The 57,671-nt window shown below is 73.2% G+C and carries 47 protein-coding genes, 2 tRNA genes and 1 pseudogene (2 of these 50 cut by a window edge); 19 read left to right on the forward strand and 31 right to left on the reverse strand.

Going from position 1 to position 57,671, the window contains the following annotated elements; translation table 11 throughout:
• Positions 1 to 218: the 5' end (the start) of a cytochrome P450 gene (locus Q5530_RS15225; RefSeq protein ID WP_415362851.1), read on the reverse strand. The gene continues 967 nt to the left of window position 1, outside the view; 218 of the gene's 1,185 nt are visible here — the first part of the coding sequence; its start codon is at positions 216 to 218; the stop codon falls past the left edge of the window.
• Positions 219 to 448: 230 nt separating this feature from the next.
• Positions 449 to 1,714 carry a glutamate-5-semialdehyde dehydrogenase gene (locus Q5530_RS15230; RefSeq protein WP_380636761.1) on the reverse strand — a complete coding sequence of 422 codons (1,266 nt, stop codon included), beginning with the start codon at positions 1,712 to 1,714 and terminating at the stop codon, positions 449 to 451.
• 89 nt (positions 1,715 to 1,803) lie between these two features.
• Here Q5530_RS15230 and Q5530_RS15235 point away from each other — a divergent pair, with 89 nt between their 5' ends.
• Positions 1,804 to 3,882 (forward strand): RecQ family ATP-dependent DNA helicase, encoded by a 2,079-nt coding sequence (locus Q5530_RS15235; RefSeq protein WP_380636763.1) that lies wholly within the window; start codon positions 1,804 to 1,806, stop codon positions 3,880 to 3,882.
• A gap of 84 nt (positions 3,883 to 3,966) precedes the next feature.
• Positions 3,967 to 4,494: a GNAT family N-acetyltransferase gene (locus Q5530_RS15240; protein ID WP_415362852.1), complete on the forward strand. Its 528-nt coding sequence runs from the start codon at positions 3,967 to 3,969 to the stop codon at positions 4,492 to 4,494.
• A 323-nt stretch (positions 4,495 to 4,817) separates the two neighbouring features.
• On the opposite strand, the gene proB is transcribed toward Q5530_RS15240, so the two are convergent.
• The 6 genes from proB to Q5530_RS15270 form a co-directional block, all read right to left on the reverse strand.
• Positions 4,818 to 5,948, reverse strand: a complete 1,131-nt coding sequence (proB, locus tag Q5530_RS15245) for a glutamate 5-kinase (RefSeq protein ID WP_415362854.1) — start codon at positions 5,946 to 5,948, stop codon at positions 4,818 to 4,820.
• Entirely contained in the window at positions 5,945 to 7,417 is a 1,473-nt protein-coding gene (gene obgE / locus Q5530_RS15250; RefSeq protein WP_415362855.1) for a GTPase ObgE, read from the reverse strand. Before obgE ends, proB begins: the two co-directional genes overlap by 4 nt.
• Positions 7,418 to 7,512: 95 nt before the next feature.
• A complete protein-coding gene (gene rpmA / locus Q5530_RS15255) occupies positions 7,513 to 7,773 on the reverse strand; it encodes a 50S ribosomal protein L27 (protein WP_380636770.1) in 261 nt (86 codons plus the stop codon).
• A 14-nt stretch (positions 7,774 to 7,787) separates the two neighbouring features.
• Positions 7,788 to 8,102: a 50S ribosomal protein L21 gene (rplU, locus tag Q5530_RS15260; protein ID WP_344036671.1), complete on the reverse strand. Its 315-nt coding sequence runs from the start codon at positions 8,100 to 8,102 to the stop codon at positions 7,788 to 7,790.
• A 283-nt stretch (positions 8,103 to 8,385) separates the two neighbouring features.
• Complete coding sequence (locus tag Q5530_RS15265) at positions 8,386 to 11,403, reverse strand: translation initiation factor IF-2 N-terminal domain-containing protein (RefSeq protein ID WP_415362857.1); 3,018 nt, start codon at positions 11,401 to 11,403, stop codon at positions 8,386 to 8,388.
• Positions 11,404 to 11,594: 191 nt separating this feature from the next.
• Positions 11,595 to 12,329 (reverse strand): TIGR03936 family radical SAM-associated protein, encoded by a 735-nt coding sequence (locus Q5530_RS15270; RefSeq protein ID WP_380636775.1) that lies wholly within the window; start codon positions 12,327 to 12,329, stop codon positions 11,595 to 11,597.
• A 239-nt stretch (positions 12,330 to 12,568) separates the two neighbouring features.
• Between Q5530_RS15270 and Q5530_RS15275 the strand changes: the two genes are divergently transcribed.
• On the forward strand, positions 12,569 to 14,044 hold the full coding sequence (locus tag Q5530_RS15275) for a S8 family peptidase (RefSeq protein WP_380636778.1): 1,476 nt from the start codon (positions 12,569 to 12,571) through the stop codon (positions 14,042 to 14,044).
• Between the two features lie 43 nt (positions 14,045 to 14,087).
• On the opposite strand, the gene Q5530_RS15280 is transcribed toward Q5530_RS15275, so the two are convergent.
• The 4 genes from Q5530_RS15280 to Q5530_RS15295 are packed head-to-tail and all read right to left on the reverse strand — an operon-like array spanning position 14,088 to position 18,643.
• The gene (locus Q5530_RS15280) at positions 14,088 to 16,052 is read right to left on the reverse strand and encodes a TIGR03960 family B12-binding radical SAM protein (protein ID WP_415362859.1); all 1,965 of its coding nucleotides are present in this window, start codon (positions 16,050 to 16,052) and stop codon (positions 14,088 to 14,090) included.
• Positions 16,053 to 16,097: 45 nt separating this feature from the next.
• Positions 16,098 to 16,934: an ABC transporter permease gene (locus Q5530_RS15285; RefSeq protein WP_415362860.1), complete on the reverse strand. Its 837-nt coding sequence runs from the start codon at positions 16,932 to 16,934 to the stop codon at positions 16,098 to 16,100.
• A complete protein-coding gene (locus Q5530_RS15290; RefSeq protein ID WP_415362862.1) occupies positions 16,931 to 17,707 on the reverse strand; it encodes an ABC transporter permease in 777 nt (258 codons plus the stop codon). Before Q5530_RS15290 ends, Q5530_RS15285 begins: the two co-directional genes overlap by 4 nt.
• Before the next feature lie 15 nt (positions 17,708 to 17,722).
• On the reverse strand, positions 17,723 to 18,643 hold the full coding sequence (locus Q5530_RS15295) for an ABC transporter ATP-binding protein (protein ID WP_415362863.1): 921 nt from the start codon (positions 18,641 to 18,643) through the stop codon (positions 17,723 to 17,725).
• A gap of 674 nt (positions 18,644 to 19,317) precedes the next feature.
• On the opposite strand from Q5530_RS15295, the gene Q5530_RS15300 reads away from it, so the two are divergent.
• On the forward strand, positions 19,318 to 20,193 hold the full coding sequence (locus Q5530_RS15300) for a hypothetical protein (RefSeq protein ID WP_415362864.1): 876 nt from the start codon (positions 19,318 to 19,320) through the stop codon (positions 20,191 to 20,193).
• Positions 20,194 to 20,245: 52 nt separating this feature from the next.
• Here Q5530_RS15300 and ndk read toward each other — a convergent pair whose 3' ends face one another.
• Entirely contained in the window at positions 20,246 to 20,656 is a 411-nt protein-coding gene (ndk, locus tag Q5530_RS15305; RefSeq protein ID WP_380636787.1) for a nucleoside-diphosphate kinase, read from the reverse strand.
• A 73-nt stretch (positions 20,657 to 20,729) separates the two neighbouring features.
• On the opposite strand from ndk, the gene Q5530_RS15310 reads away from it, so the two are divergent.
• On the forward strand, positions 20,730 to 21,350 hold the full coding sequence (locus Q5530_RS15310; RefSeq protein WP_415362865.1) for a hypothetical protein: 621 nt from the start codon (positions 20,730 to 20,732) through the stop codon (positions 21,348 to 21,350).
• A gap of 24 nt (positions 21,351 to 21,374) precedes the next feature.
• On the opposite strand, the gene pulA is transcribed toward Q5530_RS15310, so the two are convergent.
• Together pulA and Q5530_RS15320 are read right to left on the reverse strand one after the other, a co-directional pair.
• Positions 21,375 to 26,897 carry a pullulanase-type alpha-1,6-glucosidase gene (gene pulA, locus Q5530_RS15315; protein WP_415362867.1) on the reverse strand — a complete coding sequence of 1,841 codons (5,523 nt, stop codon included), beginning with the start codon at positions 26,895 to 26,897 and terminating at the stop codon, positions 21,375 to 21,377.
• A gap of 187 nt (positions 26,898 to 27,084) precedes the next feature.
• Complete coding sequence (locus Q5530_RS15320) at positions 27,085 to 29,133, reverse strand: hypothetical protein (RefSeq protein ID WP_415362868.1); 2,049 nt, start codon at positions 29,131 to 29,133, stop codon at positions 27,085 to 27,087.
• Between the two features lie 367 nt (positions 29,134 to 29,500).
• On the opposite strand from Q5530_RS15320, the gene Q5530_RS15325 reads away from it, so the two are divergent.
• Positions 29,501 to 30,214 (forward strand): DUF6218 family protein, encoded by a 714-nt coding sequence (locus Q5530_RS15325; RefSeq protein WP_415362869.1) that lies wholly within the window; start codon positions 29,501 to 29,503, stop codon positions 30,212 to 30,214.
• Entirely contained in the window at positions 30,211 to 31,146 is a 936-nt protein-coding gene (locus Q5530_RS15330) for an exonuclease domain-containing protein (RefSeq protein WP_415362871.1), read from the forward strand. The genes Q5530_RS15325 and Q5530_RS15330 overlap by 4 nt, the downstream gene beginning before the upstream one ends.
• A gap of 26 nt (positions 31,147 to 31,172) precedes the next feature.
• Here Q5530_RS15330 and Q5530_RS15335 read toward each other — a convergent pair whose 3' ends face one another.
• From Q5530_RS15335 to Q5530_RS15345, 3 genes are all read right to left on the reverse strand, one after another.
• On the reverse strand, positions 31,173 to 31,523 hold the full coding sequence (locus Q5530_RS15335) for a DUF4233 domain-containing protein (RefSeq protein WP_415363066.1): 351 nt from the start codon (positions 31,521 to 31,523) through the stop codon (positions 31,173 to 31,175).
• 137 nt (positions 31,524 to 31,660) lie between these two features.
• Positions 31,661 to 33,025 (reverse strand): bifunctional tetrahydrofolate synthase/dihydrofolate synthase, encoded by a 1,365-nt coding sequence (folC, locus tag Q5530_RS15340; protein ID WP_415362872.1) that lies wholly within the window; start codon positions 33,023 to 33,025, stop codon positions 31,661 to 31,663.
• The gene (locus Q5530_RS15345) at positions 33,022 to 35,667 is read right to left on the reverse strand and encodes a valine--tRNA ligase (protein ID WP_415362874.1); all 2,646 of its coding nucleotides are present in this window, start codon (positions 35,665 to 35,667) and stop codon (positions 33,022 to 33,024) included. Before Q5530_RS15345 ends, folC begins: the two co-directional genes overlap by 4 nt.
• Before the next feature lie 171 nt (positions 35,668 to 35,838).
• Here Q5530_RS15345 and Q5530_RS15350 point away from each other — a divergent pair, with 171 nt between their 5' ends.
• The 3 genes from Q5530_RS15350 (at position 35,839) to Q5530_RS15360 (ending at position 39,896) form a co-directional block, all read left to right on the forward strand.
• Positions 35,839 to 36,723 (forward strand): hypothetical protein, encoded by an 885-nt coding sequence (locus Q5530_RS15350; protein ID WP_415362875.1) that lies wholly within the window; start codon positions 35,839 to 35,841, stop codon positions 36,721 to 36,723.
• A 291-nt stretch (positions 36,724 to 37,014) separates the two neighbouring features.
• The gene (locus tag Q5530_RS15355) at positions 37,015 to 39,306 is read left to right on the forward strand and encodes an FdhF/YdeP family oxidoreductase (RefSeq protein WP_415362877.1); all 2,292 of its coding nucleotides are present in this window, start codon (positions 37,015 to 37,017) and stop codon (positions 39,304 to 39,306) included.
• Between the two features lie 110 nt (positions 39,307 to 39,416).
• Complete coding sequence (locus tag Q5530_RS15360; RefSeq protein WP_415362878.1) at positions 39,417 to 39,896, forward strand: hypothetical protein; 480 nt, start codon at positions 39,417 to 39,419, stop codon at positions 39,894 to 39,896.
• On the opposite strand, the gene Q5530_RS15365 is transcribed toward Q5530_RS15360, so the two are convergent.
• Genes Q5530_RS15365 through Q5530_RS15375 form a run of 3 tightly spaced genes read right to left on the reverse strand, consistent with a single transcriptional unit; the run spans position 39,893 to position 42,819 of the window.
• Positions 39,893 to 41,398: a phytoene desaturase family protein gene (locus Q5530_RS15365; RefSeq protein ID WP_380636834.1), complete on the reverse strand. Its 1,506-nt coding sequence runs from the start codon at positions 41,396 to 41,398 to the stop codon at positions 39,893 to 39,895. The two genes, Q5530_RS15360 and Q5530_RS15365, sit on opposite strands and share 4 nt — an antisense overlap.
• A gap of 9 nt (positions 41,399 to 41,407) precedes the next feature.
• Positions 41,408 to 41,515 carry an MFS transporter small subunit gene (locus Q5530_RS15370; protein WP_415362880.1) on the reverse strand — a complete coding sequence of 36 codons (108 nt, stop codon included), beginning with the start codon at positions 41,513 to 41,515 and terminating at the stop codon, positions 41,408 to 41,410.
• A complete protein-coding gene (locus tag Q5530_RS15375) occupies positions 41,512 to 42,819 on the reverse strand; it encodes an OFA family MFS transporter (protein WP_415362882.1) in 1,308 nt (435 codons plus the stop codon). Before Q5530_RS15375 ends, Q5530_RS15370 begins: the two co-directional genes overlap by 4 nt.
• A gap of 68 nt (positions 42,820 to 42,887) precedes the next feature.
• Between Q5530_RS15375 and fdhD the strand changes: the two genes are divergently transcribed.
• Genes fdhD through Q5530_RS15390 form a run of 3 tightly spaced genes read left to right on the forward strand, consistent with a single transcriptional unit; the run spans position 42,888 to position 45,796 of the window.
• A complete protein-coding gene (gene fdhD, locus Q5530_RS15380) occupies positions 42,888 to 43,712 on the forward strand; it encodes a formate dehydrogenase accessory sulfurtransferase FdhD (protein ID WP_415362883.1) in 825 nt (274 codons plus the stop codon).
• Entirely contained in the window at positions 43,709 to 44,875 is a 1,167-nt protein-coding gene (locus Q5530_RS15385; protein WP_415362885.1) for a CaiB/BaiF CoA transferase family protein, read from the forward strand. Before fdhD ends, Q5530_RS15385 begins: the two co-directional genes overlap by 4 nt.
• Positions 44,876 to 44,929: 54 nt before the next feature.
• Positions 44,930 to 45,796 carry an alpha/beta hydrolase gene (locus tag Q5530_RS15390; protein WP_415362887.1) on the forward strand — a complete coding sequence of 289 codons (867 nt, stop codon included), beginning with the start codon at positions 44,930 to 44,932 and terminating at the stop codon, positions 45,794 to 45,796.
• On the opposite strand, the gene Q5530_RS15395 is transcribed toward Q5530_RS15390, so the two are convergent.
• The 5 genes from Q5530_RS15395 to tig all read right to left on the reverse strand — a co-directional run bounded on the left by Q5530_RS15395 (position 45,739) and on the right by tig (position 50,513).
• On the reverse strand, positions 45,739 to 46,269 hold the full coding sequence (locus Q5530_RS15395) for an alpha/beta hydrolase (protein WP_415362888.1): 531 nt from the start codon (positions 46,267 to 46,269) through the stop codon (positions 45,739 to 45,741). The genes Q5530_RS15390 and Q5530_RS15395 overlap by 58 nt on opposite strands.
• Positions 46,270 to 46,271: 2 nt before the next feature.
• Positions 46,272 to 47,552, reverse strand: a complete 1,281-nt coding sequence (gene clpX, locus Q5530_RS15400) for an ATP-dependent Clp protease ATP-binding subunit ClpX (protein WP_380636845.1) — start codon at positions 47,550 to 47,552, stop codon at positions 46,272 to 46,274.
• A 204-nt stretch (positions 47,553 to 47,756) separates the two neighbouring features.
• The gene (locus tag Q5530_RS15405) at positions 47,757 to 48,386 is read right to left on the reverse strand and encodes an ATP-dependent Clp protease proteolytic subunit (RefSeq protein ID WP_415362890.1); all 630 of its coding nucleotides are present in this window, start codon (positions 48,384 to 48,386) and stop codon (positions 47,757 to 47,759) included.
• Between the two features lie 24 nt (positions 48,387 to 48,410).
• Positions 48,411 to 49,022 carry an ATP-dependent Clp protease proteolytic subunit gene (locus tag Q5530_RS15410; RefSeq protein ID WP_380636847.1) on the reverse strand — a complete coding sequence of 204 codons (612 nt, stop codon included), beginning with the start codon at positions 49,020 to 49,022 and terminating at the stop codon, positions 48,411 to 48,413.
• Between the two features lie 114 nt (positions 49,023 to 49,136).
• Entirely contained in the window at positions 49,137 to 50,513 is a 1,377-nt protein-coding gene (gene tig / locus Q5530_RS15415) for a trigger factor (RefSeq protein WP_415362892.1), read from the reverse strand.
• Between the two features lie 1,139 nt (positions 50,514 to 51,652).
• Between tig and Q5530_RS15420 the strand changes: the two are divergent.
• The 3 genes and pseudogenes from Q5530_RS15420 to Q5530_RS15430 all read left to right on the forward strand — a co-directional run.
• A pseudogene (locus Q5530_RS15420) lies at positions 51,653 to 51,823 on the forward strand (LysR family transcriptional regulator); the annotation flags it as partial.
• A 78-nt stretch (positions 51,824 to 51,901) separates the two neighbouring features.
• Entirely contained in the window at positions 51,902 to 52,558 is a 657-nt protein-coding gene (locus tag Q5530_RS15425; RefSeq protein WP_380636945.1) for a substrate-binding domain-containing protein, read from the forward strand.
• A gap of 97 nt (positions 52,559 to 52,655) precedes the next feature.
• Entirely contained in the window at positions 52,656 to 52,907 is a 252-nt protein-coding gene (locus Q5530_RS15430; protein ID WP_415362894.1) for a hypothetical protein, read from the forward strand.
• 133 nt (positions 52,908 to 53,040) lie between these two features.
• Here Q5530_RS15430 and Q5530_RS15435 read toward each other — a convergent pair.
• Positions 53,041 to 53,114: transfer RNA gene (locus Q5530_RS15435), tRNA-Pro, on the reverse strand.
• A 60-nt stretch (positions 53,115 to 53,174) separates the two neighbouring features.
• Here Q5530_RS15435 and Q5530_RS15440 point away from each other — a divergent pair.
• Positions 53,175 to 53,245: transfer RNA gene (locus Q5530_RS15440), tRNA-Gly, on the forward strand.
• A 511-nt stretch (positions 53,246 to 53,756) separates the two neighbouring features.
• Here Q5530_RS15440 and Q5530_RS15445 read toward each other — a convergent pair.
• The gene (locus Q5530_RS15445; RefSeq protein ID WP_380636909.1) at positions 53,757 to 53,879 is read right to left on the reverse strand and encodes a hypothetical protein; all 123 of its coding nucleotides are present in this window, start codon (positions 53,877 to 53,879) and stop codon (positions 53,757 to 53,759) included.
• Positions 53,880 to 53,943: 64 nt separating this feature from the next.
• Positions 53,944 to 54,663 (reverse strand): maleylpyruvate isomerase family mycothiol-dependent enzyme, encoded by a 720-nt coding sequence (locus Q5530_RS15450; protein ID WP_415362896.1) that lies wholly within the window; start codon positions 54,661 to 54,663, stop codon positions 53,944 to 53,946.
• 99 nt (positions 54,664 to 54,762) lie between these two features.
• Here Q5530_RS15450 and Q5530_RS15455 point away from each other — a divergent pair, with 99 nt between their 5' ends.
• Positions 54,763 to 55,971 (forward strand): GNAT family N-acetyltransferase, encoded by a 1,209-nt coding sequence (locus Q5530_RS15455; RefSeq protein WP_415362898.1) that lies wholly within the window; start codon positions 54,763 to 54,765, stop codon positions 55,969 to 55,971.
• Between the two features lie 43 nt (positions 55,972 to 56,014).
• Entirely contained in the window at positions 56,015 to 56,773 is a 759-nt protein-coding gene (locus tag Q5530_RS15460; protein WP_415362899.1) for a hypothetical protein, read from the forward strand.
• Here Q5530_RS15460 and Q5530_RS15465 read toward each other — a convergent pair.
• Positions 56,770 to 57,573, reverse strand: coding sequence for an Fpg/Nei family DNA glycosylase (locus Q5530_RS15465; RefSeq protein WP_415362900.1), 804 nt, complete (start codon positions 57,571 to 57,573; stop codon positions 56,770 to 56,772). The genes Q5530_RS15460 and Q5530_RS15465 overlap by 4 nt on opposite strands.
• 24 nt (positions 57,574 to 57,597) lie before the next feature.
• Positions 57,598 to 57,671 carry the end of a ribose-5-phosphate isomerase gene (locus Q5530_RS15470; RefSeq protein WP_415362902.1) on the reverse strand. It continues 394 nt past the right edge of the window, so 74 of the gene's 468 nt are visible here — the last part of the coding sequence; its start codon lies beyond the right edge, outside the window; its stop codon occupies positions 57,598 to 57,600.

Below are 57,671 nucleotides of genomic sequence, written 5' to 3' on the forward strand. Positions count from 1 at the left end.
GAGCGCGGCACGTCCGCGCCCGGCGCCAGCACCGCGGCGCGGCTGAACGCCGGGTCGGCGAGCACCGTCTTGACGTCCTCGTACCGGGTCGCCAGCCACGCCTCGCCGCCGAAGGGCAGGCGCACCCTGGCCACCGGCTCGTCGCGCTGGAGCTCCAGCAGCCCGGGGTCGAGCACCAGGTCGTCGGGTTCGGTGAACGGGTAGGACCTGCTCTCCATCGGCACCCCCGCGCAAGCATCCGCTTACACCCGACAGTAGGGAGACAGTTACTGACCGTCAACCGCTTTCGGTGCGCTCCAGCAGGACGGAGGACGCCCTGGGCCGCGATGTGGGTGAGGTCCCGCGCGCAGCTCCGCGTCCTCGGCCCCGATGAGGGACACCAGGGTGCGCGTACTCCCTCCCCGCTGCCGCCGGACCGCCCTGGTCGCGGCGACGTCCCGGGGTCAGCTCACGACGTCGGCCGGACCTGTCCCTCGCCCCAGACGACCCACTTGGTCGAGGTCAGCTCGGCCAGGCCCATGGGACCGCGCGCGTGCAGCTTCTGGGTGGAGATGCCGATCTCCGCGCCCATGCCGAACTCGCCGCCGTCGGTGAACCCGGTGGAGGCGTTGACCACGACCGCCGCGGCGTCGACCCGGGTGGTGAAGCGGCGGGCCGCGTTGAGGTCGCTGGTCACGATGGCCTCGGTGTGGCCGGAGCCGTGCGCGGCGATGTGCTCCACGGCCTCGTCGAGCGAGTCGACCACGCGCGCGGCGATGTCCAGCGACAGGTACTCGGTGCCCCAGTCCTCGTCGGTGGCGGCCACCACGCGCTGGTCGCGGGCGAACCGCTCGTCGCCGTGCACCACGACGTCCCTGGCCAGCAGCGCCTGGGTGATGCGGGGCACGAACTCGTCCGCGACGGCGGCGTGCACCAGCAGCGACTCGGCCGCGTTGCACACGCTGGGGCGGCGGATCTTGGAGTTGAGCACGATGCGCTCGGCCATGTCGAGGTCGGCGGAGGCGTCCACGTACACGTGCACGTTGCCCACGCCGGTCTCGATGGCGGGCACGGTGGCCTGCTGCACGACCGCGTTGATCAGGCCCGCGCCGCCGCGCGGGATGACCAGGTCCACCAGGCCGCGCGCGGTGATCAGGTGGGTGACCGACGCGCGGTCGTGGCACGGCAGCAGCTGCACGGCGTCCGCGGGCAGGCCGGCCGCCTCCAGGGCGTCGCGCAGGATCGCGACCAGCGCGGTGTTGGAGTGCTCCGCGGTCGACGAGCCGCGCAGCAGCGCCGCGTTGCCGGACTTCAGCGCCAGGCCGGCGGCGTCCACGGTGACGTTCGGCCGGGCCTCGTAGACCATGCCGACCACGCCCATCGGGACGCGGACCTGCCGCAGCTCCAGGCCGTTGGGCAGGATCGAGCCGCGCAGCACCTCGCCCACCGGGTCAGCCAGGCCGGCCACCGTCTCCAGGCCGGCGGCCACGCCCCCGACGCGCGCCTCGGTGAGCGCCAGGCGGTCCAGCAGGCCCTGGTTCAGGCCGGCCGCGCGGCCCGCTTCGAGGTCCTTGGCGTTGGCCTCCAGCACCTCGGCGCACCGGGTGCGCAGCGCGGCGGCCATCTCGTGCAGGGCGGCGTCCTTGCGCTCGCGGGTGGCGAGGGCCAGCTCGTTGGCGGCGACACGGGCGCGCCGGGCCGCGGCGTGCACCTGTTCGCGCAGGTCGTCAATCACGCGGCTCAGCCTACGGTCACCCGGACGTGGCTGTCTTCGAGGTTCTCGCGGATCGGAACTGTCGGGGACGTCTGCCAAGGTGTTCGACCATGGACGACGGTGCGCTCCGCGAACTGGCCGAAGAACGCCTGAGGGCCCTGGCCGGCCCCTCCGCCGTGCTGCGCGACGACCAGTGGACGGCGATCCACGCGCTCGTGGCCGACCGGCGGCGGGCGCTGGTGGTGCAGCGGACCGGGTGGGGCAAGTCCGCGGTGTACTTCATCGCCACGGCGCTGCTGCGGTCCCTGGGCGAGGGGCCGACGGTGATCGTGTCGCCGCTGCTGGCGCTGATGCGCAACCAGGTCGAGGCGGCGGCGCGGGCGGGCGTGCACGCGGCGACGATCAACTCCGCCAACACCGACGAGTGGCAGGACGTGCAGGACCGGGTGGCGGCCGGCGAGGTCGACGTGCTGCTGGTGTCGCCCGAACGGCTGAACAACCCGGACTTCCGGGACTCGGTGCTGCCCTCGTTGACCGCGTCGGCGGGGCTGCTGGTGGTGGACGAGGCGCACTGCATCTCCGACTGGGGCCACGACTTCCGGCCGGACTACCGGCGGCTGCGGACGCTGCTGACCGAGCTGCCCGCCGGGGTGCCGGTGCTCGCCACCACGGCCACGGCGAACGACCGGGTGGTGCGGGACGTGACCGAGCAGCTGGGGCTCGGCGCGGACGCCGACGCGCTGGTGCTGCGCGGACCGCTGGACCGCGAGAGCCTGCGGCTGTCGGTGGTGCGGCTGCCGACCGCCGAGGCCCGGCTGGGGTGGCTGGCCGAGCGGTTGGGCGAGCTGCCCGGCTCGGGGATCGTCTACGCGCTGACCGTGGCGGCGGCGGACGACGTGGCGGCGTTCCTGCGCTCGCGCGGGTACGAGGTGGTGGCGTACTCGGGGCGCACCGACCCGGCGGAGCGGCAGCGGGCCGAGGCGGACCTGCTGGCCAACCGGGTCAAGGCGCTGGTGGCGACCTCGGCGCTGGGCATGGGCTTCGACAAGCCGGACCTGGGGTTCGTGGTGCACCTCGGCGCGCCCGCCTCCCCCATCGCCTACTACCAGCAGATCGGCCGGGCGGGGCGCGGCGTGGAGCGGGCCGAGGTGCTGTTGCTGCCCGGCCCGGAGGACCGGGACATCTGGGCGTACTTCGCCTCGCTCGCCTTCCCACCCGAACGAGTGGTGCGGCAGGTGCTCGACGCACTCTCACCGGATCGAGCGATGTCAACAGCCGCCCTGGAGCCCATAGTGGAATTGTCGCGCACCCGCCTCGAAGTCGTGCTGAAGGTGCTGGACGTGGACGGGGCGGTGCGGCGGGTTCGCGGCGGGTGGGTGTCGACGGGGCGGCCGTGGACCTACGACGCCGAGCGGTACGGGCGGATCGAGGCGGCCCGGCAGGTCGAGCAGCGGGCGGTGCTCGACTACCTGGCCACCGACGGCTGCCGCATGGAGTTCCTGTTGCGGCAGCTGGACGACCCGCACGCGGCGCCGTGCGGGCGGTGCGACAACTGCACGGGTGTGCGGCCCTCGGCGGAGGTGTCGGACACGGCGGCCTCGGCGGCGCGGGAGCGGTTGTTGCGCCCGGGTCTGGAGGTCGAGCCGCGCAAGATGTGGCCCACGGGGATGGCGGCGGCCGGGGTGGCGCTGTCCGGGAAGATCCCGGCGGGCGAGGCGGCGACGACGGGCCGGGCGCTGGGGCGGTTGACCGACATCGGCTGGGGCAACCGGTTGCGGTCGCTGTTCGCCGAGGCGGACCGGGAGATCCCGGACGACGTGTTCGCCGCGTGCGTGAAGGTGCTGGCCGCGTGGGGTTGGGCCGAGCGGCCGGTGGGTGTGGTGACGGTGGGGTCGCGGGCGAAGCCGGAGCTGGTGGGCAGCTTCGGGCGGCGGATCTCGTCGGTGGGGCGGTTGCCGCTGCTGGGGCAGGTGTGGCTGGGCGAGTCGACGCACCGGGCCAACAGCGCGCAGCGGTTGGCGGGGCTGGTGCGGGAGGTGAGCGGACCCGATCTGTCCGGTGTGGACGGACCGGTGCTGTTGGTGGACGACCGGGTCGACACCGGCTGGACGATGACGGTGGCGGCGCGGGAGCTGCGGCGGGCGGGCGCGACGGCGGTGCTGCCGTTCGCCCTGGCGGTGACGGCGTGAGATCGACGGCGGGGAGACCGACCCCCGACGGGCGGTGTGGCGGACAGGAGCAGGGGGTGGGCCGGTGGTGACGGGGTGAGGTTGATGGCGGAACGAGTGCTGCTGCGGCCGTTCGCGGCGACTGACGCGCCGGCGGTCGCCGCGTACCGGTCCGATCCGCACGTGGCCCGCTACCAGGGGTGGGACGTGCCGTTCTCCCTGGTGCAGGCCGAGGAGTTCGTGCGGGAGGTCGCGGGTCTCGACCCGGCCGAGCCGGGGTGGTTCCAGTTCGCCGTCGAGGTGAGCGGGAAGCTGGTCGGCGACGTCGGGGTGAACCTGCACCACAACCGGATGCAGGCGGAGATCGGCTACACGTTGGCGGCCGCGCACCAAGGGCTCGGGTACGCGACGGAAGCCGTGCGGCGACTGCTGGAGCACCTGTTCGACGAGCGCGGGCTGCACCGGGTGGCCGCCGAGTGCGACGCGCGCAACGGGCCGTCCGCCCGGCTGCTGACCCGGCTCGGGTTCCGCCAGGAGGGGCACCGGGTGCGGAGCACGTGGGCGAAGGGCGAGTGGACCGACGACCTGCTGTTCGGGTTGCTGGCCGAGGAGTGGAGGGAGCACATGATCTGACCGCGTGACCGCGTGACCGCGTGACCGCGTGACCGGTGGCGGGTGGCGGGTGGGATCGGTGGCGGTCGGGATCGGGGCGAGCCGGCACGGCGGCGCCGGTGCCAGCGCCAGCGCCGGTGCTGGTACGGGTGCGGGTGCTGGTGCTGGTGCTGGTGCTGGTGCTGGTGCCACGATTCGGGCTGATCGGTCCGGGCTGATCTGATCAGTCGGGACATGGGCACCACCCGGATGCTGGTGCGCCCCGGAACCGACGGGGGCCTGGCAGGGCTTGCCGGCTTGCCAGGGCCCAGGGTCTGCCGGGGCCTATGACCTCTGCCGGGGGCCTACGACCGCAGCGGAACCAGGTCGTCCGCGTGCACGACCTCGCGGCGCTGCTCCGCGGGCAGGTCGGCGCTCTTGCGACCGATCAGGCCGGGCAGTTCCGCGGCGTCGAAGGCCACCACGCCGCGTGCCACCACGTGCCCCGACGGGTCGACCAGCTCGACCACGTCACCGGCCTCGAACGCGCCGTCCACGTCGGTGATGCCCGCCGCGAGCAGCGACCGCCGGCGGCCGACGACCGCGGCCACCGCGCCGTCGTCCAGCCGCAGCCTGCCGGTGGCGTCGGCCGCGTGCCCCAGCCAGAAGCGGCGCGCGGACAGCCGGGGGCCGGTCACCGCGAACGCCGTGCCGACGTCCGCGGCGCTCAGCGCCCGTGTGGCGTCGGTCGCGCCCGCCAGCAGCACGGGGATGCCCGCCGAGGCCGCCAGGCGGGCTGCCGCGAGCTTGGACGCCATCCCGCCGGTGCCCAGGCCGGAGGCGCCGGCCGAACCTGCCCGGACGCCGTCCACGTCGGCCGGGCCGGTCACCTCGGTGACGCGCTGGGCGCCCGGCCGGCGCGGGTCGCCGTCGTAGAGGGCGTCGACGTCGGAGAGGAGGTACAGGGCGTCCGCGCCCACCAGGTGGGCCACCAGGGCGGCCAGCCGGTCGTTGTCGCCGAACCGGATCTCCTCGGTGGCGACGGTGTCGTTCTCGTTGACCACCGGCACCGCGCCCAGCGCCAGCAGCCGGGAGAACGTGCGCTGGGCGTTGCGGTAGTGCGCCCGCCGCACCACGTCGTCCGCGGTCAGCAGGACCTGGCCGACGGTCAGCGAGTAGCGCCCGAACGAGTTCGCGTACGCGTGCGCCAGCGCGAGCTGGCCGACGCTCGCCGCCGCCTGCTGCGTGGCCAGGTCACGGGGCCGCCGGGTGACGCCCAGGGGGGCCAGGCCCGCCGCGATGGCGCCGGAGGACACCAGCACCACCTGGCTGCCCGCCGCGCGGCGAGCCGCCACGGCGTCTACCAGCGCGTCCAGCCGCGACCGGTCCAGGCCGCCCTCGGCGGTGGTCAGCGACGACGACCCGACCTTCACCACGACCCGGGCCGCCGCCGAGACGGCCTGCCTGGCGGGTGACGACGTCGTCGAGGCGATCACTCGTCGTCCTCTTCCTGTTCGTCTTCGTCGTCGAACTCGTCGTAGACGCCGGGCAGGCGGCGGGCCTTCTTCGCCGCCAACCGCTCGGACGCGCCGACGCGCGTGTTCTGCTCCAGCCGCGCGTCGGTGCCGCGGCCGGTCATGGTCATGGCGATGCCGGCGGGCGTGGTCGGCTCCCAGTCGAACACCAGGTCGCCGATGGTGACCTGGCAGCCCGGTTCGGCGCCCATCTTGACCAGCACCTCCTCGACACCGAGGCGGGCCAGCCGGTCGGCGAGGTAGCCGACGGCCTCGTCGTTGTTGAAGTCGGTCTGCCGGATCCAGCGCTCGGGCCGCTCGCCGCGCACGATGAAGCCGCCCGGCGTGGTCGGGTCCTCCACCACGGTGAAGCCCGCGTCGTCCAGGGCCTTGGGGCGCAGCACGATCCGCGTCGACTCCTGCTTCGGGCGCGACGCCCGGTACTCCTCCACGATCCGCGCCAGCGCGAACGTCAGCTCGCGCAGGCCCTCGCGGCTGGCCGTGGACACCTCGAACACCGGCAGGCCGCGCGCCTCGACGTCCGGGCGCACCAGCTCGGCCAGTTCCTTGGCCTCCGGCACGTCGATCTTGTTCAGCACCACGACGCGCGGCCGGTCGGCCAGGTCGTCGGCCAGCGACGGCGTGTACTGGGCCAACTCGGACTCCAGCGCGTCGATGTCCGACAGCGGGTCGCGGTCCGGCTCGTAGGTCGCGCAGTCCACCACGTGCACCAGCACGGCGCAGCGCTCGATGTGGCGCAGGAAGTCCAGGCCCAGGCCCTTGCCCTCGGCCGCGCCGGGGATCAGGCCGGGCACGTCGGCCATGGTGAACACGGTCTCGCCGCCGGTGATCACGCCGAGGTTCGGCACCAGCGTGGTGAACGGGTAGTCGGCGATCTTCGGCTTGGCCGCGGACAGCACCGAGATCAGCGACGACTTGCCCGCCGACGGGAAGCCCAGCAGGCCCACGTCCGCGACGGACTTCAGCTCCAGCACCAGGTCGCGCGCCTCGCCCGGTTCACCCAGGAGGGCGAAACCGGGGGCCTTGCGGGCCTTGGACGCCAGCGAGGCGTTGCCGAGACCACCGCGACCACCCTGGGCGGCGATCAGCCGGGTGCCCTCGCCGACGAGGTCCGCGACCAGCTCGCCCTCGGGCGTGAGCACCACCGTGCCGTCGGGCACGCGCAGTTCGAGGTCGGCGCCGTTCGCGCCGTCGCGGTTGGCGCCCTGCCCGCCCTTGCCGCTGCCGGCCGAGGCGTTGGGGCGGAAGTGGAAGTCGAGCAGCGTGTGCACCTGCGAGTCGACGACCAGCACGACGTCGCCGCCCCTGCCGCCGTTGCCCCCGTCCGGACCGCCCAGCGGCTTGAACTTCTCGCGGTGCACGGAGGCGACGCCGTCGCCCCCGTCACCTGCGGCGGCGTGGATGACGACCCGGTCGACGAAGCGGGACACGGGTACTTCCTTTCAGCTGAAAGCAAACGAAACGAGGGGCGGGAGCCGGAGTGCACCGGTCCCGCCCCTCGTCGAGGCTCGTGCGGCCGTGGAGGTCAGGCGACCCCGGCCGGAACGATGTTGACGGTCTTGCGACCGCGCTTGACGCCGAACTCGACCGCACCGGGGGTCAGGGCGAACAGCGTGTCGTCCTTGCCGCGGCCGACGTTCACGCCGGGGTGGAACTTGGTGCCGCGCTGGCGGATCAGGATCTCGCCGGCCTTGACGACCTGACCACCGAACCGCTTGACCCCGAGGTACTGGGGGTTCGAGTCACGGCCGTTGCGGGAGCTGGATGCGCCCTTCTTGTGTGCCATGGCTAGTCAGATCCTCACTTACCGGTGATGCCGGTGACCTCGACGCGGGTCAGCTTCTGGCGGTGACCCTGGCGCTTGTGGTAGCCGGTCTTGTTCTTGAACTTGTGGATGCGGATCTTGGGACCCTTGGTCTGCTCGACGACCTTGCCGGTCACCGAGAACTTCGCCAGGGCGTCGGCGTCGGAAGTGACGTCGGAACCGTCCACAACGAGGAGCGGCGCCGCGAAGGTGATCTCGGAGTCGGGCTCGCCTTCGAGCTTCTCGACCTCGATGACGTCGCCGACAGCCACCTTGTACTGCTTGCCGCCGGTCTTGACGATCGCGTACATCGGGACGGAAGTCTCCTGCTACTCGACGGGACGGGACGCGCGCGCCTGAGCCGCACTGAGCGAGCGGGCTGGGCTTCACGCGACAGGGCCCACCGGATGGCGGGCCGCGTATCAGGTTACGTGGCGGTGGTGAGCGGGGTCAAACCGGGGTGGGTAGACCGGGTTTTCCCTGCTCAGAGCGTTGCGCCGGAGCTGCCCGGGAGCACCGCAGGGACGGGGTCCGTTGCGCCGGAGCTGCCTCGGGGGGCCACCGCGTACGCGGTGGCCCCCCGAGGCGGAACGCTCAGGCTTCCTTGACCCCACCCAGCGGCGGACCGGCCGGACGGGAGGCGGCACGCCGCGGGGCGCGTCGACGACCGGCCGTCACGGGGGGCGCGGCGTCCGGGGCGTGGCCGTTGAGCGGCTGCTCCGGGACCTGGACCTCCGGGGTGGTCCCGGCGGGCCGCTCCTCGATCGCCCTGGGCTGCTCAGCCGCCTTGGGCTGCTCGACGGCCTTGGGCTGCTCGACGGCCTTGGGCTGCTCGACGGCGGGGGCCTCGGTGGCCCGCTTCCGCGACGACCGCCCGGACCGCGACGACCTCCCGGTCGTGGGCTGCGCCTGGTCCTCGGAGACCGGGTCGGCAGGAGCCTGGACAGCCGGGGCCTGCGCGGCGGGAGCCTGCACGGCAGGCGCCTGGTCCGCAGAAACCTGACCAGCGGGAGCTCGGTCGGCAGGAGCCTGCACAGCGGGGGCCTGACCGGCAGGAACCTGACCGGCGGGAACCTGGTCAGCGGCCTGATCGGTCTCGGCGGCGTGCTCCGAACCGTGCTTGACCACGGCACCGGCCTCCCGGCGGGCCCGGCGGCGCTGGCGGCGCTCGCGCTTGGGCGCCTCGGGGGCGGACTCCTCCTCGATCACGGCGGCCAGGGGCTCGTCCGAGGTGGACGGCTCCGTCGCCTGCGGCTCCCCGACGGGGGCCGGGGTGGGCTCGGTCACCGGCTGCGGGACCTCGACCACGGGCTCGGCCACCGGCTCGACGACCTCGGCGGACTTGCCGCGGCGCGACTTGCGGCCACCGCCCTGCTGCTGGGCCTGACCACCGCCGTTACCACCGCTGTTGCCGCTACCACCGTTGCCGTTGCCACCGCTGTTGCCACCGCCACCGCCGCCACCACCGCCGTGGGAGTGGACCTGGTCGGTCGTCACGATCACGCCACGCCCGCGGCAGTGCTCGCAGGTCGCCGAGAACGCCTCCAGCAGGCCCGTGCCGACCCGCTTCCTGGTCATCTGCACCAGGCCCAGCGACGTCACCTCGGCCACCTGGTGGCGGGTCCGGTCGCGGCCCAGGCACTCGGTCAGCCGGCGCAGCACCAGGTCGCGGTTCGACTCCAGCACCATGTCGATGAAGTCGATGACGATGATGCCGCCGACGTCGCGCAGCCGGAGCTGGCGGACGATTTCCTCGGCCGCCTCCAGGTTGTTGCGCGTCACCGTCTCTTCGAGATTTCCACCCGATCCGGTGAACTTGCCGGTGTTCACGTCGATGACCGTCATCGCCTCGGTGCGGTCGATGACCAGGTAGCCGCCCGAGGGCAGCCAGACCTTGCGGTCCAGGGCCTTGAGCAGCTGCTCGTCGATGCGGTACTCGACGAACGCGTCGTTGTTGCCCACGTGCCGGCGCAACCGTTCCTGCAGGTCGGGGGCGACGTGGCGCACGTAGCCGTCGATGGTGTCCCAGGCGTCCGAGCCCTGGACCACGAGCGTGGAGAAGTCCTCGGTGAACAGGTCGCGCACGACCTTGACCAGCAGGTCCGGCTCCTCGTAGAGCAGCTGCGGCGCCTGGGCCTTGGGCGTGCCCGCCTTGTCCTTGATGACCTGCCACTGGGCCTGGAGGCGGGTCACGTCGCGGCCCAGCTCCTCCTCGGCGATGCCCTCCGAGGCGGTGCGGATGATGACACCGGCGTCCTCGGGGACGACGCGCTTGAGGATGTCCTTGAGGCGCTTGCGCTCGTTGTCGGGCAGCTTGCGGCTGATGCCGGTGGCGCCGCCGCCGGGCACGTACACCAGGAAGCGGCCGGGCAGGCTGATCTGCGTGGTCAGCCGGGCGCCCTTGTGGCCGACCGGGTCCTTGGTGACCTGCACCAGCACGCTGTCGCCGGTGGACAGGGCCTGCTCGATCTTGCGGGCCTTGCCCTCCAGGCCGGCCGCGTCCCAGTCGACCTCGCCCGCGTAGAGCACCGCGTTGCGGCCCCGGCCGATGTCGATGAACGCCGCCTCCATCGAGGGCAGCACGTTCTGCACCCGGCCGAGGTAGACGTTGCCGACCAGCGAGCCGGAGCCCGCCGAGGTGACGAAGTGCTCGACCAGGACGCCGTCCTCCAGCACGCCGATCTGCGTGCGGTCGCCGCGCTCGCGCACCACCATCGTGCGCTCCACGGCCTCGCGGCGGGCCAGGAACTCGGCCTCGGACAGCACCGGGGCGCGGCGGCGGCCGGCCTCGCGGCCGTCCCGGCGGCGCTGGCGCTTGGCCTCCAGCCGGGTGGAGCCGCGGACGCTGCGCACCTCGCTCTGCGCGGCCTCGGAGTCGGCCTTGTCGTCGCGGGCGTCCCGCGTCTCGCGGACGTGCACGACCGTGTTCGGCGGGTCGTCCTCGCCCGGCGCGGCCTCGTCCTCCACACCGGTCTTGCGGCGACGGCGGCGGCGGCGCCGGCGGCTGGAACCGCCCTCGTCGTCGTCGGCGGCGGGCTCCTCGGCCTCGGCCTCGACCTCGGGGGCCTCGGCGGCCTCCTCCGAGCCCGGCTCGTCGTCGTGCTCGTCGCCCACGCCCTTGCCGCGGCCACGACCACGACGGCCACGACGGCGGCGGCGACGGCCCTCGCCCTCGTCACCGGCGTCGTCGTCGTGCTCGTCGACGTCGTGCTCGGCGTCGTCCTCCTCGACCGCGGGCGGCTCGACCACCGGGGGCGCCGGCGGCAGGAACACCGCCGACGGTGGCGCGAACAGCGGGGCCAGCGGCGCCACCTCGCGGGCGATCACCACCGGTTCCTCGGTCTGTTCGTCGACCTCGCCGGTGACGATGTCGTCCCAGTTCAGCAGGCTCTCGGCCACCTTGAGCGCCAGGTCCCGGCCCACGCTCGACTGGGGACTGCGCACCGGTTCGCCGAGGTCGGCCAAGGCCGCCAGGACGTCCTTGCTGCTCGCGTTGAGCAGCTTCGCCAGCGCGTGCACCCGGAGCTTGGCCGGGAGTTCCGACAGGTCGGGGCGCACAGGTGTGGCGTTACCCCCGCCGGCGCCGCCGGCGGGCTTTTCCGTGTTCGACAAAGCAGCTCCTCCGCCCCCGGGCGCGTCTCGACCGACGCGGCCGCGCAGGGGCCTCTCTCGTCACTCACCGCCGCGGCTGGCGGCGGGAATCCTTGCCTCGCGCTGTGGCGCTCGCTGTGGGGCGCGCGGGCACAGCAGGTCGACTGCGACTCTTCCTCGACGACGCAGTCAGCGCCGCTCCGGCTGCCCGGTCAGACCTCCTCCGCCACCCTGTCCAGGGCCAGCGGGTCGACCAGGCCGCCTTCATCGTCGAGCCGCCCCTGCGCCATCCGGGTCGCCTTCGCGGGCACCGGCGGAACCAGGTCGGCGACGACTCTGAGCGCGCTCAGCACGTCATCGGGTCGGACGGTAGGCGTTGTCTGCCGTACGACCGTCATGAGTATCCCACACGGTTGTGACAAATCCCCGGCATCGTGTCCCGCGTCGCTCGAATGCACCTCTACCTGGGCCGACACGAGGGCGGGCCGCACGTCGAGGACCCGGCGCCCGTCCTTGGTCAACCGCTCGACCTCGACGGACGGCGCGGCGAGCAGCGCGGCCACCGCTTCGGTCAACCGTTCGGGCGACACGCCGGGCAGCTCCAGCCGCCAGGCGCCGGCGTCGATGCGCTCGGGCAGGTTGCCGCCCGCCGACTCGACCACCTCCAGCACGTCCAGCCCCGGCGGCAGCACGGCGTCGAGCACGTCGCGCAGCGCGTCGGGGTCCAACCGCTCCACGACCTGGACCTCGACGTACTCGGCCTCGCTGGCCACGCCGGTCGGCGCCGCGCCCACCCAGGACACCTTCGGGTGAGGGCTGAAGCCCTGGGAGTACGCCATGGGCACGCCGGCCCGGCGCAGGGCCCGCTCGAAGGTGCGGGCGATGTCGCGGTGCGAGGTGAACCGCAACCGGCCGCGCTTGGCGTAGCGCAGCCGGAGCCTCTGCACGGGCGCGGCCGACGGGTTGGGCTGCTGCTGGCGGCTCAGTGCGACTCCTCCTGGGTACCCGGGTGGTGCCCGTTCGGGGGTGAGCACCCCAACGGTCCACGTTCCTGCTCCACGAGGACGGTACCTTGGACGCGTTCGACACCGTTGACCTTGTCTGCCCCGCGCAGCCTGACTACCGTCCGGCGACAGCGGTCACACCGGCCGGCCGGTCGAGCCGGTCCGAGTCATGGAGGTCCACAGTGCCTCTGCTCCGCCGCGTCCGAGCGGTCGCGATCAGCGCGGCGCTGCTCGCGACGGGCAGCCTCGCGGTCACCGCGAGCGCCCAGGCCGCCCCCGAGGGGGCGCCGCCGCCCGTCGACTGCGTCGAGCACGGCTCCCCGCTCCGCTACCTGGTCGTCTTCGAGCCCGGCACCAGCGCGCCGCTGGCCGAGGCCCGGATCGGCGGCGCGTGCGGCGCGGCCACCGCCTACTACCCGGAGATCGCGGTCGCGGTGGCGGTCTCGCCCGATCCCGGCTTCGGCGACCGGGTCGGCCCCGGCCGGGCCTACAGCGCGCAGCTCGACGGCCTGTCCAAGCGGACCGGCGCGCCCGCCCGCAAGAAGGACGACGAGGTCACGGGCCCGCGCACGGCCGAGGGCGCGGTGGACCGCACGGCCGAGCAGTGGGACATGGACCTCATCCGGGCCGCCGAGGCGCACGCGGTGAGCACCGGCAGCCGGGACGTGGTGGTCGGCGTGCTCGACTCGGGCATCGACCCGACCCACCCGGACCTGGTCGGCGCGCTGGACCCGGAGCTGTCCGCGGGCTGCACCACGGGCGCGGCCGACCCGGCGCGGGCGTCCTGGTCGCCCACGACGTCCGCGCACGGCACGCACGTGGCGGGCGTCATCGCGGCGGCCGACGACGGCCTGGGCACCACGGGCGTGGCGCCGGGCGTGCGGATCGCGTCGGTGAAGGTCGTGGACGATGACGGGTTCATCTACCCCGAGTACGCGGTGTGCGGGTTCATGTGGGCCGCCGAGCGGGGCATGACCATCACCAACAACAGCTACTTCATCGACCCCTGGGTGTTCACCTGCCAGGACAAGGCGGGCCAGGCGGTGGTCTACGAGGCGGTGCGGCGCGCGGTCGAGCACGCCACCGCGCGCGGCGTGCTGACCGTGGCGGCGGCGGGCAACTCGGCGGCCGACCTGACCAAACCCTCCCTGGACGCCCAGAGCCCCACCAACGCGGCGACCGAGGACGTCAAGCCGCGGCCGGTGGACAGCTCCTGCCTGGTGCTGCCCGCGCAGCTGCGCAACGTGGTGGCGGTGTCCTCGGTGGGCGCGGACCAGGTCAAGGCCGGGTACAGCTCCTACGGCCTGGGCGCGGTGGACGTGACCGCGCCGGGCGGCGACCGCAGGCAGCCGCCCGACGACGGCCGGAACGGGTGCGTGCTGTCGACCGTGCCCGCGGGCTACGACTACTCGTGCGGCACGTCGATGGCCGCGCCGCACGTGTCCGGGGTGGCCGCGCTGCTGGCGTCCAAGCACCCCCGGGCCGACGTGCCGGAGCTGAACCGGATGCTCAACCAGCAGGCGGAGACGCTGCCGTGCCCGGCCGACTACGACCTCAACGGCACCGGCGCGCAGGACGCCTACTGCACCGGCTACTCCGAGTACAACGGCTTCTACGGCCACGGCATGGTGGACGCGCTGGCGGCGGTCCAGGGGTAGTTCTCCGCGGTCCCGGGGCCCCCGAGGGAGCCCCGGGACGGGGTCAGTGCTTGGACAGCGCCGGGTTGCGCACCGGCGAGCCCTTGCCCACCGGCGAGATCGGCAGCAGCGCGCGGCCGGTCGGGCCCACCTCGATGTCGGTGCCCATGGCCGGGCACACGCCGCAGTCGAAGCACGGCGTCCAGCGGCAGTCGTCCTGCTCCCGCTCGTCCAGCGCGTCCTGCCAGTCGGCCCAGAGCCACTCCTTGTCCAGGCCGGAGTCGAGGTGGTCCCAGGGCAGGACCTCCAGCTCCTCGCGCTCCCGGGTGGTGAACCAGGCCAGGTCCACGCCCAGCGGCTCCAGCTCGGCCGCCGCCGCGTCCACCCACCGCTGGTAGGAGAAGTGCTCGGACCAGCCGTCGAACCGGCCGCCCTCGCGCCACACCCGCTCGATGACGTGGCCGATGCGCCGGTCGCCGCGCGAGAGCAGGCCCTCGATCAGCGACGGCTTGCCGTCGTGGTAGCGCATACCGATGTTGCGGCCCAGCGAGCGGTCCGAGTTCACCGCCTCGCGCAGCTTGCGCAGGCGGTCGTCCACCGTGTCGGGGTCGCACTGGGACGCCCACTGGAACGGGGTGTGCGGCTTGGGCACGAACCCGCCGATGGAGATCGTGCAGCGGACGTCCTTGCGGCCGGACACCTCGCGCCCCGCGCGGATGACGTTCTTCGCCATCTCCGCGATCTGGAGCACGTCGTCGTCGGTCTCGGTGGGCAGGCCGCACATGAAGTACAGCTTCACCTGCCGCCAGCCGGCCCCGAACGCGGCGCTGACCGTGCGGATCAGGTCCTCCTCGGACACCATCTTGTTGATCACGCGCCGGATGCGCTCGCTGCCGCCCTCGGGGGCGAAGGTCAGGCCCGAGCGGCGGCCGTTGCGGGACAGCTCGTTGGCCAGGTCGATGTTGAACGCGTCCACGCGCGTCGACGGCAGCGACAGGCTGGTGTTGGTGCCCTCGTAGCGGTCGGCCAGGGCCTTGGTGACCTCGGCGATCTCCGAGTGGTCCGCGCTGGACAGCGACAGCAGGCCGACCTCCTCGAAGCCGGTCGCCTCCAGGCCGCGCTGCACCATCGCGCCGATGCCCTCGATGGAGCGCTCCCGCACCGGTCGGGTGATCATGCCCGCCTGGCAGAACCGGCAGCCGCGGGTGCAGCCGCGGAAGATCTCCACGCTCATCCGCTCGTGGACGCTCTCCGCCAGCGGCACCAGCGGCTGCTTCGGGTACGGCCACGCGTCGAGGTCCATCGTGGTGCGCTTGAACACCCGGTAGGGCACGCGCTCGCGGTTGGGCACCACGCGCTGGATGCGGCCGTCAGGCAGGTACTCCACGTCGTAGAACCGGGGCACGTACACGCCGCCGGTCTCGGCGAGCCTGGTCAGGACCTCGTCGCGCCCGCCGGGGCGCCCCTCGGCCTTCCAGCGCCGGACGATGTCGGTGATCTCCAGGACGGCTTCCTCGCCGTCGCCGAGCACGGCCGCGTCCACGAACGCGGAGATGGGCTCCGGGTTGAACGCGGCGTGCCCGCCGGCCACCACGATCGGGTGGTCTTCGGTGCGGTCGGCGGCGTGGAGCGGGATGCCCGCGAGGTCGAGGGCGTTGAGCAGGTTCGTGTAGCCCAGCTCGGTGGAGAAGCTGACGCCGAACAGGTCGAACGCGCCGACCGGGCGGTGCCCGTCCACGGTGAACTGCGGCACGCCGTGCTCGCGCATCAGCGCTTCCAGGTCGGGCCAGACCGCGTAGGTCCGCTCGGCCAGCACGTCCGGCTGCTCGTTGAGCACCTCGTACAGGATCATGACGCCCTGGTTGGGCAGCCCGACCTCGTAGGCGTCGGGGTACATCAGGGTCCACCGCACGGCGGCGGCGTCCCAGTCCTTGACGGTCGCGTTGAGCTCCCCGCCGACGTACTGCACCGGCTTGGACACCCTGGGCAGCAGCGGTTCCAGGGCGGGGAAGACCGACTCGACGCTCACGCCGTCCAGGGTAACCGGTGGCCCCGGCGCCCTCGGCCGCCCCGCTCAGGTCAGCAGCAGCCTCCCCAGCCGGCGCGCCGCCACGGCCACCCCGACGATGGCCATCACCACGAAGTAGGCGGCGTGGCCCAGGTCGTCCCAGCCGACATAACCGGTGGTCAGGCCCCTGAGCAGCTCGATCGCGTGGTAGAGCGGCGTGCACCGGACCACGGCCTGCAACCAGCCCGGGTACACCGACAGGGGGTAGAACGTGGTCGAGAACAGGAACAGCGGCAGCACGGCCAGCTGGACCAGGTCGAAGTCCTGCCAGGAGCGCATGAAGGTGGCCGCGGCCATGCCCACGGCGGCGAACGCCAGCGCGACCAGCAGGCACACCGGCAGCGCGAGCAGCGCCCACGGCGAGTCGACCAGGCCGAACGCGAGCATCACACCGAGGAAGCCCGCCGAGTACAGGCCGCCGCGCAGCAGGCACCACAGGGCCTCGCCGACCGCGATGTCGACCGGGCCCATCGGGGTGGCCAGCACCGCGTCGTAGACCTTCGCGTACTTGAACTTGAAGAACAGGCCGAACGTGGCGTCGTACACCGCGCCGTTCATCGCCGAGGCCGCGAGCAGGGCTGGCGCGACGAACGCGGCGTAGTCGACCGGCCCGGCCGGGCCCTGGACGGTGGCCACGAGCTGCCCGAAGCCGAAGCCGAGGGACAGCAGGAAGAACAGCGGCTCGAAGAAGCCGGAGACCACCGCCAGCCACGCCCGCCGGTTGACCAGGTAGGAGCGCTCGACCAGGGCGTGCGGGCGCCCCGCGTACAGGCCGGGCGGGACGACGCGGAGCAGCAGGCCGCCGCGGGCCCGCGGCTCGACGGGGTCGAGGGTGCGGGTCATGCGGTGAGCCTCCGGTGGAAGAGGTGACGGCCCAGGACGACGCCCGCGACCACCAGCGCGACCAGGTAGGCGACGTGGCCGAGGGCGGGCAGCGCGCCGAGGGTGCCGAACGCGGCGCCGCGGGCCAGTTCGATGCCGTGCCACACCGGGGTGACCCAGGCGAGCGGGTGCAGCCAGGCGGGCAGCTGGTCCAGCGGGAAGAACGCGCCGGTGAACAGGGTCATCGGCATCAGCACGAACCGGAAGAGGGCGTTGAACGAGTCCGGCTTCTCCCGGGTCGCGGTGAAGGCGACCACGGGCGCGCTGAACGCCATGCCCGCCAGCACCGCGAACGGCACCGCGAGCACGGCGGAGGGGCTGGTGACCGCGCCCAGCGCGGCGGCGACGCCGAGGAACACGGCGGTGCCGGCGGCCAGGCGCAACGCGATCCACAGCAGCTGCCCGTAGAGCACCTGCGCGGGCGTGACCGGGGTGGAGACCACGCCGAAGAAGGTCTTCTGCCACTTGAACGACGACAGCACCGCGTAGGTGGACTCGAACATGGCGCTCTGCGCGGCGGAGAGCACGAGCAGCGCCGGCGCGAGGAAGACGACGTACGGGTGGCCGCCGGTGGCCTCGCCCACCCGGACCTGCGAGCCGAAGCCCAGGCCCATGGCGAGCAGCATCAGCACCGGTTGCAGGAAGTTCGAGACGGCCGTGGCCCGCCAGTTGCGGCGGTACCAGGTCCAGTGGTTCTCCACCGCGATCAGCGCGGCGCGGAACAAGCCCAGCACTCGTGGTTCCACCGGTCAGTCCACCAGCGTCCGGCCGGTGAGGCGCAGGAACACGTCCTCCAGGCTGCTGCGGCGCACCAGGCTCGACACCGGCCGCACGCCCCGCGCGTGGGCCGCGGCCAGCGCCGCCTCGCCGTCGGCGGTGTAGAGCAGCACGCGGTCGGGCAGCACCTCCACCCGCTCGGCCAGGTCGCGCACCTCGGTGGCGCTCTGCTCGCCCGGCGCGAAGCGCAGCTCCAGCACCTCGCGGGTGGAGTGGCGCCGGATCAGCTCGGCGGGCGCCCCCTCGTCCGCGATCCGGCCGCCGTCCATCACCACCAGCCGGTCGCACAGCTGCTCGGCCTCGTCCATGTAGTGGGTGGTGATGATCAGCGTGACGCCGGACTGCTTGAGCCGGAACAGCCGGTCCCACAGCAGGTGGCGGGCCTGCGGGTCGAGGCCCGTGGTGGGTTCGTCGAGCAGCAGCAGCTCCGGGTCGTTGACCAGGGAGCGGGCGATCGTCAGCCGCCGCTTCATACCGCCGGACAGCGGCTCCACCTCGGCGTCGGCGCGGTCGGTGAGCTGGGCGAACCCCATCAGCTCCACGGCCTTCTCGCGCACCGCGCTGCGGCTGAGCCCGAAGTAGCGGCCGTAGACCTCCAGGTTCTGCCGGACGGTCAGCTCGGCGTCGAGGTTGTCCTGCTGGGGCACGACGCCGAGGCGGGCGCGGATCCGCGGGCCGTCGGTGTCCGGGTCCAGGCCGAGGACCCTCAGCTCGCCGCCGGTGCGCGGGGAGACGCAGGAGATCATGCGCATGGTGGAGGACTTGCCGGCGCCGTTGGGGCCGAGGAAGCCGAACGCCTCGCCCTTGCGCACCTCCACGTCGATCCCGCGGACGGCTTCGAACGTGCCGAAGTGCTTGGTCAGCGCCTTGGCCTCGACGAGGGTGGTGGTCACGCGATCACGGTAGCGGCGGGGTACGACAGGCACCGAGTCGTTTTGGCGCGGGTGGTGGCGGGCAGGTCGGTGCGACCGGCCCCGGAATTACTTCGAACAAATACCGCAGAACTGCGGTTTCGCCGACCGGGGTGAACCGGGAGTCGGAACGGAATCCACTCGGCTACAGTCCTGCTTTCGAGTTCTGTCGAGCCTCAAGCGCAGAAGAGAAGATCGATGAGAATCGCGTTGCCGATGGCGCTCATGGCGACCGTGGTGGTCTTGACCAATTGTTCGCCACTGCGGACCGAGGACATCCCGCACCCCGTCCCCGGAACGATTCCCGCGACGGGTTCCGCGCCGGTCCCGCCGACCGCGCTCTCGCCGACGCCCGGCCCGGCACAGCGCTCGGCGGCACCTCAACCGCCACCGGGCCATCCGTCCGCGGCGCCGTCCGCCGACCGGCCCCTTCCGACCCCGCCCACCACCACGACCGCTCCTCCGCCGACCGCCACGACCACGGCCACCCCGGTGACGCCGAACCCGGCCCACCCGGCCCCTGGCGGCTGGGAGCCCTCGCGGCGACCGGTGCGGGAACCGTTCTGGACCAATGACGATTCTCCTGCGGCACCCTCGCCCACCTCGACGGCGACCACCGAGCCGGGTCGGCCGACCGGCACCCCGTGGCGGCCGGCGTGAGCGAACCAGGCCCGCCGCCGAAGGGCCCGTGGCACCTGGTGGCCGCGGTGCTGGCGTACACCGGTGTCATCGCGGTGCTGCTCTACCACCTGGGGTGGTCCCGCGCCGCCGCCACCGCCTGGTACTTCGGCGTGGACCCCAGCGTGGTCGGTTTCGTGCCGCTGGACTACCTGCTGCGCAGCCCCAACTCGGCGGTCGCCGCCGTGCTGGTCATGGCATTGCTCCTCATGGCCGCCCTGACCACGCACCACAGACTCGTCCGACGACTTCACGCGCTCCGCGGCAGGCCCCGGCACAACGCCCTGCGGGCACTCGTCGCTGTTCGCCGGACCGCGTTGTGCGCGACGGCCGCCGTGGTGGTCGGCTGGCTGTGTTACGCCGAATTGGCCGACGCGGTGAAACCATTCCTCTCACCCGCGCTGTTCCTGTGCGCGGCGACCGCCGCCTACACCTCCGCGCTGCTGCCCCGGTTCGACCCGGTCTGGGCGGAGCACCACGCCGCCGCGTCGACCGGTCACCGGTTGATGTCGTTCGCCCTCATCGGGATCTGTTTCGCGGGCGCGGTGAACACCGCGGCCTGGTACGCGGACCTCGTCGGCCGCCAAGCGGCCGAGGAGGTGGCGGCCGGGCTCGACCGGTGGCCGAACGTCGTCGTGGTGAGCGCCCACCGGCTCGCCGTCGAGGATCCGAGCGTGTCGTGCGCGCGGATCGACGACGCGGACGAGAAGTTCCGCCACCGGTGCACGGGACTGCGATTGATCATGCGCAACGGGCGCGGCGAGTGGTTGCTCGTCCCGGCGGGGTGGCAACCGGGCCGGGGCCGCGTCCTCGTGCAGAAGGACGGCGCCGACATCCGGGTGGAGATGGGCTAGGTGCGCCGACGGCCCGGGACCCCTCGGGGTCCCGGGCCGTCGGAAAGGCGGCTCAGAGGTTCGGGAACCAGAGCTTGACCTCGCGCTCGGCCGACTCCGGCGAGTCCGAGCCGTGGACCAGGTTGAACTGGACCTCCAGCCCGAAGTCGCCCCGGATGGTGCCCGGCGTGGCCTTCTCCACCGGGTCCGTGCCGCCCGCCAGCTGGCGGAACGCCGGGATCGCCCGCGTGCCCTCGACGACCAGCGCGACCAGCGGACCGCCGGTGATGAACTCCACCAGGTCGTTGTAGAACGGCTTGCCGTCGTGCTCGGCGTAGTGCTGCTCGGCCGTCGCGCGGTCCACGACGCGCAGCTCCAGGGCGGCCAGCTTGAGGCCCTTGCGCTCGATGCGGGAGATGACCTCGCCGACCAGGCCGCGGCTGACGCCGTCGGGCTTGACCAGGACCAGGGTGCGCTCGCTCACGGCGGTCGATACTCCTTCGTGGGGGGTCGTGCAACTGCGGCCAAGGGTAGCCGGGGCTGCCACAGTGTCCGCCGTGACCACCGAGAAGCCCCACCTGGCGCCCGCCGTCACGGTGGGCGCCGTGGTGTTCGTGCTGCTGCGCCTGCTCGCGGTGGCGCACTACGACTGGCACGTGGCGTTCGCGCTGCTGCACACGCTGGACCTGGAGGACGCGCCGGGGCTGTTCCTGGGGACGTTCATGGCCGACTCGCGCATCAGCAGCGCGCTGCTGGTGCTGGTGCTGCCGTTGACGGTCTTCTACGCCGTCGGCACGAAGTCGCGCACGGCGCCGTTGGCGGTGGCGGTGCTGGTGGCGTTCCTGGTCGCGCACGTGCTGACCTACCACCGCTGGTGGGTGCCGGTGGCCGCGGTGGTGCTGACCGTCGTGCTGGTGCTGCTCAGGCGGTGGTCGGGCGCGGTGTTCGTGCTGCGGCGGTTCGGCTGGGTGGTGGGGGCGGTGGCGCTGGTCGTGGCGGCCGTCGTGGCGACGCCGTGGGTGCCGCGCGAGCGCGTGGAGACCACCGACGGGACCTTCGAGGCCTACGTGGTGGAGACCAGTCCCGGGTTCCTCAAAGTGCTCGGCGCGCAGGAGCGGGGGTTCCGCATCCTGCGCGCCGAGGACGTCCGGTCACGCGTCGAGCTCGCCGACCACTGACCGGCGCCGGGAGAGCGCCGATCGCTAGCGGACGAGGACCACCACCGAGCGGGCGGGCACGCGCACCGAGCCGTCGGCCACGGTCGCCCGGTCACCGCTCAGCTCGTGGTTGCGCCAGGCCCCGGCGACGGTCACCGACTTCTCCACCGGGTACGGGTTCACCACCACGAGGATCCCGTCCAGGGCCGGGTCGACGTCCGGGCCCGCGGTGTCGTCGAGCAGCGCCGCCACCACGCCCGGCTCGGCCGCCGGGAACGACAGCTTCTGCTGCACCAGGGCCGCGTCGCCCAGCGTGAACAGCGGCGAGGACCGGCGGATCCGCAGCAGCTCCAGCGTGTTGTCCACGGCCGTCCGCATGTCCGCCGACGACGGCTTCAGCGAGGCGTCGGCCAGCAGCGGGGCCGCGTAGGGCCACTTGTCCTCGTTGTCCGCCGCCGGCGGCAGGCCGCGCCCGAACCCGTTGTCCCGCAGCGACGGGTCGTAGCGGTTGAACCAGTCGCCGGAGTCGTAGCTGTTGCGGTCCAGCGACTTCGAGCGCAGGAACTCCGCGCCCGCGTGCAGGAACGGCTGCCCCTGGCCCAGCAGCACCGGGGCCAGCGCCACCTTCTGCATCCGCACCCGGTCCGCCATGGACGTGCCGGCGGGCAGCTTGAACACCTGCGAGTCGAACAGCGTCTCGTTGTCGTGCGCGTCCACGTAGGTGATCACGTCGGCGGGCGAGCCCGCGTACCCGGCGGGCGAGCCGTTGTACGGCACGTCCCGGCCGCTGACGACGCCGCCGGAGGTCGAGTCGAACCGGTAGGACGCCATGTTGCCCGCCATGCCCAGCTTCACCAGGTCGGTGTAGTTGGCCAGCCGCGCGGCCACGTCGCCGTTGGCCGGCGAGCCGTTCGGGTCGCCCGCCAGGCCGGAGGCCAGGCCCTGCACCCCCGGGTCCTCGTCGAACGGGCCGCCGCCGCGCACCGCGTCGCGCAGCCGGTCGCTGAACGTGCCGATGCCGGTGCCCGCCAGGTTCGCCTGGGTGGCCTGCTCGAACCGGGCGTTGCCGGCGACCTCGCCGAAGTCCCAGCCCTCGCCGTAGACGCGGATGGCCGGGCCGTCCACGCCGTCGCGCTCGACGGTCAGCGCGTCCAGCGCCGCCCGCACGGCCAGGATGTTCGCCTTCGGGTGGTGGCCCATCAGGTCGAACCGGAACCCGTCGACCTTGTACGTCCTGGCCCAGCGCACCACCGAGTCCACCACGAGCTTGCCCATCATGGCGTTCTCGGTCGCGGTGTTCGAGCAGCACGTGGAGTCGGCCACCGTGCCGTCCGCGTTGAGCCGCTGGTAGTAGCCGGGCACCACCTTGTCCAGCACGGACGTCGCCGCGTCGCCGTGCGCGGCCGTGTGGTTGTAGACCACGTCCACGACCACGCGGTTGCCGTTGGCGTGCAGCGACCGCACCATCTCGCGGTACTGCCTCGACCGGGCCCAGCCGTCCTGCGCGTCGTCGGTGGCGTAGGAGCCCTCGGGCACGTCGTAGTGGAACGGGTCGTAGCCCCAGTTGAAGCCGTCCTTCGCGGCCGCCGCGGTCACGCACTCCTGCTGCGCCGGGGAGTCCGGCGGCGGCGCGGCCAGGTCGCAGGCCGGCTGCCGCTGGTCGGAGCGCTTCTCGGGGATGGTCGCGATGTCGAAGGTCGGCAGCAGGTGCACGGTGTCCAGCCCGGCCTCGGCGAGCTGCCGCAGGTGCGTCATGCCGGTCGACGACCGGTGCGTGAACGCCTTGTAGGTGCCCCGGTCCGCGGCGGGCACCGACTCGTCGCCGATGGAGAAGTCGCGGACGTGCAGCTCGGTGATGCCGTGCTCGGTCGGGTCTCCGCCGAGCCCGCGCGCCACCTCCCCGGCCCAGCCGTCGGGCATGGTGCGGGGGTCGCCGAGGTCGGCGAACTGCGAGTGGGTGGAGTCCACCGACAGCGCCACCGAGTACGGGTCGGTGACGGTCACCGCGCGCCCGGCGACGGTCACCTCGTACCGGTAGTAGCGGTCCTTCCAGTTCCCGGACGCCGACCAGGCGCCCGAGGCGTCGTCCCGCCGCAGGTCGACGACCCGGACCGGGTCGCCGGACGGCCGGTCGAACAGCTGGAGCCGCACCGACGACGCGGTGGGCGCCCACAGCCGCGCGGTGACCCGGTCGCCCTCGAACACGGGCCCGTAGGTCAGCTTCGCGGCCTCGGCGGCGTACCGGTCGTCCAGCACGCCGGCGATCTGCACGCCCGTGCGGTGCCGCAGGCCACCGCCCGGGTCGACGTGCACGGCGGACAGCCTGCCGCGCAGCGCCTCGTCGACCCGCGCGGTGTCGCGCACCCGGAACACCGGCATCCCGCGCAGGTGCGGGAACCCGTCCGGCACCGCCTCCTCGGTCGGCTCCAGCCGCAGCACCCTGCCGTCGTACTCCAGGCGATAGCCGTCGGAGGCCACCACGGGCACGTCCCACACGACCAGGTCCCTGGTCACCCAGACGGCCTTGGCCCTGCTCAGGTCGTCCTCCACGCCCTCTCCCCCGGACGGCGGCAGCACGTAGGAGATCGAACCGTCCGGCTTGGTCGAGCCGGAGACGTACCAGACCTCGTGGCCGGTGGCCGTGACGTCCAGGAACTGGTCCGCACCGGGGTCCTTGGCGTCACCCCGGTGGATGATGTTGCTCAACCCCGCCGCGCCGGGCTCCAGCGGCACCGACCAGTACGCGCCGAACCCGTCCGAGCCGTCCGGCACGCGCGACTGGTTCCAGCCGGGGCTGGGCTCCAGCGAGCCGGTCCAGTGGTAGAGGGTCCAGTCGGTGTAGTCGCCGTCGGGGCGGTGGTAGTGGATGACCGCGCGGTTCTCCGCCGCGGCCCGGCTCGCGTGCACCGCGCCGCCGTTCACCCAGGCCCGCCCGGCGGTGCGGCCGGTGGCCTCGACGGTCCCGCCGCGCACCACCGAGAACTCCACCGGCGAGGTGGTCGGGATGCTCGCCACTCCCCCGGTGAACGGGTGGTCGGTCGTGCCGACGCGGACCACCGCGCCGGCGGGGTCGCCCAGGTGCGTCACCACGGCCCGGCCGGTCGCGGCGACCTCGCTGGGGTGCACGGCCGCGTTCCCCTGCGCCAGCCACACCTGCGGCGTCGCGCTCGGGTCGACGAACCGGTCCCCGTCGGTGTCCTTCTCGTCGCCGCGGTGCGCGATGAGGCCGACCGAGCGGGCGCCCGGCTTCAGCTTCACCCAGGCGAACCGCCCGTACGGGGTCTCGCCGGCGAACGGCAGCGGCGCGTCCCACGTCGGCGCGCTCTCCACGTCGCCCCACACGTGCAGGCCCCACCCGTCGTAGTCGCCGTTCGGGCGGTTGTAGTGCACGACCAGCCAGTCCGAGGAGGAGGCGGTGGGCGGCTCCACCGGCGGCGCGGCGACCAGGCCGACCTTCGCGCCGTCCGCGCCGAGGGTGCCCCGGGCGTCCTTCGCCACCACCCGGACCTCGACCTCCCGGCCGACCGCCGCGCCCGGCAGGGACGCCAGGTCGGCGAACACCCGGTACGGCGCGGCGTCGTCGGTGCCGAGCACCTGCCAGTCGCGCTCGCCCGCCACCCGCGCGGCGAACGTGGCCTGCGCGTACGGCGAGGTGACGCCGTCGGCGCGCAGCTCGACCCGGTCGTCCAGCGCGGTTCCGGTCGACGGGACGACCAGGGTGGGCTCCGGCGCGGCGGCGCGCAGCGTGCCGGTGCCCCGCAGGACCAGCGCCGACAGCGCGGGCACGGTCACCCGCACCCGGCCGCCCACGGCGTTGACCTGCGAGCCAGCGCCCGGCCAGACGGGTCGGTAGCCGGTGCCGGAGGCGGGCACCTCGACGGTCGCGGGCGCGGTGCCCGCGTTGGCCACCACCAGGTGCTCCACCTGCTGGGCGCGGCCGGTGCGGCTGAACGCGATCACGTCGCCCTGCGCGAGCCGCAGCGCCTGGTTGCCGTCCTTCCACACGGGGTCGCGGTCGACGAACCGCGCCAGGTCGCGCAGCTGCCGGTAGAGCGGGTGGTCGGTGCGGAAGTTGTCGACCGCGCCGGTCCGGTCGCTGCCGACCAGGTCCTCGGCGGCGTACTCCGGGGTCTTCGAGGCGAACATGTCCTGGCGGGCCAGCTTGTCGCCGCCGCCACCCGCGAAGCCCTGCTCGTCGCCGTAGTAGACGACGGGGTTGCCGCGCCACAGGTACATCAGGGCGTTGCCGAGCTTGAGCCGCTCCAGCAGCTCGGCCTCGGGGACGCCGGGCCGGCCCTGCCGGACCATCCAGGCGATGCGGCCCATGTCGTGGTTGCCCAGGAACGTGGGCAGGGAGGAGGCGTTGGAGTCGGCGTCGGTGTACCGGTCGTCGTCCACCAGCACCCGCCCGAGCCGGTCCGCGCCGCCGCCGGACAGGAACGTCGCCGCGCCGCTCTGGAACGGGAAGTCCAGCGCCGCCTGCATCCCGCCCTCGGTGGTGTAGCGCGAGGTGGACGCGGGGTCGGCGTCGAAGACCTCGCCGAAGACGAAGAAGTCCCGCTTGCCGCGCATCTCCGCGTACCGCTTCACGTGCGGGGCCAGCGCCTGCCAGAACTCCATGTTGACGTGCTTGACGGTGTCCACGCGGTAGCCGTCGATGCCCAGGGTGTCGATCCAGCTGGTGAAGATCCGCTTCATGCCCCTGACCACGGTCGGGTGCTCGGTCATGAGGTCGTCCAGGCCGTGGAAGTCGCCGTACTCGGCGGACTCGCCGCTGAACGTCGAGTCGCCCCGGTTGTGGTAGAGCTGCGGGTCGTTGAGCCAGGCCGGGGTCTTCTCGCCCTTGACCACCGGCGTGTAGGGCGCGGTGAGCCGGGGGAAGTCCTCCTGCCCGGCGATCTCGGCGATGTCGACCGGGTTGCCCCGCTCGTCGAGGTAGGGCTCCGCGCCCGTGCTGACGTAGCCGTACTCGCCCTCGGCGTGGTCGATCAGGTCGGCGGTGTGGTTGGCGACGATGTCGAAGAAGACCTTGATGCCGCGCCGGTGCGCGTCCCGGATCAGCCGCCGCATGTCGTTGGTGGTGCCGAAGTGCGGGTCGAGCTGGGTGAAGTCGGTGGTCCAGTAGCCGTGGTAGCCGGCCGAGACGTCGTCGCCGGAGCCCTGCACCCAGCGGTTGCGGAACATGGGGGTCATCCAGATGGCGGTGACGCCCATGCCGTCGAGGTAGTCGAGCTCGCCCTGGAGGCCCTTGAGGTCGCCGCCGTGGTAGAAGCCCTTGTCGGCGGGGTCGAAGCCGCTCTTGAGCCGGTCGGCCTCGGTCGTGCCGCCCCGGTCGTTGGCCCGGTCGCCGTTGGCGAAGCGGTCGGGCATCACGAAGTAGAACCGCTCACCGGTCAGGTCGTCGCGCAGGGCGTCCTTGGCCAGCCGCCGGTCCCCGTCGCGCACGCCGGGCGCGAGGTCGGTGACCGCCCCCACGGCGAGCCGCTGCCCGGCGGGTGCGGCGGATATCGGCGGTGGTGTGAACGGCACCACGGCGAGTGCGATGAGCGCGGCGACGGCCCGACGCATCGCGACCTCCTTGTCGCAAGATCTTGCAAACCCCGCCCCGACGAGCGCCGGGGCGAGGTGCACCAAATCACGACAACAAGGGCGGAACAAGGCCCAGAAGGCTGCAACTCCTTGCAAGACCTTGCGGCACATCCGGTGGGGCCGGGTCCGGGCGCCCGACGAGGCCGCGGCGCCGCGGTGGGCCCGCTCAGGCGCCCGGCTTCGAGGCCGTCTCGGCGAGCCGGTCCTGGAGGGTGGCGTGGCGGAACTGGTAGACCGGGCCGACGGTGCGCAGGAGGTGGCGGGCGCGGGCGTCTTCGAGGAAGCGGCCCAGCCGCAACGGGGTGCCGAGGCCGACGTGGAGGTAGAGCTGGCTGACGGCGGTGACCCACGCCCTCGACGCCGAGAGGCCCAGCACGAGCACAGGTGCGAGCGCGGGGCCGACGTCGACCCCCAGCACGAGCCCGAGCCCCGCCACCCCCACGAGCCCCGCCAGCGACCCGAGCACGAGCCAGTAGACGAGGTCCCCCCGCCACGACCCGCTCGGGTGCGCGACCGCCGACGTGTCCTCGAACCTGAACCCGCGCATGACCGCGCCCACCAAACCGCTGCCCAACCCGAAGGTCAGCCCGAGGAGGACCCCGGAGGTCGGCCCGAAGAGAAGACCGACGAGAAGTCCGAAGAGGGCGCCCCGCAGGAGCCCGGACGCGAGGTTCCACCCCCACCGCGCCCGGCTCCGGGCGAAGCCGCCGAGGCGCACGGGCGAGTCGGCGTCGAGGCGCCCGAACAGGAACCCGCCCGCCAGCCCGCCCAGGGAACCGAAGGTGAACCCGGCCAGGGCCCCCTCCGGGAACCCGGAGGAGAACACCCCCGTCACCCCGCCGAGGATCGCACCCCCGACCCCGCCCACCAGCCCGTTCACCCCCGCGGTGAACCGGGCGCGGTGAGCGCGGGAGATCCAGTTGGGCACGTTCCACCAGATGAAGTCGCGCGTTCCCTCGTGGCGGAGCCTCAGCGCGACGAGGGTGAGGGTGTGGCGGGCGACGTCGGCGGTGTAGCGGGGCGGGGGTTCCCCGGGCCGGGGCGCGTAGGCGGTGGTGATCGCCTGGTCCAGCAGGTGGTGGGTGACGTGCCCGGGGGTGGGGAACCGGGTGGTGTCGAGCAGTTCGCCGACGGTGCCGGCGCCCGGCGGTCGGTGGGCGTCGCGCAGCAGCGTGACGGCCAGCGGGTTGTCCAGCGCGCGGACCACGGGGACGTCGGCGTTCCCGTGCAGCGCCTCCAGCACCGCCCGCCACGGCTCGGCCGGTGGATCGGGCAGGCCGTGCCGCAGGTAGGTGGCCGCGTCGGCGGGGGTGAGGGGTCGGAGCTCCAGGGCGACCGCGCCGGTGAGGACGCCGTCCCGGGCGGCGGCGACGAGTTCGGCCGTGCGGGTGAGCAGGACCAGCCGGAACAGGGCCTGGTCGCCGAGCGCGCGCAGCGCCGTGGGCCGGTGGTGCCCGGGGATCTCGTCCAGGCCGTCGAGGAACACCGCGATCCGGCCCGCGCCGAGCAGTTCGGCGGCGCGGCGCCGACCGTCGCGCCCGGACAGGACGGGGATCTCCGTCAGCTTCGCGGCCAGCCACTCCCGCACGGGTGTGGTCTCGGGGTCCCACCCGTGCAGGGTGAACAGCACGGGCACCGGCACCCGCGCGCGCTGCTCGGCGGGCACCTGCCGCCGGTGCTCCAGCGCGTCGAGCAGCAGCAGGACCGCCGCCGAGCTCTTGCCGCTGCCCGGTCCGCCGGCGAGGATGAGCCGCCCGGAGGCCAGGCCGCCGTAGACGCGGTGCAGGGTGCGGTGCGTGCCCTCCCGCAGCTGCGCCGTGGTGACCCGCTCCACGCCGGGCAGCGGGGCGAACGAGCGCGACGCCGTGGCGGCGGACGGCGGGCCGGCCACCGGTTCCCGGCTGCGCCGCCACCGGATCGGCAGCGGGGCCGGTTGCCGCAGACCGCGGTCGGCCGCCGCCTGCTCCCACTGGACGCGCACGGCCACCGCCAGCCTGTCGGTCAGCTCGTCGACGTCCGGCTCCGGGGTGGGCGCGAGCGACCTGAGCACCAGGTCGCCCACCACGATCACCAACCCGACCGCGGCCAGCACGAACTGCCCGTAACCACTGGCCTCCGCCCGGGGCGCGCCGTCCAGCGCGGTCACGGTGACGACCCACCAGCCCAGGCCCGCCACCACCAGGCCCCAGGCCACCACCACCAGCGCTCGTCGCACACGAGGACCATCGCGCACCCGGCGCCGGGTGTGACACTCCCCCCGGCGCGGGCCGGTCGACCGCCGCTCGCGGAACGCCCGGAATGCCCGCGACCGGGGAAAACCGGATACCGGTCATTGTCGTTCGGCCATCGGCTGCCGGGCCGTTCCCGGCAGTTGCCCATGGGGATTCGATCACGAAGAACCGAACAGGGATCACATTCCCCCGATCCGGGTCGATTTCGTCTTCACCGCGGCACGGGTATGATCAAAGGCGCCTTGTCGACACTCCGTGAAATGAACGACGCGCTACGGCGATGAACACCGTCCTGGGCGAAAGTCATCCGCACAGGCGGTGTCCCGAGCACGTCCAGTCGCAGGAGAGATGATGACCACCGAACCGCTGGAGCGCAGCTCGCTCGGCTCACTCGGTCTGCTCCCCACCCGAACCGGCGACGGCCGGACCATGGTCGGTCACGTGATCGTCTGCCGAGCCGGGTCCGGTGAGGACGACACCATCGCCCTCTGGCACCTCGACACCGAGGGCCTGCGGACCGGGGCGTGGGTGAAGCCCGCCGCGGTGGCCCTGGCCGATGCCGGGACCGCCCGGAGCCTGCTCGGCCTGTGCGAGCGGAAGGCCCTCCTCGCCTGGGGCCCGACCGGAGCGGTCACCGCGCTGCGGGCGCTGGAGGAGGTGGCCGGTGTCGCCCACACCGACCGGGGCGCCTGCGCCGTCACCATTCCCGAACTGCTCGCGGAAATCGCCGGGATCCGGGCCGCGTTCGCCAAACGCGTGGCCGAGGAGAAAGCGGTCAAGAAGAGCATCGTCGAACTGGAGTGGGCGATCGACCTGCCGGACCCGCTGCCGGCCACGGTCGAGCAGCTGGAGCGCCTCACCGGGTTCGGGGAGCTCGTCGCCCCCACCGAGGCGGCGACCGAAGCGCTGCGCATCAGCCGGTTGGGGGGGTGGGTGGTGCAGCGCTGGCGGGAAACCGCCGTCGCACTCGGTCGCGCCTACCTCCGCGCCACCTTCGGGCAACCCACCGTGCTGGCGCCCCGGTGGGAGTCACGCCTGGCCGACGCCTACGCGGGCCGGCGGTGAGGCCCCGGCCGAGGCCGGTCCGGGGGGCCGACCCCTCGCGGTCCGACGCCGCGTCCGACGCCGCCGACTGGGCCCGTGCGGTCCTCCGCGCCCCTGACGCGGTGGTGCTGGACACCGAGCTGACCGACTTCACGGGCCGCGTCATCGAAATCGCCGTGCTGGCCGTCGACGGCACCGTGCTGCTGAGCACCCTGGTCGACCCCGAGGGCGCGCCGATCAACCCCCGCGCGCAGCGCCAGCACGGCATCTCCGCAGCCGTGTTGGCCGGTGCGCCGACGATGGCCCGGGTGTGGCCGCGCCTGGAGGAGGTCCTGCGGGACCGGGCGGTGATCGCCTGGAACGCCCCTTTCGACCAGGCGCGGCTGCGCGCCGAACACGACCTGGTCATGGGCGGTGCGGCGCTGCCGAAGTGGTTGGAACGGCGGTGGGAGTGCGCGATGCGTCGGCACGCCGCCTGGGTCGGCGAGCCGAACAGCCGGGGCAGCGGGTACCGCAACCACAGGCTGGAGGGTGGGCACCGCGCCGAGGGCGACTGCCGGGCCGTGCTGGACCGGCTGCGGCAGATGGCGTCCGCGGTGCCGGGCGGGACGCGCCCCGCGGCGTCCACCGGCGGGGCGGGGCGGAACCCGGACCTGCACGCCATCCACGAGCTGTGGCCCCGGTTCCTGGGGGAGGTGCGCGGGCGCAGCCGGTCCGCCGAGGCGATGCTGACGAACGCGGAACCGCTCCTGGTCGCCGACCGCACCCTGGTGGTGCGCCACCCCTCCGCGCCGCTCAACCGCAGGCTCGCGCAGGGCAGGTGCGCGGCCACGCTCGACGAGGCCCTGTCCGCCGTGCTGGGGCACGGCTGGACCGTCCGGGTCCAACCGCACGACGCGCGGCAGCCGGGGACCACGACCCCGGTCCGGGCCGCCGAGCCGGGCGGTGCCTGAGGCACCCGGCGCGGACGCCGCGCGCCCTACCGCTGCTGGCTGGGCAGACGGCCCTCGGCCATCCGCTTCACCACGTCCCGCCGCAGCCAGAACAGGTACACCCACACCAGGCTGAACACCACGCCGATGATGCCCAGCGCCGTCATCGTGAACCACCCCGCGACCATCACCACGTGCAGCGCGACGATCACGTACGCGCTCCACGAGTGCTTCAGCAGCGCGCACGTGCCGAGGAACGCGATGATCAGGCCGAGCACCAGGTACCCGGTGCCGCTGCCGATGCCGCCGCCCAGGTTGGCCACCACCGGCAGCGCCAGGGCGACCACGATCGCCTCCAGGATCAGCGTGCCCGCCATGATGCCCCGGAAGCCCTTCATCGGGTCCTTCTTGGGCACCGCGGGCAGGGACCCCGCCGACGACGGGGACCCGGCGGGCCGGGACCCGGGCCGGGGCTCGGGCTGTGGCTCCGCGGGCTGTGGCTCCGCGGGCCGGGGCTCCACGGGCTGGGACTCGGTCATGAGGGCTCCTTGCCGAACAGGGCCCGCGCCTCGCCCGCGGTCACCACCGAACCGGTCACGACCACGCCGCCGCCGGAGACCGCGTCGCCGTCGTCGTTCTCCTCGGCCAGCCGGATCGCCTCCTCCAGCGCGTCGGGCAGGTGCGGCTGCACGAGCATCCGGTCCTCGCCGAAGATCGGGATCGCCACGCCCGCGAGCAGGTCGGGGTCCATCGCGCGGGGCGAGGAGTTCGCGGTCAGCACGACCTCCCGCACCACCGGCTCCAGCGCGGACAGGATGCCGACCGCGTCCTTGTCGTCCATCACGCCGACCACGGCGACCAGCTTGCGGAAGCCGAACTCCTCGTCCAGCGCCTTGGCCAGCGCCTCCGCGCCGTGCGGGTTGTGCGCCGCGTCGACCAGCACGGTCGGCGCCGAGCGCACCCGCTCCAGCCGCCCCGGCGAGGTCACCCCGGCGAACGCCTCGCGCACCGCCTCCACGTCCAGCTGCCGATCGGCGCCGGCGCCGAAGAACGCCTCCACCGCGGCCAGCGCCAGCACCGCGTTCGCCGCCTGGTGGGCGCCGTGCAGCGGCAGGAACACGTCGTCGTAGACGCCGCCCAGGCCCTGGAGCCTCATCACCTGCCCGCCCACCGCGACGTCGCGCTGGAGCACGCCGAACTCCGCGCCCAGCCGCGCCACCGCGGCGTCCACCTCGGCGCAGCGCCGCAGCAGGACCTGCTCCACCTCGGGCTCCTGCCGCGCGAGCACGGCGACCGCGCCGGGCTTGATGATCCCGGCCTTCTCCGCCGCGATGCCCGCGAGGTCGCCGCCCAGGTACTCGACGTGGTCGAGCCCGATGGGCGTGATCACCGCGATCCGGCCGTCGGCGACGTTCGTGGCGTCCCAGGAGCCGCCCATGCCGACCTCGACCACGGCCGCGTCCACCGGGGCGTCCGCGAACGCGGCGAACGCCATGCCGGTGAGCACCTCGAACTTGCTCATCGGCACCTCGTTGCGGCCGTCCACGATCGCCACGTACGGCTCGACGTCCCGGTAGACCTCGGCGTAGCGCCCGGGGGTGATCGGCGCGCCGTCCACGCTGATCCGCTCGGTGGCCAGCTGGAGGTGCGGGCTGGTGTACCGGCCGGTGCGCAGGCCGATGCGCGTGAGCAGCGCGTCGACCATGCGCGAGGTGGACGTCTTGCCGTTCGTGCCGCCGACGTGCAGCACCGGGTAGGAGCCCTGGGGGTCGCCGAGCAGGTCGACCAGCTGCCGGATCCGGGTGAGGCTCGGCTCCAGCTTCGTCTCCGGCCAGCGGGTGTTCAGCTCCGACTCGACCTGGCGCAGCTCCTCCAGGTCCCCCGTCCCGAAGCCGGTCACGACCGCGCGTCCGGGCTCTGGGGGAACGTGTCGAGGCGGGCGTGGATGCGGTCGATCTCGGCGTTGGCCGCGGCGAGCCGCCCCTGGATCTTGGCCACCACGTCGGCGGGCGCCTTGGCCAGGAACGACTCGTTGCCGAGCTTGCCCTCGCACTGGGCGCGTTCCTTCTCGGCCACCGCGAGGTCCTTGGCCAGGCGCTTGCGCTCGGCCACCACGTCGACCGCGCCGGACAGGTCCAGCTCGACCTTCACCGTCCCCTTGGGCAGGCCCACGTCCAGCGACACCGACGCCGCGAACGCCTCGCCGGGCTCGGTCATCCGGGTCAGCGCCCGCACCGCGGGCACCTGGTCGACCAGGTCCACGCAGCACGCGCCGCGCACCTCGCCCTCGACCCGCTGACCGGGCTTGAGGCCCTGGTCGGAGCGGAACCGGCGGATCTCGGTGACCAGCTTCTTCAGGCTCTCGACCCGCTGCGCGGCCACCTCGTCGGGCGCGGCGCCGGTCGGCTGCGGCCACGCCGCGACCACCACCGACTCACGGCCGGTCAGGGTCGTCCAGAGCACCTCGGTGATGAACGGCGTCAGCGGGTGCAGCAGCCGCAGCACCACGTCGAGCACGTGGCCGAGCACCGCCCGGGTGGACTCGGCGCGGTCGCCGCCCTCGCCCAGCTGGACCTTGGCCAGCTCCAGGTACCAGTCGCAGAACTCGTCCCAGGTGAAGTGGTAGAGCGCCTCGCTGAGCTTGGCGAACTGGTAGCCCTCGAAGTGCCGGTCCACGTCGGAGGTGAGCCGGTCGAGCAGGTCGAGGATCCAGCGGTCGGCGTCGGTCAGCTCCTCGCGCGGGGGCAGCGGGCGCTCCACCGTCGCGCCGTTGCCCATCGCGAACCGGGCGGCGTTCCACAGCTTCGTGGTGAAGTTGCGGGAACCCGCCGCCCACTCCTCGGCGATGGCCATGTCCGAGCCGGGGTTCGCGCCGCGCAGCAGCGTGAACCGGGTGGCGTCGGCGCCGTAGGAGTCCATCCAGTCCAGCGGGTCGATGCCGTTGCCGCGCGACTTCGACATCTTCTTGCCGTGCTGGTCGCGGATGAGTCCGTGCAGGTACACGTGGTCGAACGGCTGCCTGCCGTCCATCGCGTACAGGCCGAACATCATCATCCGGACGACCCAGAAGAACAGGATGTCGTAGCCGGTGGACAGCACCGAGGTCGGGTAGAACTTCGCCAGGTCCGCGGTCTGCGCGGGCCAGCCCAGCGTGGAGAACGGCCACAGGCCGGACGAGAACCACGTGTCCAGCACGTCCTCGTCCTGCACCCAGCCCTCGCCGGGCGGCTCGTCGTCCGGGCCGACGCACATCACCTTGTCGTTCGGGCCGTACCAGACCGGGATGCGGTGGCCCCACCACAGCTGGCGCGAGATGCACCAGTCGTTGAGGTTGTCGACCCAGTCGAAGTAGCGCTTGGCCAGCTCCGGCGGGTGGATCGTGGTGCGGCCGTCGCGCACGGCCGCGGACGCCGCCTCGGCCAGCGGCGCGACCTTGACCCACCACTGCATGGACAGGCGCGGCTCGATGACCGTGTCGCACCGGGAGCAGTGGCCGACGGCGTGCCGGTAGGGGCGCTTCTCGGACACGATCCGGCCCTGCTCGCGCAGCGCGGCGACGACCGCGGGGCGCGCCTCGAACCGGTCCAGGCCCTCGAACGGGCCCTTGACCGTGATCACGCCGCGGCCGTCCATCACGGTCAGCGCGGGCAGGTCGTGGCGCCGGCCGATCTCGAAGTCGTTCGGGTCGTGCGCCGGGGTCACCTTGACCGCGCCGGTGCCGAACTCCGGGTCCACGTGCTCGTCGGCCACGACCGGCACGAACCGGCCGGTCAGCGGCACCTCGACCTCGGTGTCGATCAGGTGCCGGTAGCGCGGGTCCTCCGGGTGCACCGCGACCGCGGTGTCGCCCAGCATGGTCTCGGCGCGGGTGGTGGCCACCACGATGGAGCGGTCGCCCGAGCCGTAGCGGATCGAGACCAGCTCGCCGTCGTCCTCGGAGTGGTCGACCTCGATGTCCGACAGCGCGGTCTGGCACCGCGGGCACCAGTTGATGATGCGCTCGGCGCGGTAGATCAGGCCGTCGTCGAAGAGCTTCTTGAAGATCGTCTGGACGGCCTGGGACAGCACCTCGTCCATGGTGAAGCGCAGCCGCGACCAGTCGACGCCGTCGCCGAGGCGGCGCATCTGGCCCAGGATCGTGCCGCCGACCTCCTCGCGCCACTCCCAGACCCGCTCGACGAACTTCTCGCGGCCCAGGTCGTGGCGGGACTTGCCCTCGCTCGCCAGGGCGCGCTCGACCGCGGTCTGGGTCGCGATGCCCGCGTGGTCGGTGCCGGGCAGCCACAGCACCTCGTAGCCCTGCATCCGGCGGCGGCGGGTCAGCGCGTCCATGACGCTGTGGTTGAGGGCGTGGCCCATGTGCAGGCTGCCGTTGACGTTCGGCGGGGGCAGCACGATGGTGAACGGCGGCTTGTCGCTGTTCGCGTCCGCCGTGAAGTAGCCGCGCTCCACCCACCGCTCGTACAGGCCGGCCTCTACCTCGGCCGGGTTCCACGCCGGCGGGAGTTCTGAGCGCTGCGGTGCGGTGGGGGTCTCGGTCACGCTCGAAGTCTACGGAGGTACGGGTATCGACTTCTAACCAGATACCTGGTAGCGCCCCTGACGTGTGATGCTGTCGTGCGGCAGGAGGCCGGCGCCGGCGGTCCCGGGTCCGGTGGACCCGGGGACGGCCCGGCGAGGGGCGCGCGTCGAGGTGATCGGGAGATCGGCGTAGTGGACGAGTACCGCATCGAGGACCACCCGGACCTGCGGGACGGCGGGTGGGCGCGGGACGCCGTGCGGCGGGCGGAGCGGGGTGCCCGGCTGCGGCGGGTGCGCTCGTGGCGCCCCCGGCCGAGGGTCCTGGGCGGCCTGGCCATCGTCGTGGCGGCGGTGCTGCTGGCGTGGGCGGTGTTCGCCACCCGGTCCGACGAGCCGGCCGCGTTCGACCCGGACGAGCCGTTCGCGGGCACGACCGCGACGGCCTGGGCGGACGGCGCGGAGGGGGTCGTGCCGCCGGTGGCGGAACCGGTCGGCGGGTTCGGCGCCGAGCAGGTCGCCGACGCCTACGCGCGGGTGCGGCAGGCGGTGGTGACGGCGCGGCTGGACCGGCGGGTGGTGGCCGAGCACGACCTGGAGCCGCTGTTCGCGCTGTTCGCGCCGGACCTGAGGGACTCGCTGCGCACCCTGTTCGACGGGCGCAACGACGGCGAGGCGGCGCTGGTGGCCACGCGCGCGGACCGGGGCGCGCGGCTGTCGGGGGCCGAGCCGAAGGTGCGCGGCGAGATGGTCGCCGAGGCGGGTCCGGCGGGCGAACTGGTGGTGCGGACCGACTACACGATCGCCTACGCGTTCGACACCGACCGCCCCGAGGCGGTGCGCGGGCCGCTGGACGCGGTGGCCGTGGCCCGGTTCCGGGTGCGGTACGCGGTGCGCTCGGGCTCGCCCGGCGTCGAGGGGCTGTGGGCCGACGACTCCGCCGGCACGCTGCACTCGATCGCGTGCTCGGCCGCGAAGCGCGGCTACCTCGCCCCGGCCCTGGCGGAGCCGGACCTCCCGCCGGGACTGGACTTCGACGTCGCGGTGCCCTCGTCCCCGACCGACGGCTGCCCAGATTGAAGGGGCGGCTGAAGCGGGGTGGCCGAAGCGGGACGGCGCGGGTCCGGCGAGGTCACCCGTTCGGCCGATTCGCCGGGTAGTGGCGCCGCTCACAATTGACGTTGATCAGCAGTTCGTCGCAGGTGAGGGCGCCGGATCCACGGGCCGGACAACCCCTTGGGGCCCGTGGGCAGCGGCCGTGCGCCGGCCTGCCCCGAGCGGTCGATCGGGGAGACCGCCGGCGTACTCGCGCGGGGTGCGCCGGCGGCACGACACGCCGGGGCGGCCACCGGCCGGGGGCAGAATGGCGCCATGGAGCGCAGGCCACCGGAGCGGGACGTCGACGAGTCGCGGTTGGACGTGGGGGAGCCCAAGCGCTGGGCGGCGGGCCTGCCGGGGGTCGCGGTGTCGCTCAAGCGCGGGGTGGAGCAGATGGGCGTGGCGCGGACCGCGACCACGCTGCGGCTGCTCAACCAGCGGGAGGGCTTCGACTGCCCGGGGTGCGCGTGGCCGGAGCCGCAGGGGCACCGCAGGATGGCCGAGTTCTGCGAGAACGGCGCCAAGGCGGTGGCCGAGGAGGCCACCAGGCGGCGCGTGGGCCCGGAGTTCTTCCGGCGCCACCCCGTCGCCGAGCTGGCCGGGAAGACCGACTACTGGCTGGGGCAGCAGGGCCGGATCACCGAGCCGGTGGTGCTGCGCGAGGGCGCGACGCACTACGAGCCGATCTCCTGGGCGGACGCGTTCGAGCTGGTCGCGGAGAAGCTGAACGGGCTGGCGAGCCCCGACGAGGCGGTGTTCTACACCTCCGGCCGCACCAGCAACGAGGCCGCGTTCCTGTACCAGCTGCTGGTCCGCTCCTTCGGCACGAACAACCTGCCGGACTGCTCGAACATGTGCCACGAGTCGTCGGGCGCGGCGCTGTCGGAGACCACCGGCATCGGCAAGGGCTCGGTCGGCATCGACGACTTCGAGCACGCCGACCTGATCGTGGTGGTGGGCCAGAACCCGGGCACCAACCACCCCCGGATGCTGTCCGCGCTGGAGGCGGCCAAGCGCGCGGGCGCGCGGGTCGTGGCGGTGAACCCGTTGCCGGAGGCCGGGTTGCTGCGGTTCAAGAACCCGCAGAACGCGCGCGGCCTGGTCGGTCCGGGCACGGCGCTGGCCGACGAGTTCCTCCAGATCCGGCTGGGCGGCGACCAGGCGCTGTTCCAGGCGGCGGGCAACCTGCTGCTGTCGTGGGGCGCGGTGGACGAGGGGTTCGTCGAGCGCAGCACGCACGGGTTCGCCGGGTACGCCGAGCACGTGCGGGAGCTGGACTGGGCGGCGGTCGACCGCGCCACGGGCCTGCCGCGCGCGCAGGTGGAGCGGTTCGCCCGGCTGCTGGCCGGCTCGGAGCGCACGATCTTCTGCTGGGCCATGGGCCTGACCCAGCACCGGCACGCCGTGCCGACGATCCGCGAGATCGCCAACGTGGCGCTGCTGCGCGGCATGATCGGCAAGCGGGGCGCGGGCCTGTGCCCGGTGCGCGGCCACTCCAACGTGCAAGGCGACCGGACCATGGGCATCTGGGAGAAGATGCCGGAGAAGTTCCTGGCCAACCTGGAGTCGGAGTTCGGCATCGAGGTGCCGCGCGCCCACGGCCTCGACACGGTGGCCTCGATCCGGGCCATGCGCGACGGCCGGGCGAGGGTGTTCTTCGCCGTCGGCGGCAACTTCGTCTCCGCCACCCCGGACACCCCGGTGACCGAGGCCGCGATGCGGGGCCTGGACCTGACCGCGCACGTGTCGACCAAGCTCAACCGCTCGCACGTGGTGCACGGGCGCACCGCGCTGATCCTGCCCGCGCTGGGGCGCACCGAGAGCGACCTCCAGCACGGCGGCGAGCAGTTCGTCACGGTCGAGGACTCGATGTCGGTGGTGCACCGGTCGCGCGGCCGCCTGGAGCCGGCGAGCGACCGGCTGCTGTCGGAGGTGTCGATCGTGTGCCGGCTGGCGCGCGCCCTGCTCGGACCGGCGCACCCCGTGCCGTGGGAGGAGTTCGAGCGGGACTACGACCTCATCCGGGACCGGATCGCGCGGGTCGTGCCGGGGTGCGCGGACTACAACGAGCGGGTGCGCCGCCCGGACGGCTTCGTGCTGCCGCACGCCCCGCGCGACGCCCGCGAGTTCACCGGGACCCGCACCGGCAAGGCGCAGTTCTCGGCCAACGCGCTGACCGTGCTGGAGGTGCCGCCCGGTCGGCTGCTGCTCCAGACCCTGCGCAGCCACGACCAGTACAACACCACGATCTACGGCCTGGACGACCGCTACCGGGGCGTGAAGGACGGCCGGCGGGTGGTGTTCGTCAGCCCGGAGGACCTGGCCGAGCTGGGCCTGCGCGACGGGCAGCACGTGGACCTGGTGGGCGAGTGGCCGGAGGACCCGACCGGGGTGACCGAGCGCCGCGCGCCGCGCTTCCGCGTGGTGGCGTACCCGACGGCGCGGGGCTGCGCGGCGGCCTACTTCCCCGAGGCGAACGCCCTGGTGCCGCTCGACTCGACCGCCGAGGTGTCGGGCACGCCCACGTCGAAGTCGGTCGTGGTGCGGCTGGAGGCGGTGGACTAGCCGGCGGACCGCGCGCCGGTGGAAATCGGGCCCCTCCCCCGCGAACCCCGGGGTGCCGTCGTAACGCCCGCCGCCGTCCGGGCGACGACACGGGAGACCGAGGAGGGCTTGTGATCGCCAGGACCGCGCTCGCCGCCGCGGCGCTGTCGGCGCTGACCGCGTGCGCCGCCGAACCGGCGGCCGCGCCCGCCACCACCACGACGACGCCCACCCCCACCGAGTCGGCGGGGGTGAACTGCGCGGACGCGCCGCAGGACGTGGTCGCGGCGGCCCTGCGGCTGCGCCTGAACCACTCGCGCCAGTCGATCGTCGACAACGTGGTGACCTGCACCTACGACGGCGGCGGCGCGCGGGTCCGGTTCACCACCGGCACGGACGCCGCGGCGTTCGCGGCGCGCCGCGGGGAGCACCGCGACGCCGTCGCCGTGCCGGACCTCCCGGACGAGGCGTACCGCGCCACGACCACCTCCGGCGAGGTCGTGCGGACGGTCGTGGTGGCCCGGCGCGGGACGGTCGAGATCGAGGTGTCCTCCGGCGCCAACACGCGGCACGCCGAGCAGCTGGTCGCGGAGCTGTTCGCCCGCCTCTAGCGGGTCAGCACGGCCATCGCCGCGTTGTGCCCGCCGATGCCGCTGACCCCGCCGCCGCGCCGCGCGCCCGCGCCGCAGACGAGCAGGTTGGCCACGTCGGTCTCCACGCCCCAGCGACCCACCTCGGCCTCCTCCTCGGCGAACGGCCACGCCAGCGCGTCGTGGAAGATGTTGCCGCGCGGCAGGCCCAGCTCCGCCTCCAGGTCGAGCGGCGAGCGCGCCTCCAGGCACGGCCGGCCGTCGGCGTCGGTCGCCAGGCAGGACTCGATCGGCTCCACCAGGTGCTCGTCCAGCGCGGCCAGGTAGCGGCCGACCAGCTCGTCGCGCAGCCCCTCGCGGCCCTCGAACAGCGCCGCCGGCGTGTGCAGGCCGAACAGCGTCAGCGTGTGCCACCCGCGCCCGACCAGGTCCGGCGCGAGGATCGACGGGTCGGTCAGCGTGTGGCAGTACATCTCCGCGGGCAGCACGGAGGGCACGCGCCCGGCCGCGCTCTCCCGGTAGGCGGTCTCCAGCTGCCCGTACGACTCGTCCAGGTGCAGGGTGCCCGCGAACGCCAGCCGCGGGTCCACCCCCGAGCGGAACCGGGGCAGCCGCTCCAGCAGCATGTTGACCTTCACCTGGCAGCCCTCGGCCACCGCGCGCCGCGGGCGCCCGCGCAGGGCGTCCAAAGTGGACGGAGCGACGCCGGAGAGCACGAACCGCGCGCCCACCACGCCCCCGTCGTGCTCGACCTCGGCGGTGACGCCGTCGGCGTCCACCCGGGTCACCTCGGCGCCGGTCACGAGCTCCGCGCCCGCCTCCCGCGCCACCCGCTCCAGCTCGGCCGTCACCGCGCCCATGCCGCCGACGGGCACCAGCCACTCCCCCGAGCCGTTGCCGATCACGTGGTAGAGGAAGCACCGGTTGGCCGCCAGGTCGTGCAGCGACGCGTGCGTGCCGATCAGCCCGTCCGTGGCCACCACGCCGCGCACCACGTCGTCGGCGAACAGCTCCTCCAGGCTCTCCCCGAGCGGCCGCTCCACCACCCGGTCCCAGACCGCCGGGTCGACCAGCGAACGGGCGCGCTCCCGGGACACCAGCGGCTCCAGCGCGGTCGGCGCGAGCGCCCCGGCGAACCCCTCCAGCTCCGCGTACCAGCGCCGCCAGCGCTCGAACTCGGCGTCGGAGCCGGTGAGCGCGCGGAACGAGGCGGCGGTGGCCGCGCCCGGGTCCCGCTCGACCAGCAGGTCCCCCGCCGGGGTGTACGAGGACGCGGCCCGCGACCGCAGCCGCACGCGCAGCCCCAGGTCGGCCACGACCCGGTCGGGCAGCAGGCTGACCAGGTACGAGTACCGCGACAGCCGCGCCTCGACGCCGGGGAACGCCCGTTCGCTCACGGCCGCGCCGCCGACGTGCCCCTGCTTCTCCAGCACCAGCACGCGCCGACCGGCCCGCGCCAGGTAGGCCGCCGCCACCAGCCCGTTGTGCCCGCCGCCGACCACCACCACGTCGTAGTTGCCCACCCGCCGACCCTAACCGGTGAACAGGGCGGTGACCTTGCGGATCAGCTCGACCAGCCCGTAGGCCAGCGGCAGCCCGACCCACAGCCAGGCCAGGACGACCAGCGCGCGCCGGTTCACCGGACCACCTCCTCGACCGGTTCGTGGTACCTGGCGTCGACGGGCCGGACCAGCTCGTTGGCCGCGAACCCGACCACCAGCAGGCCCATCATGATGAACAGCGAGGTCGTGTAGAGGTCGGGCCCGGACCTGCCGTCGGCCAGCCTGCCGTCGGCGATGGCGTTGACGATCAGCGGCCCGAGCACGCCCGCCAGCGACCACGCGGTGAGCAGCCGGCCGTGGATCGCGCCGACCTGGTAGGTGCCGAACAGGTCCTTCAGGTAGGCCGGGACGGTGGCGAACCCGCCGCCGTAGAACGACAGGATCAGCATCGCGCACACCACGAACAGCGGCTTGGACGCGTCGCCGGCCAGCGCCAGCACCAGGTAGGTCAGCGCGCCCGCGCCCAGGTAGAGGCGGTAGACGTTCTTGCGGCCGACCAGGTCCGAAGTGGACGACCAGGCGATCCGGCCGACCATGTTGGCCAGCGACAGCAGGGCCACGAACCCGGCGGCGGCGCCCGCGGCGACCGGCGCGGAGGTGTCCGCGAAGAAGTCCCGGATCATCGGCGACGCCTTCTCCAGGATGCCGATGCCCGCGGTCACGTTGAAGCACAGCACCACCCACAGCAGCCAGAACTGCGGGGTGCGCAGGGCGTTGCGCGCGGAGACGTTGACCGCCGAGCGCGCCGCCGCCCTCTCCTCGACGGCGGCGGGCACCCGCACCAGCAGCACGCCCACCGACATGAACACCGCGTAGACCACGCCGTGCACGAGGAAGGTCCGCGCGATGCCGCCGCTGTCGCGCCCGAAGGACTCCAGCATCTGCGCCGACCAGGGCGAGGCGATCAGCGCGCCGCCGCCGAAGCCCATGATGGCGATGCCGGTGGCCATGCCCGGCCGGTCCGGGAACCACTTGATCAGCGTGGACACCGGCGAGATGTAGCCGATGCCGAGCCCGATGCCGCCGACGAACCCGTAGCCGAGCACCACCAGCCAGTACTGCTGCGTCCACGCGCCCAGCGCGGAGATCAGGAAACCGGACGAGAAGCACGTGGCGGAGACGAACATCGCCCACCGCGGGCCGTTGCGCTCGACCAGCGTGCCGCCGAACGCCGCCGACAGGCCGAGCATGACGATGCCGAGCTGGAACGGCAGCGCGCTCTGCGTGCCGCTGAGCCCCAGGGCACCCTCCAGGGGCGGTTTGAACACGCTCCACGCGTACACCTGGCCGATGGCCAGGTGCACCGACAGCGCGGCGGGCGGCACCAGCCAGCGGTTCCAGTCCGGTGGGGCGATCGTCCTGGAGCGGTCCAGGAAACCCATTGGCCGACACCTCCGTAGCCTGGTGATTGGCTTGCGGAAAAACTTAGCCTTGGTGAAGGAGTCGCGCGATGGGCCGAGTGACCGTGCGTCGCCCAGTGGTCAGCTACCTGCGACGAACGCCCCGCCAGCGGGTCGACTCGTTGGCCGTCGAGGAGCCGTTGGAGCTGCGCGTGGATGGCCGGGCACTGGCCGTCACCATGCGCACGCCCGGCCACGACGTGGAGCTGGCGCACGGGTTCCTGCTGTCCGAGGGCGTGGTCCGCGGCCTGGCCGACGTGGCCGTGGCGCGGTACTGCGCGGGCGCCGGACCCGACGGGGTGAACACCTACAACGTGCTGGACCTGGCGCTGGCCGAGGGCGTGGCGCCGCCCGAGGTGGGGGTGGAGCGCAACTTCTACACCACCTCGTCGTGCGGGGTGTGCGGCAAGGCGGCGCTGGACGCGGTCCGGCTCAAGACCCGCCACTCCCCCGCCGGGGACGCCGCGTCGGTCGACGTGGGCGTGCTCGCCGGCCTGCCGGACGCGCTGCGCGAGCGGCAGAAGGTGTTCGCCTCGACCGGCGGCCTGCACGCCGCCGGGCTGTTCACCGCCTCGGGGGAAGCGCTGGTCGTGCGCGAGGACGTGGGCAGGCACAACGCCGTGGACAAGGTGCTGGGCTGGGCCGTGCTGAACGACCGGGTGCCGCTGACCGGGACCGTGCTGGTGGTGTCCGGGCGGGCCTCGTTCGAGCTGGTCCAGAAGGCCGCGATGGCGGGCGTGCCGGTGCTGGCGGCCGTGTCCGCGCCGTCGTCGCTGGCCGTCGAGCTGGCCGACGAGCAGGGCGTGACGCTGGTCGGGTTCCTGCGCGGCGAGTCGATGAACGTCTACACCGGCCACGAACGGGTGACCGCGTGAGACCCCTCGACGGTGTGACCGTGGTCAGCCTCGAACAGGCCGTGGCCGTGCCGTACGCCTCCCGGCTGCTGGCCGACCTGGGCGCGCGGGTGATCAAGGTCGAGCGGCCCGGGGCGGGTGACTTCGCCCGCGACTACGACACCGCGTGCGGCTCGGTGTCCTCCTACTTCGCCTGGACCAACGTCGGCAAGGAGTCGGTGGCGCTCGACCTGAAGGACCCGGCGGGCCGCGAGGTGCTGGACCGCCTGGTCGCGGGCGCCGACGTGGTCCTGTGCAACCTGTCCCCGGACGCCGCGCGCCGCCTGGGCCTGGACGCCGACTCCCTCCGCCGGGACCGGCCCGACCTGGTGGTGGGCGAGCTGTCCGCGTACGGCGCGGACGGGCCGTACGCGGGGCGCAAGGCGTTCGACGCGCTGGTCCAGTCCGAGACCGGCCTGGTCGAGCTGACCGGCGACGGCGAGGTCACCGCCCGCGCCGGGATCTCGGTGGCCGACATCGCCGCCGGCGTGCAGCTGCACTCCGCCGTGCTGGCCGCCCTGCTGCACCGCGCCCGCACCGGCGAGGGCGCGACCCTGCGCCTGTCGCTGTTCGAGGCGCTGGCCGAGTGGATGCACCAGCCGATGCTGTACGCGGCGGGCACCGGCGCCGCCGCCCCGCGCACCGGCGCGCACCACCCCACCATCGCGCCCTACGGGCCGTTCCGGTGCGCCGACGGCACCGTGCACCTGGCCGTGCAGAACGACGCGCAGTGGCGGCGGCTGTGCCGGGTCCTCAGCCGGCCCGCGCTGGCCGACGACCCGCGCTTCGGCACGGTCAGCTCCCGCGTGGCCCACCGCGCCGACCTGCACGCGGCCCTGGACTTCTCCGCCTGGACCGCCGCGGACCTGCTGGCCGCGCTCGACGGGGCGGACGTGCCCGCGGCCCGCACCCGCACCGTGGCCGAGCTGCCCGAGCACCCCCAGCTCACCGCGCGCGATCGGCTGACCCGGGTGACCGTCCCCGGTGGCGGGGTACCCCTGCTGCGTCCGCCGGTCGACTCCACCGCGTGGGGGTGGGAGCCCGCGCCCGTGCCGTCGCCCGGCGAGCACACCGAACGCGTCCTGCGAGAACTCGGCTACCCGGAGGACGAGGTGAGGGCCCTTCGGGCGACCGCGGCCCGTTGAGCGAAACACCGCCCCCACCTCAGGCGATCCGCTAGGAGAACGGCTGGAGGGCACATGGTCGGCAGGCGTGCGGTGCTCACCGCCCTGGGCGGGGGAGCGCTGGCCGCGGTGGGGGTGACCGCGGGGCTGCACACGAACGCGCCGTTCGGCGAGGGGCTCCGGCACGCGCTGGGCGTGGCCGGCCAGGTGCCCGCCGTGCAGCGGGCCGTGATCCGGGTGGAGCGCGTCCGCTCCCGCTGCCGGGGGCAGGACGTCGACCTGCTCACCATGGTCCCGCCGGGGGTGCCGACCGGGGGCCTGCCGATGTCGCTCCTGCTGCACGGCCGCTTCGGCACGGCGCGGACCGCGGCGGTGGGCCGGATGCCGGAACTGCTGGTCACGGCCGTGCACCGCGGCTCGGTGCCGCCGTTCGGGTTCGTCGCGGTGGACGGCGGCGACCACTACTGGCACGAGAACGTCCCCGGCGACGACCCCCTGGGGATGCTGCTGGAGGAGGTGCCGGCGTGGCTGGCCGAACGCGGCTTCGGCGCGCCGTTCGCCTGCACCGGCGTCTCCATGGGCGGCTTCGGCGCCCTGCTCTACACCCGCCGCAGGCACGAGCGGCGCGAACCCCTCCGGGCCGTCGCGACCATCGCGCCCGCCCTGATCACCTCGTGGCGCGAGATGGCCAAGCGCAGGGCGTTCCGCGACGAGCGGCAGTGGGCCTCGCTGGACCCGCTGCGCAACCTCGACCGGCTGGGCGACGCCCCGGTCGGCGTGTGGGCGGGCGACCGCGACCACTTCATCGAGGGCACCCGCCGGTTCATCGCCGGCGCGCGGCCCGCCGTCGCCTCGATCACCCCCGGCGGCCACGACGACACCCACTACCGCAAGGTCGTCCCGGACGTCATCCGGTTCCTGGGCCGGCGCGTCCCCCGCTGACCGGCGGCCGTCCCCGCCCCGACGGGTGAGGTCCCGGAACCCTGCCGAACCGCCGGGTCAGCGCGGCACCGCCGGGTCGGCGCGGCGTGAGCGGGGTCCGGCACCGGGTGCGGGAACCCCCCGGGCGAAGGGCTCGCCGGCGGGGTCCGGGTCGACCAGGAGCACCCGGTCGACCCGCCCGCCCCGTCGAACTCCCCCGCCGCGTGGTGCAGCCGGAGCAGGCACGCGAGCGAGTGCGTGACCACCACCCGTTCGTGCGCGGAGGAGACCCGCGCGGCGGCGAGGTGGCCGCGCAGCTCGTCGAGCCACACGTCCAGCCTCGGCGCGTCCGGCGCGGAGAACTCCGGCGCGGAGAACTCCGGCACGTCGACCGACCCGCCGTGGCGCGCCGGCTCGCCCGCCGGCCAGTTCTGCCAGTGCGCGGGCCCGGCACCGCCGAGCCCCGGCAGGACCAGCACGTGCGGGAGGGACAACCTCAGGCCGACTTCTCGCGGCGCTCCCGGCGCGAGGGCTGCCGGGCCACGATGGTCGGGTTCACGTTCTCCTTGACCGTCTGCTCGGTGATGACGACCTTGGCGACGTCCGTGCGGCTCGGGATGTCGTACATCACCGGCAGCAGGACCTCCTCCATGATCGCCCGCAGGCCGCGCGCCCCCGTGCCGCGCAGGATCGCCTGGTCGGCGACGGCCTCCATGGCGGTCCGGGTGAACTCCAGCTCCACGCCGTCCATCTCGAACAGCTTCTGGTACTGCTTGACCAGCGCGTTCTTCGGCTCGGTGAGGATGCGGACCAGGGATTCCTTGTCCAGGTTCGTCACGCTGGCGACCATCGGCAACCGGCCGATGAACTCCGGGATGAGCCCGAACTTGATCAGGTCCTCCGGCATCGACTCGGCGAAGTAGTCCGCCGCGTCGACCTCGGCCTTGGTGCGCACCTCGGCGCCGAAGCCGAGCCCGCGCTTGCCGACCCGGTCCTGGATGATCTTCTCCAGGCCCGCGAACGCGCCCGCCACGATGAACAGCACGTTCGTGGTGTCGATCTGGATGAACTCCTGGTGCGGGTGCTTGCGCCCGCCCTGGGGCGGCACCGACGCGGTGGTCCCCTCCAGGATCTTCAGCAGCGCCTGCTGCACGCCCTCGCCCGACACGTCGCGCGTGATCGACGGGTTCTCGCTCTTGCGGGCGATCTTGTCGACCTCGTCGATGTAGATGATGCCGGTCTCGGCGCGCTTGACGTCGTAGTCCGCCGCCTGGATGAGCTTGAGCAGGATGTTCTCGACGTCCTCGCCCACGTAGCCCGCCTCGGTCAGCGCCGTGGCGTCCGCGATGGCGAACGGCACGTTGAGCATCTTGGCGAGCGTCTGGGCCAGGTAGGTCTTGCCGCAGCCCGTCGGGCCGAGCATGAGGATGTTCGACTTGGCCAGCTCAACGCCGTCGTCGCGCCCCTCGCGCCCGCGGTCGCCCGCCTGGATGCGCTTGTAGTGGTTGTACACCGCCACCGAGAGCGTGCGCTTGGCCTCGCTCTGCCCGATCACGTACTGGTCGAGGAACTCGTGGATCTCGGCGGGCTTGGGCAGCTCGTCGAGCTTGACGTCGCCTGCCTCCGCGAGCTCTTCCTCGATGATCTCGTTGCAGAGGTCGATGCACTCATCGCAGATGTAGACACCCGGCCCGGCGATGAGTTTTTTCACCTGCTTCTGGCTCTTACCGCAGAAAGAGCACTTCAGCAGGTCGCCGCCGTCACCGATACGTGCCATGACCGCTGACCTCTGTCCCCTCCGGCGCGCCACCTGGTCGGGTGCGCCTGACTGCTGGTGTGACGATTGCCCGCTGGGTGCGGGACCGCCCGTTCCCCTCGACGGTACCCGTCCCACCCGCCTGTGCGGGAGGACCAGCGTGCCCCCGTCGCGCCGAACCGACCAGGACCCCTGGTCAGCTCGGCGTGTCGGGGTCACGCGGTGTTACTTCGACGCCGAGAGCTTCCGGTACGGCAGGACGGTGTCCACGATGCCGTAGTCCTTGGCCTCCTCGGCCGTCAGGATCTTGTCGCGCTCGATGTCCAGGCGGACCTGCTCCGGCGAGCGGCTCGTGTGCCTGGCCAGCGTGCTCTCCATGAGGCGGCGCACGCGCTGGATCTCGTTCGACTGGATCTCCAGGTCGGAGACCTGGCCGTAGACGCCCTCGGTGGCCGGCTGGTGGATCAGGATCCGGGAGTTGGGCAGCGCGTGCCGCTTGCCCGGCGTGCCCGCCGCCAGCAGGACCGCGGCGGCGGAGGCCGCCTGGCCCAGGCAGTACGTCTGGATGTCCGGTCGGACGAACTGCATGGTGTCGTAGATGGCCATCAGCGAGGTGAACGAGCCACCCGGCGAGTTGATGTACATCAGGATGTCGCGGTCGGGGTCCTCCGACTCCAGCACCAGCAGCTGGGCCATCACGTCGTTGGCCGACGCGTCGTCCACCTGCACGCCGAGGAAGATGATGCGCTCCTCGAACAGCTTGTTGTACGGGTTGGACTCCTTGATGCCGTAGCTGGTGCGCTCGACGAACGACGGGAGCACGTACCGGGACTGCGGCGCGTGGAACTGGCTCACTTCGGTGTCTCCTGATGCTCGCGGTCAGTTGGTCGAGGCGGCCTGGCTGGCCCGGCTGATCACCTTGTCCACGAAGCCGTACTCCAGGGCTTCCTGGGCGGTGAACCAGCGGTCGCGGTCCGAGTCGGCGATGATGCGCTCGACGGGCTGACCGGTGTGCTCCGCGATCAGCTCGGCCATCTCGTGCTTGGTCCGGACGAGCATGTCCGCCTGGATCGCGATGTCCGCCGCGGTGCCGCCGACACCGGCCGACGGCTGGTGCATGAGGATGCGGGCGTGCGGGAGGGCGTGCCGCTTGCCGCGGGCGCCCGCGGACAGCAGGAACTGGCCCATGGAGGCGGCGAGGCCCATCGCGTAGGTGGCCACGTCGGGCTCGATGAGCTGCATCGTGTCGAAGATCGCCATGCCCGCGGTCACCGACCCGCCGGGCGAGTTGATGTAGAAGGTGATGTCCTTCTCCGGGTCCTCGGCGGCCAGGAGGAGGAGCTGGGCCACGATCTGGTTGGCGATGTTCTCTTCGACCTGCGAGCCCAGCACGATGATCCGCTCGCGGAGCAGGCGCTCATAGACCGAGTCGTTGAGGTTCATCCCCGAGGCCGCTCGCATCACGGGGGCCGGGAGAGAGTGCTGCGTCACGTCTGCCTGCCTAACTTTGCCGACTAGCTGTGCCGAAAAGAGTCACGTAACTGACGACCTTAACGAAGGCGGGCGGCGTCGACTTCCCGACACCGCCCGCGTTCGCTCAGGGCTTCACTCCGCGTGGGAGTGCTCCTCAGTGGACTTCTCCCCGTTCGCGGCCTCGGGCCGGGTCTCGCCGAAGAGCTCGTCGAGGTCCAGGGCGTTGCCGGACGAGTCGGTCACGGTGGCCTGGCGCACGACCGAGGCCAGCGCCTTCCCCCGGCGCACGTCGGCGAAGATCGCGCCGAGCTGGCCCGACTGCTGGGCCCGCTTGACGTACTCGTCGGGGCTGATGCCGAAGCGCTGGGCCTGGTAGATGATCCGCTCGGTGAGCTCCTGGTCGGTCACGCTGAGCTGCTCGGCGTCGGCGATGGCGTCCAGCACGAGCTGGGTCTTGACCGCCTGCTCGGACGCCTCGCGCACCTCGGTGTCGAACTGCTCGCGGGTCTGGCCCTGCTCCTCCAGCCACTCGGCGAAGCGCGCCTCGTCGTGGTCGAGGGCGTGGACGGCGTCGTGCTCGCGGGCCTCGATCTCGCTCTTGACCACGGCCTCGGGCAGCGGCACCTCGACGCTGGCCAGCAGCGCCTCCAGCACCTTGTCGCGGGCCTGGACGCCCTGCTGCATCTTCTTCACGCGGCCCAGGCGGGTGCGCAGGTCGCCCTTGAGCTCGTCCAGGGTGTCGAACTCGCTCGCCAGCTGGGCGAACTCGTCGTCCAGCTCGGGCAGCTGGCGCTCCTTGACGGAGTTCAGCGTGACGGCGACCTCGGCGTCGCGACCGGCGTACTCGCCGGCGACCAGGGTGGTGGTGAAGGTCTTGGTCTCGCCCTCGGAGGCGCCGACCAGGGCGTCGTCGATGCCCTCGACGAGCTGGCCGGAGCCGATCTCGTAGGACAGGCCGGTCGTCTTGGCCTCCTCGACCTCCTCGCCGTCCACCGTCGCCGACAGGTCGACCACGACGAAGTCGCCGGTCTCCGCCGGGCGCTTGACGCCGGTCAGGGTGGCGAAGCGGGCGCGCAGCTCGTCCAGCTGGGTGTCCACGTCCTCGTCGGTGACCTCCTGGTCGTCGACGCTGACGGACAGCTCGCCGAAGGCCGGGACCGTGATCTCCGGGCGGACGTCGACCTCGGCGGTGAACGCGAGCGACTCGCCGTCCTCGATCTTGGTCACCTCGAAGTCCGGGCGGCCCAGGGTGCGGATCTCACCCGAGGTGACCGCCTCCAGGTACTTGGCCGGGATGGCCTCCTGGACGACCTCGTCCAGGACGGGCGCGCGGCCGATGCGGCTCTCCAGCACGCGGGCCGGGGCCTTGCCGGGGCGGAAGCCGGGGATGCGGACCTGCTTGGCCAGCTTGCGGTACGCGCGGTCGAAGTCCGACTTGAGCTCGTCGAACGGCACCTCGACGTTGATCCGGACCCGCGTCGGGCTCAGGTGCTCGACGGTGCTCTTCAACGTGGTCTCCTCGTAACGGGACGTGCGGGCATCCCGGGACGCGGTTCGTCGCGCCGGGATTCCGCTTGAGTCTAGGCGGTCGGGGGTCGCCGGGGCGCTAGCACCCCGGCTCAGGGGCCTGCAACCCCACGACGGGGCGGTGCGGCCGGGGTCGGGCGCGCATTGTGCGGTTATCCGCGGGCGCGCCGGAATCGAATTGCGGTGGTCGTCCCGTGAATTCGCGGGGCGCGGCGCCCGGACCCGTTCTCCCGCCCTTCCCGCCGGGACCGCCGGGGCGTCCCCGCCGGGCTCCCCGAAGCCCCGCCGGCCCAAATCACAACGCTGGTTCCTAATCCTCGGCGCGAGCACCGCCACCCCGCGCCGGACCGCCGCGACACGCCGCGTCGCCACCCGCGCCGGTGACCCCCGGCGTCTCAACAGAGCGCCGCACGGCCCTGCCCGCTGCCCGGAACAGCCCAGCGGGGACCCTGCCGATTAGACCGTTCGAGTGACCTCGGGAGCCGTTCGCCCAGGAAGGCGCGTCAGGGGGTGGTGGAGGACACCGGGGGGCGGTGTAACACGGATGACGCAGCAGCGAGGTACTTACTGCTACGGGGGGTGAGAAGCGTTCGCCACAAGGGGTGAAGGGAGGCCGTTCGGAGTAGCGCCCGACCGAAAACTTTCACTTGTCGAGATGACTCCACTCGCCGTAGTCCATTAGTGTGGGTTTCAGGTACCGTGACGCCCGGACCCGCACGTGGGAAGGAATGTTTCCAGGGTTGTCGGAACGTTCTGGGGGGCCAGCGGCGGACCTACCGACAACAGGGACCGACAGGAACGAGCGAGACAATGTCATCGAGCTCTTTAACCACCTACCAGACAAGGTGCCGATGACCCGATGAGATCTATTCCGCCGCTGCCGAACACCAGCCCAGGACCACCTGTGAAAGCGGACCGGCACCTCGGTGTCGGACAGATTCCGGGCACACCGCCCGCCCTCGGGGCGGAGCCCCCGGCGGTAGCACGGCGATGTTGATCAACCTCCGGCCCCGCGGGCCGGAAGGTGCAGCCAGATCAGCCATCGCCACCAAAACGGAGATCGCGGTGCCGTCCCGCACCGGTCTCTCGTGGACCACTTTCACGCACCGTTGGGGAGCTCCATGGAGACGCGTCAGCTGTTGGCGTTCACAACTGTGGTTCAAACGGGCAGCTTCACCAAGGCAGCCGCTACGCTGAATTGCTCGCAGCCAACCATAACGACCCGGATCAAGGCCCTGGAAGAGACTCTCGGCGTGCCGCTCTTCCGGCGACTCCCGCGCGGCATACAAATGACCTCGGCGGGTGTTGAACTACTGCCCTTCGCCCGGAACATCATCACCCTCACCGACAAAGCCAGGAAAGCGATCACGATGAACGGCGAGCCGCACGGCAAGCTGGTCATCGGCAGCGCACAGAGTCTGACCGACTACCGTCTGCTACCACTGATCGAGTACATGTGCTGGCGGTACCCGAGCGTCCAGATCTCGCTGCACTCCCGGAACACCCAGGCCAACCTGACCTCGGTGCGCGAGGGTCGGCTGGACTGCACGTTCTTCATCGGCTCCATCGAGCCCCGCGAGGGGCTGGAGACGACCGTGCTGTGCCCGGAGCCGCTGGTCATGGTGGCCGGGCCCACGCACGCCCTCACCCGGCGTTCGGTGATCACCGAGGACGAGCTGCGCGGGAGCACGCTCATCCGGGCGGAGAACGGCGCGAGCTACTACGAGCAGTTCGAGCAGGCGCTGGGGTTGCAGGACACCGAGTCGAGGTCGCCGGTGCTGGCGCTGGACTCGATCGACGCCGCGAAGCGCGCGGTCGCCTCGGGCCTGGGCATCTCGCTGGTCCCCGAGGTGACGGTGGCCGCGGAACTCGCCGACGGCCGGCTGTGCCGGCTGCCGTGGGTGCCGCCGTTCCGGGTGTACACCCAGTTCGCGTGGCGGCAGGACAACTCCACCAACCCGTCCGTCACGGCGCTCGTGTCGGCCGCGGCGCAGGTGGTGAGCGAACAGGTCGCGGCGCCGGCCTGATCCCGGAGCGGTTGAGCCGTTCTTGAGCACCCGGGCGCGGGTGTGCTCAAGAACGGCGGCTGCGTTTCGCGGGCCCCGCCGGGGGTAGGCCGGAGCCATGACCGTCAAGGGCAGTGACCTGCGCGAGCTGCTGGCCTCCAGCACCCCCGACCCCACCCTGGTCCTGGTGGAGGGTGGGCTGCACATCGTCCAGGTGGACGACCTGGACACCGACGCCTACCGCGGCGCGCTGCTGCTGGTGTCCCGCCAGGAGCTGCTGGCCCGGGGCGTCGACGAGAACTCCCCCGACGAGGTGCTGGAGCAGCAGGCCGCCGCGGTCTCGACCGCCGTGAACCAGCTGGGCGGCTAGCGGTCGTCGCCCCCGGGTCCGCGGCCGCGATGCGGGGCTCGCCGAACCCGGGGTGGGGCTCGAACGGAGTCGTCGTGGGCGGGGACCGCCCGGAAGTGCCCTGACCAACCCGGTGGGTCGGCCAGGGCGACCGTCGGGGCGACAGGATTTGAACCTGCGACCCCCCGCTCCCAAAGCGGGTGCGCTACCAAGCTGCGCCACACCCCGGTCCACCCAAGCCTATCGCGACCGGCTAAGCTGAACCCGCGCCCACCCGGGTGAGCGCGTGCGGGTGTAGCTCAATGGTAGAGCCCCAGCCTTCCAAGCTGGTCATGCGGGTTCGATTCCCGTCACCCGCTCTTCCCCTCCTCGCCGGTCGAGCGCTTGCCGAGCATCCCTTGTGGACGACGGGGCGTTGGCGCGCAACGGGTCCGGCCCGCCCTTCGGACAACCAGGCCGACCGGACACCCCCGCCGGAACCGCTCCACCCGGGCGAACCCGCAGCTCACAGCCGTGAGGGCGGGCATCGCAAACCACACCCCCACCGGGGCGATCAACACAAAATTTCCACACGAACGGGGCGATTCCGCAGCTTGACGCGCGGCCCCCGCGAACCCCTACGCTCGACCACGACCAGTTCCCACCGGAGTACCCACACTACCCACGAAGAACCGGTCAGGTGCGTCGCGGGGAAACAGTTCAAGCCCGCCAGGACTTCCCCGCTGTTCCCCGCGACCCACCGCACGGACGCCCGCTCCGGTCCACATCGGACACCCGGGCCCGGCCGCGTCGCGCCGGCTCCCGCGACCGCGCGGCACCGGCAGGATCGGCGTGGCACCCGGGAGGACGCCGACCACCCGGCCGAACGGCCTACCTCCCGTACGACGTGACCGCGCGCCACAGCGCCTCGCCGAAGCGGATCGCCAGCAGCACCATGAGGACGCCGATGGTGAAGGACACCAGGCACCTCAGGACCACGCGCAGCTTGTCCATCGGCACAGTGTGCTCCCCGCGCGCCGCCGTTCACCGCACTTCGCGGTGAACGGCGGCCGGTGGACTACGCGGTCACCCCGGCGACCGCCGCCCGGAGGGCCCTGACCACCCCGAGGTCGCCCTCGACCGAGAGGTGCGACTCCCCCACCCGCCCCCACAGCCACAGGTCGACCGCCGACGACGACCCGCTCACCACCGCGTCCGCCGGCGCGCCCGGGCAGTGGTCGACGACCCCCTCGTGCAGCGCCACGGTCCACTCCCTCCCGGGCACCCGCAGCGTCACCGCCCTCCCGGACGCGTGCGCGGCCGGCGGCAGGTGGCACCCCAGCCACAGCCGCAGCACCTCGTCGATCCCGTCCACCGCCAGCACGGGGTCCAGCGGCGCCACCGCGCCGACCGCCGCCTGCGCGTCCACCCGGTGCACGGCCGTCTCGTGCGCCATCCGCCGCAGCCAGAACCCCAGCGTGCCGTCCCACGGGCACCACGTCGGCGCGGGTGCGGAGGCCCGCACCGGGTTCAGCACCCCGATCAGCGAGGCCGCGCCGATCCGGTACCAGTCGACCGGGTCGGCGTCGCCCGGCGCGGATTCCCAGTCGGCGGGCCGCGACCCGCGCGTGATCCACCGCGTCACCAGGCGGTGCACGGACCCGACGTGCGCGACCAGGTCCGCGACCGTCATGCCGGGGCACGTCGGCACCGGCCGGTCGGGCGGCGCCAGGTCGGCCGCCACCGCCAACGCCGTCGCCTCGGTGCGGAGGGCGTTCGCGAACTCTTGGGGGTCCACCAGCGCAGCATCCCGGAACGCCACAAGATCGGGCGACCCCTGATCGGGCGACGCCCGAATTGGATCGCGCCGCCACCGCAACCGGCGTATGAACTGGTCATGGCGCTCACCCTCCGCACCCTGACCCCGGACGACCTCCCGGTCTTCCAACGACTCGTCGACGCCTCGTTCCTCGGCGACACCCCCGACGACGGGGCGGAGCGCTACCGCGACCTGTTCGAGCCCGACCGCTCGCACGGCGTGTTCGAGGGCGACGAGCTGATCGGCGGCGGCGGCGTCCAGACCCGCGAGATCACCGTGCCCGGCAACGGCCCGCACCCGGTCGCCGCCGTCACCTCGGTCGGCGTCAAACCCGGTCACCGCAGGCGGGGCGTGCTGACCCGGGTCATGCGCGCCCAGCTGCACGGCCTGCACGACGAGGGGCGCGAGGCGGTGGCCGCCCTGTGGGCGTCGGAGGCGGCGATCTACGGGCGCTTCGGCTACGGGCTCGCGGCCGAGTTCACCCGGCTGGCCGTGCCGAAGAACGCCGCGTTCCGCCGGGGTGTGGCGATGGGGGACGCCCCGGTGCGCGAGGTTTCCCGCGACGACGCGATGCCGCACATGAGGGCCGTCTACGAGGCGCTGCGCCCGGACCGCACGGGCTGGTTGAGCCGCGCGGACCAGTTCTGGGCGCACCAGTTCGCCGACGAGGAGCGCGACCGCGGCGGCCTGAGCGCCTACCGCTACGTGAAGCACCCCGAGGGGTACGCGGTGTACCGGGTGAAGCAGGACTGGCAGGAACGCGGTCCGCGCGGTGAGCTGCACGTGCGGGAGATCGCGGCGCTCACCCCCGAGGCGTACGCGGCGCTCTACCGCTACCTGCTGGACGTGGACCTGATCGGCGAGCTGAAGTTCTTCACCGCCGCCGACGACCCGATCACGCTCCTGCTGGACGACCCCCGGCTGGCGCTGCGCAGCCGGTCCGACGCGCTGTGGGTGCGCCTGGCCGACGTGGACCGCGCGCTCGCCCAGCGCCGCTACGGCTCGGACGTGGACCTGGTGCTGGAGGTCTCCGACGACTTCTGCCCGTGGAACGCGGGCCGCGTGCGGCTGACCGCGCGGGGCGGTGAGGCGAGCGTGCGGCGGGTGGACGAGGCCCCGGACGTCGAGCTGGACGTGGCGTCGCTGGGCGCGGCCTACCTGGGCGGCACGCGGCTGGCGACGCTGGCCCGGGCGCAGCGGGTGCGCGAGGTGACGCCCGGCGCGGTGGCCGCCCTGTCGCACGCGTTCCTGGGCGAGCACGAGCCGCACTGCCCGGAGGTGTTCTGACCCACTGCGGGAACCCGCACCCGGGCGGGGACGTTGTCCGGTCATGAGCACCGGGATCGTGCTGGTCGTCCTGCTGGTCCTCGTCGTGGGCGCCGGCTGGCTGCTCGCGAGGAACTCCGCGGCGAAGCGGCAGCGCGAGCTGGAGGACGCCCAGGCCGAGGCACGGCGCTGGGTGGAGCGGCTCGGTGGCCAGGTGATGAACCTGACCGGCACCGACACCGCCTCCCAGCAGGCGATGGCGGACGCGTCCGAGCGGTTCACCGCCGCCGGGTCGCAGATGGAGCAGGCGCGCACGACCGAGCAGTGCCGGCTGGTCGCCCAGACGGCCATGGAGGGCCTGTACTACGTGCGGGCCGCGCGCACCGCGATGGGCCTCGACCCGGGCCCCGAGCTGCCGGACCTCAGCGGTCAGGGCCGCGCGGGCAAGGTGTCGGAGGAGCGCGACGTCACGGTGGAGGGCCACCACTACGCGGCCTCGCCCCGGCCGGGTTCGCGCACGCCGCACTACTACCCGGGCGGTGTGGTGGCCGGGCGGCCCGTGCCGCAGGGCTGGTACTCCGAGCCGTGGTGGAAGCCCGCGCTGGTGGCGGGCGCCTGGGGCCTGGGCTCGATGCTGCTGTTCAGCGCCATGTTCTCGGGCATGGCCGGTGTCGCCTACGCCGACGGGTTCGCCGACGGCGCGGACGCGGGCGACGGCGGCGACGCGGGCGACGCCGGTGGCGACGACTTCGGCGGCGGCGACGCCGGCGGCGACTTCGGGGGCGGCGACTTCGGGGGCGACTTCGGCGGGTTCGACTTCTAGGGCGCCTGGCAGGTCGGGCACCAGTAGAGGTTGCGCCCGGCCAGTTCGGCGGCGACCACGGGCGTGCCGCAGACCAGGCACGGCAGGCCGGTGCGGCGGTACACGTACACCTCGCCGCCGTGCCGGTCCTGGCGCGGGGCGCGGCCGGTGGCCTCGGGCAGGTGCTCGGGCCGGACGGTGTCGATGCGCCCCGCCGCCACGCCCGCCCGCATGAGCACGACGAGGTCCGGCCACAGGTCGTCCCACAGCGCCCGGTCGATCCGGTTGCCCGGCGTGTACGGGTGGATCCGGTGCCGGAACAGGATCTCGGCGCGGTAGATGTTGCCGACGCCCGCCAGCACGGACTGGTCCATCAGCAGCACCGAGATCGACTGCCTCGACCTCGCCAGCCGCGCGTGGGCGAGGTCGGGTCGGGCGTCGCGGCGCAGCGGGTCCGGGCCCAGGCGGGCGTGCAGGGCGTCGACCTCGACGTCGGTCAGCACCTCGCACCGGGTGGGTCCGCGCAGGTCGGTCCAGTGCGTGGGGCCGACCAGGCGCATCCGGACCTGCCCCACCGGTTCGGTGACCGGGTGCGGCGACTCGGTGAAGGAGCCGTAGAGGCCGAGGTGGACGTGCACGGTCGCGTCGGGCCCGTAGACGTGCAGCAGGTGCTTGCCGTGGGCCTCGGCGCGCTGGAACAGGCGGCCGTCCACGAGTTCGGCGGAGAACCTGCCCTGCGGGCTCGACACGCGCACGGTCGAGCCCGCGTAACGGCGGTGGTGCAGCCGCGCCAGGCGGTGCAGCACGTGGCCCTCAGGCACGGGGGTCTTCCCGGTCGGTCGGCGTCACGGGAGGGGCGGGGCCTCGCCGGTGCGCTCGTACTCGCCGAGGATGTCGATGCGGCGGGCGTGCCGCTCCT

The sequence above is a fragment of the Saccharothrix sp. BKS2 genome (genome assembly GCF_047689505.1).
GTDB lineage: Bacteria > Actinomycetota > Actinomycetes > Mycobacteriales > Pseudonocardiaceae > Actinosynnema > Actinosynnema lopnurensis.

Coding starts and splice junctions, on each gene's coding strand:
- Q5530_RS15235 (WP_380636763.1), top strand. CDS start 1,804: ATGGACGACGGTGCGCTCCGCGAACTGGCCGAAGAACGCCTGAGGGCC.
- Q5530_RS15240 (WP_415362852.1), top strand. CDS start 3,967: ATGGCGGAACGAGTGCTGCTGCGGCCGTTCGCGGCGACTGACGCGCCG.
- rpmA (WP_380636770.1), bottom strand. CDS start 7,773: ATGGCACACAAGAAGGGCGCATCCAGCTCCCGCAACGGCCGTGACTCG.
- rplU (WP_344036671.1), bottom strand. CDS start 8,102: ATGTACGCGATCGTCAAGACCGGCGGCAAGCAGTACAAGGTGGCTGTC.
- Q5530_RS15285 (WP_415362860.1), bottom strand. CDS start 16,934: ATGACCCGCACCCTCGACCCCGTCGAGCCGCGGGCCCGCGGCGGCCTG.
- pulA (WP_415362867.1), bottom strand. CDS start 26,897: ATGCGTCGGGCCGTCGCCGCGCTCATCGCACTCGCCGTGGTGCCGTTC.
- Q5530_RS15325 (WP_415362869.1), top strand. CDS start 29,501: ATGACCACCGAACCGCTGGAGCGCAGCTCGCTCGGCTCACTCGGTCTG.
- Q5530_RS15335 (WP_415363066.1), bottom strand. CDS start 31,523: ATGAAGGGCTTCCGGGGCATCATGGCGGGCACGCTGATCCTGGAGGCG.
- Q5530_RS15355 (WP_415362877.1), top strand. CDS start 37,015: ATGGAGCGCAGGCCACCGGAGCGGGACGTCGACGAGTCGCGGTTGGAC.
- Q5530_RS15375 (WP_415362882.1), bottom strand. CDS start 42,819: ATGGGTTTCCTGGACCGCTCCAGGACGATCGCCCCACCGGACTGGAAC.
- fdhD (WP_415362883.1), top strand. CDS start 42,888: ATGGGCCGAGTGACCGTGCGTCGCCCAGTGGTCAGCTACCTGCGACGA.
- Q5530_RS15390 (WP_415362887.1), top strand. CDS start 44,930: ATGGTCGGCAGGCGTGCGGTGCTCACCGCCCTGGGCGGGGGAGCGCTG.
- clpX (WP_380636845.1), bottom strand. CDS start 47,552: ATGGCACGTATCGGTGACGGCGGCGACCTGCTGAAGTGCTCTTTCTGC.
- Q5530_RS15425 (WP_380636945.1), top strand. CDS start 51,902: ATGAACGGCGAGCCGCACGGCAAGCTGGTCATCGGCAGCGCACAGAGT.
- Q5530_RS15430 (WP_415362894.1), top strand. CDS start 52,656: ATGACCGTCAAGGGCAGTGACCTGCGCGAGCTGCTGGCCTCCAGCACC.
- Q5530_RS15445 (WP_380636909.1), bottom strand. CDS start 53,879: ATGGACAAGCTGCGCGTGGTCCTGAGGTGCCTGGTGTCCTTCACCATC.
- Q5530_RS15455 (WP_415362898.1), top strand. CDS start 54,763: ATGGCGCTCACCCTCCGCACCCTGACCCCGGACGACCTCCCGGTCTTC.
- Q5530_RS15460 (WP_415362899.1), top strand. CDS start 56,015: ATGAGCACCGGGATCGTGCTGGTCGTCCTGCTGGTCCTCGTCGTGGGC.